Raw genomic sequence first — 56462 nt, forward strand, 5'->3', positions numbered from 1 at the left:
CCTGGACATGCATGCGCTCAAGAGCGTTCTGGGGGTAAAGCGCTAGCCCCGCAGGCCAAGCGCGAAGCGGTTGGGCTCATGGTGAGCGATCACCATTTGTCCGAGCGTCGCGCATGTCGGCTTGTGGGGCTCTCCCGCGACAGCTACCGCAACCCACCGCAGGCCGATCAGGCCACGTTGGAACTACACGAGAAGATCGTGGAGATCGCCCATGTGCGTCGCCGCTTTGGATACCGGCGCATTCACGACCTGTTGCGCCCAGAGTTTCCGGGTGTCAATCACAAGCGGGTATACCGTCTTTACCGACAGGCCAACCTGGCTGTGCGCAAGCGCAAGAAAGGCAAACGGCCTATCAACGAGCGGGTGCCTCTGCAGTTGGCCCGCACGGTCAACGAGGTGTGGAGCATGGATTTTGTCAGTGACAGCCTTGCATGTGGACGGCGCTTGAAGTACCTCACTGTGGCCGATGACTTCACCCACGAGAGCGTAGACATCGCTGTGGACTTCGGCATTTCAGGGCAGTACGTGACGCGGGTGTTGGAGCGCGCTGCGCTGTTTCGCGGGTATCCGAAGGCAGTGCGCACGGACAACGGCCCGGAGTTCACCAGCAGAGCATTCATGGCCTGGGCCCAGACCCACGGCGTTCGCCACATTCTGATTCAGCCAGGCCGCCCAATGCAGAACGGCTACATCGAAAGCTTCAATGGCAAGTTCCGCGACGAGCACCTCAACGAGAGCTGGTTTGAGACCTTGCACCAGGCCAGAACATCAGTGGCCATCTGGCGCACGGACTACAACGAAGTCAGACCGCACAGCAGCCTGGGCCGCATACCACCGGCTCGTTTTGCCGAGCTGCATCGCCAGCGCGCTGGCGATGCAGCTCAACAAACTTCAACTCAAAAACAAATCGATTAACCTCAAAGATCCCGAAGTTCGTGATGCGGGAGAGGATGAAGGAAGAACTTCGTCTCAATGACGCAGCCTCTGCGTGAGCCGCGACTGAGATCCCTCTCAATCAGAGCGCTTCGGAAGAGCGAGAGGCCTCTTGTTCTTGCCGGACACCAAGAACAGATACGCGGCGCGCATCCGTCGTGTTTTTTTGGTTGGCGGCATTCGCATAGAAATAGTCAATTTAGCCAATGTTCTGCAGGACCTGAAGTTTCTAAAGTACTTGCAATCGGGTGCCAGGCCGTTGCTGGGCATCCACGCAATCTGATCATTTCAGCTTCTGACAGGCCCCCTATGAATCCTCGCGAAATCTTTGTTGTCGCCACCGCTCGTACAGCCATCGGCACCTTTGGCGGTGCGTTGAAGGATGTGCCAAACACCAAGCTGGCAACCACCGCGGTCAAGGCCGCATTGGAACGCAGCGGCGTTGCGCCAGACGCCATTGGACATGTCGTAATCGGGAATGTGATCCCCACCGATCCGAAGGATGCGTACCTAAGTCGCGTCGCCGCCATCGATGCGGGGATACCGATTGAGACCCCAGCATACAACGTCAATCGTCTGTGCGGCTCTGGGCTTCAGGCCATTGTTTCGGCTGCGCAGGCCATTGCCCAGGGCGACTGTGAGATCGCTATCGGAGGGGGCGCGGAGTCGATGAGCCGCGGGCCATACATTGATACTTCGGCGCGCTACGGTGCCCGCATGGGCGATGCAACGCTGGTTGACTACATGCTCGGAATCCTGCATGACCCCTGGGAAAAGATCCACATGGGCATCACCGCGGAGAATGTAGCGGAGCGCTTCAAGATCTCGCGCAGGCAGCAGGATGAACTGGCTGTTCTCAGCCAGAAGCGCGCGGCCGCTGCCATCGCTGCGGGTCGATTCAAGGAACAGATCGTTCCGGTGGAAATAAAGACCCGAAAGGGAGTTGTGCTGTTCGACACCGACGAGCACGTGCGCGGCGACACCACGGTTGAGTCCCTCGCCGCAATGAAGCCCGCCTTCAAGAAGGACGGGTTGGTCACAGCCGGAAACTCCTCCGGGATCAACGATGGCGCGGCTGCCGTAGTGTTGGCGGAGGGGAATCGCTTGAATGCGCTGGGCCTCAAGCCGTTGGCTCGCTTGGTGGGCTATGCGCATGCGGGTGTGGAGCCTGCCTATATGGGTATCGGCCCAATTCCGGCTACGCGCAGGGTGCTGGCGCGCACGGGCCTGAAAGTCCAGGACCTCGATGTGATCGAGTCGAACGAGGCATTTGCGGCACAGGCTTGTGCGGTTATTCAGGAGCTTGGCTTCGATCCGGACAAGGTGAATCCGAATGGATCCGGTATCTCGCTGGGGCACCCAGTCGGCGCGACGGGCGCAATCATTACGACGAAGGCAATCGCTGAATTGCACCGCATTGGTGGACGTTATGCGCTGGTGACGCTGTGCATAGGTGGAGGCCAGGGCATTGCCGCCATCTTCGAACGTGTCTGATTGAGTATAGCTCTCGCCTGCCACGTCCTATTACGGTGAGAGCTCTGTGAATTTCAGGTGTCGAGTTCGATGCCGCATCATGTAAAGGAAGCCCCGTGTCTAGTCCAATCCCCACCGCCAAGCTGCTGATCGGCGGCCAGTTTTTCGAGTCCAAGACCACCGAGTGGCGCGACGTGGTCAACCCTTCCACACAAGAGGTATTGGCCCGCGTGCCATTTGCTACGGCTGACGAAATCAACGCCGCTGTGGCCTCTGCGAAAGAGGCGTTCAAGACATGGAAGAAGACGCCTATCGGCACGCGCGCGCGCATCTTCCTCAAGTACCAGCAGCTTATTCGCGCAAACATGGCCGAGCTGGCCGCCATCCTCACGGCCGAACAAGGCAAGACTCTGCCGGACGCCGAAGGCGACGTGTTCCGCGGCCTCGAAGTGGTCGAGCATGCCGCCAGCATCGGCAACCTGCAGCTCGGTGAGCTGGCCAACAACGTGGCCGGTGGCGTGGACACCTATACCTTGCTTCAGCCACTGGGCGTGTGCGCAGGCATCACCCCCTTCAACTTCCCCGCCATGATCCCGCTGTGGATGTTCCCCATGGCCATCGCAACGGGCAACACCTTCGTGCTCAAGCCCTCCGAGCAAGACCCCATGGTGACCATGCGCCTGGTGGAGCTGGCGCTCGAAGCAGGCATTCCACCCGGGGTGCTCAACGTGATCCACGGCGGTGAAATGGCCGTGAACGCGATCTGCGACCATAAGGACATCAAGGCCGTTTCGTTTGTGGGCTCCACCAAGGTAGGCACCCATGTGTACAACCGCGCCACCCTGGCAGGCAAGCGCGCGCAATGCATGATGGGCGCCAAGAACCACGCCATCATCCTGCCTGACGCGAACAAGGAGCAGTCGCTCAACGCGATTGCCGGCGCAGCATTCGGCGCCGCCGGCCAACGCTGCATGGCGCTGCCCGTGGTGGTGCTGGTGGGCGAGGCGCAACAATGGATTCCCGATCTCGTGGCCAAGGCCAAGACGCTCAAGATCAACGGTGGCACCGAAAAGGGCACCGATGTGGGCCCGCTGGTGTCCTGCGCAGCCCTAGACCGCGTGGAAAGCCTGATCGCTCGCGGCATTGCCGACGGCGCCACACTGGAACTGGATGGTCGCAAGCCCGCGGTGCCCGGCTACGAAAAGGGCAACTTCGTGGGCCCGACCATCTTCTCCAACGTCCAGCCCGGCATGGCCATCTACGACCAGGAAATCTTCGGACCCGTGCTGGCCCTGGTGCCTGCGGCCGACATCGACGAAGCCATCGAGTTCATCAACAGCAACCCCAACGGCAACGGCACGGCCATCTTCACGCAGTCGGGGGCCGCAGCGCGCAAGTTCCAGGAAGAGATCGACGTGGGCCAGGTCGGCATCAACGTGCCAATCCCCGTGCCGGTGCCCATGTTTTCGTTCACGGGTTCGCGCGCCTCCAAGCTCGGCGACCTGGGCCCCTACGGCAAGCAGGTCGTGATGTTCTACACCCAGACCAAGACCGTGACGGCCCGCTGGTTCGACGACAGCAGCACGAACCATGGCGTTAACACCACCATCAGCCTGAAGTAAAGCTACCTGGCCACCAGCACCCAGTTACAAAGGGCTGGCAGTAATCAAGCGGCAAACCCGAGGGGACAGTCGTACATGGACTTTGAACTGACCGAGGAGCAATGCGCCTTCGCCGACACGGCTCGCGCATTTGCCCAAGCCGAGCTGGCACCTCATGCGGCAGAGTGGGATAGCAAGCACGTTTTCCCCCGCGAGGCGATCGCCAAGGCCGGCGGACTGGGTTTCTGCGGCCTGTATGCGCCCGAGAGAATTGGTGGCCTGCAGTTGCCTCGGCTCGACGCCACGCTGGTCTTTGAGGAAATGGCTGCGGTTGACCCTAGCACGACGGCCTTCATCACCATCCACAACATGGCGACCTGGATGCTCGGCACCTGGGGCGCCGACAGGGTGTGCGCCGACTGGGGAGAGGCCTTGACCAGCGGGCAAATGCTCGCCAGCTACTGCCTGACCGAGCCCGGCGCGGGCTCGGACGCCGCCTCGCTCAAGACCCGGGCCGAGCTTTCCGATAGCGAATACGTGATCAACGGCGCCAAGGCCTTCATCAGCGGAGCGGGCAGCACCGACGTGCTGGTGCTCATGGCCCGCACGGGCGATGCCAACTCGGGTGCAAGCGGCATCAGCGCTTTTGCAGTGCCTGCCAACGCCGAGGGTGTGAGCTACGGCAAGAAGGAAGAGAAGATGGGCTGGAACAGCCAGCCCACGCGCACCATCAGCTTCGATAACGTGCGCATCCCAGCCGACCACCTGCTGGGGCGCGAAGGCGAAGGCTTCAAGATCGCTATGAAGGGCCTGGACGGCGGGCGCATCAACATCGCCACCTGCTCCGTAGGCGCAGCCCAGGGCGCACTCAACGCCGCGCAGCAATACATGCAGGACCGCAAGCAGTTCGGCAGGCCGATCGCGAGCTTCCAGGCGCTGCAGTTCAAGCTGGCCGACATGGCGACCGAACTCGTGGCCGCGCGCCAGATGGTGCGCTTGGCGGCGAGCAAGCTCGACGCGGGCGACCCCAACGCAAGCACCTACTGCGCCATGGTCAAGCGCTTCGCCACCGACGCGGGCTTCACCGTGGTGAACGATGCGCTGCAACTGCACGGCGGCTACGGCTACATCCGCGAGTACCCGATGGAGCGCCTGCTGCGCGACGCGCGCGTGCACCAGATCCTCGAAGGCACGAACGAGATCATGCGAGTGATCGTCGGCAGGCGCATGCTCGAAAGCGATGCGCCGGACGTGATTCGCTAGGTTCTTGAATCCCCCGTATTGACCCCATTTCAGCGTTCCCAGGAGATACACATGAAAGTCGCCTTCATCGGCCTCGGCAACATGGGCGGCCCCATGGCCGCGAACCTGCACAGAGCGGGCTACACCGTCACAGCGTTCGATCTGAACAAGGACGCATGCGCCAAGGTGCATGCCGATGGCGTGGCTCTATCTGCCAGCGCGCAGGCTGCCGTGCAGGACGCCGAAGCCATCGTGACCATGCTGCCCGCCAGCCACCATGTGGAAGGCCTGTTTCTAGGCAACGGCAGCGGCCCGGGCCTGCTGGCTGCCATCGCCAAGGGTGCGCTGGTGATCGACAGCTCCACCATCGCCACAGCCACAAGCCAGAAGGTGGCCAAGGCCGCCGAGGCTGCGGGCATAGCCTTCATCGATGCGCCCGTCTCGGGCGGCACCGGCGGTGCCATCGCGGGCACCCTCACCTTCATGGTGGGCGGCGGCGATGCCCACCTAGAACGCGCCCGCCCCCTGCTCGAAAAAATGGGCGCCAACATCTTCCACGCCGGCAGCGTGGGCGCGGGTCAGACCGCCAAGATCTGCAACAACATGCTGCTGGGCATCCTGATGGTAGGCACCAGCGAGGCCATCGCCCTGGGCGTGGCCAACGGGCTGGACCCCAAGGTGCTGAGCGAGATCATGCGCCGCAGCTCGGGCGGCAACTGGGCTCTCGAAAAGTACAACCCCTTCCCCGGCGTGCACGAGAACGCCCCGGCAAGCAAGGGCTACGCAGGCGGCTTCGGCACCGACCTGATGCTCAAGGACCTGGGTCTGGCCCAGGAAAACGCCATGACCACCAAGGCCAGCACCCCGCTGGGCGGCCTGGCGCGTGCGATCTATGCGGCGCACAGCATCGCCGGGCATGGCGGGGAAGACTTCTCCAGCGTGATCAAGATGCTGCAAAAGCAAGGCTGACGCGCAGTGCAGGTATAGAGATCGCAAGAAAAAGGACATGAAAATGGCTGACTACCCCGGACTCAAGCTCGAGAAGCGCGACCACATTGCACTGGTCACGCTCGATAACCCTCCCGCCCATACCTGGACGCTGGAAAGCCTCGCGGCGTTGACCAGGCTCGTGGCTGAGCTGAATGCCGACCGCGAGATCTACAGCCTTGTGCTCACCGGCGCGGGGGAGAAGTTCTTTTCTGCAGGTGCAGAACTCAAGCTTTTCGCCGACGGGGACAAAGCGATGGCGCGTGCGATGGCACGCCGCTTCGGCGAGGCGTTTGAGGCGCTCGCGGGTTTTCGGGGGCTGAGCGTGGCGGCCATCAATGGTTTCGCCATCGGCGGTGGGCTGGAATGTGCAATGGCCTGTGATGTGCGCATCGTAGAGGAGCACGCGCAGATGGCACTGCCGGAGGCCGCAGTAGGTCTGCTACCCGCCGCAGGTGGCACACAGTGGCTTTCCTGGCACGTTGGCGAGGCTTGGGCCAAGCGCATGATCCTGTGCGGTGAGCGCATCGATGCCGACACTGCCGTGCGCATTGGACTTGCACAGGAGGTGGTTCCGCGCGGCCAGGCGCTGGATCGCGCGCTGGCGCTGGCTAAGTCCGTAGAGCGGCAGAGCCCGACCAGCATCGCTGCTTGCAAGAAGCTGATCCACGGCGCACGCACCCAGTCGCCCAGCGCGACGCTGGTAGCTGAGCGTGAGGCTTTCGTCGACCTGTTCGACAGCCCAGATCAACGCGAAGGCGTCAACGCCTTCCTCGGCAAGCGCGCGCCGCTGTGGCGCAACACATGAGCGTCCGCTTTGAGGAAATCCCCACCGCGTGCGGGCGGTGCTTCGGCCGCGCCACGCTGAATTCGCCGGGCACCCTGAACGCTCTGTCGCTCGACATGGTCGATCGGTTGGCGCCGCAGCTGATGCAGTGGGCGGGCGATCCACGCGTCGCCCTTGTGGTGCTCGATGCCGAGGGCGACCGCGCCTTCTGTGCCGGCGGCGATCTGCAGCGGCTCTACGCGTCGATGCGCAGCACGCCGCCGGGGGAAGTGCCGCGCGAAGCCGCTTCCTTCTTCGAGCGTGAGTACAGGCTCGACTACCAGATTCACACCTATCCCAAGCCGATCCTGTGCTGGGGGAACGGCATCGTGATGGGCGGGGGCATCGGGCTGCTGGCTGGCGCCTCGCACCGCGTGGCTACCCCGAGCACACGGCTGGCCATGCCAGAGATTTCCATCGGGTTGTATCCGGACGTGGGTGGCAGCTGGTTCCTGCGGCGCGCGCCGGGAAAGATTGGCCTGTTCCTGGCGCTCACGGGCGCGTCGTTCAATGGTACCGATGCGAGATTCGTGGGCCTAGCGGATTTCGTTCTGCCACACGAGCGGCACGGCGAGGTGTTGGCGGCCATTTCCGCCAGTCACTGGCTTGACGAGTGCGAACCAAACGCCGCCCAGCTCAGCCACTTGCTGTACCCGCACGCATTGCCGCAGGGAGAAACGCAGTCGAAGCTGCGCCAGCACTACGACCTGATTGATCTAACCATTGGCCACGACAGCCTGGCCGACATCGCCGGGCGGCTGCAGAGACTGGCCGGGCACGAGGACCCCTGGCTGGCCAAGGGCGCAAAAACCTTCATGAGCGGCTCGCCGACCTCGGCGGCGCTGTCGTTCGCGCTGTGGAGGCGTGTACTGCACCTGTCGATTGCCGACGTCATGCGCCTGGAGTACCACGTGTCGGTGGCCTGTACGCGCCACGGTGACTTCGCCGAGGGAATTCGCGCCCTGATGATCGACAAGGATCGCAACCCGCGATGGAAGCCCGCCACACTGGCCGAGATCACGCCGAGTCACATTCAGTCCTTCATCCAGCTGCCGCACCCGCTGGCTGACCTGGCGTGAGATTCCCGCGTCCACGATGCACCCTCCCAAGAGGCAAGCACCGCCTTCAATGCCTGTTCGACAACTGGACGTGTATCTGGACGGCGCCCACCGCTGAGGCCTCGTTCCCCAATCGACTGGTCTAGGATCTGCACTTCAAAGATCCAGCCTGGACCGCTCCCCCTACGGCCAGCTGCAGCTGCATTGGTACCCGGCGACCGGTCAGACGGCGTAGCAGTTCGATCACCTGAGCGAGGCGTTGCCTCCGCACCATAAGCAGGTGTGGGACTTCTAGAGCGATAAGTGCTCGATGCACTGTCGCCGTCCAATTGCTTTCTGACCAACCCCCAGGAGCTGGCGGAGGCGGTGACCACCCAGGGTCAGAGCGTGTTGACCGGTGTTACCCGTGTGCTGTCCGACATGCAGCGCAACGCGCTGCCGGCTTCCAGCGAAAAGCAGGCGTTCGCCGTGGGTGGCAATCTGGCAACTACCGTCGGTGCGGAGGTGTTCCAGAACGAGATATTCCAGCTCATTCAGTACCAGCCGTTGGCGAGCAAGGTGCGCGTGATGCCGCCCCTGATCGTGCCGCATTGCGTCAACAAGTTCTACGCCTTCGACCTGATCCAGCAGAAGTCCTTCGTCAAGTACCTGCTTGAGCAGGAGCACAACGTTTTCATCATGTCGTGGCGCAGCCCGCGCTCGGGCGCGTCGGGCCAGAGCTGGGACGACTATGTTCTACGGCGGCGTGCATAAGACGGTGTAAGTGGCCAGCGAACTCGCTGGCGCACCGAACCTGAACCTGCTGGCCTGGTGACCCTGCCGCAGACGTTGCCGCGCGCCAATGTTGAATGACCGCTCAACGCCTTCCGCTTGGACTCTCTTCGCGTCTTCGCTCCTACGCGATCATGCGATGTATCGTGGACCTCGGGCTGCGCACCCACGAAGTCAGCCGCCTGACGCTGGATGACATCGACTGGGCTGCCGGCACCTTGCGCACCGCCAAGTGCAAATCACAGCGCGTGGACCTGATGCCCTTGCCACAAGTAATGAGCGATCAACGCCCTCGATGTGTCGCGGGTCTGTCAACGGTGCCGACTCAAGTGCTAGATGTTGGTATTGCTTGGCTCCGTCAAATAGCTGGATACCACATCAATGAAGCGCCTCAGCAGCGACGAGCGATTGTCTGCGCGCCAGACGAGTTCCCAGTGCTGAGTGACGTTCAAGTCAGGAATTTCCATAAACGCCACAGTGTCAGGGGCAATGCGCCTTACGGATTCTGGCAGCACTGTGCATCCCATGCCCGCAGCGACCAGCGTGAGCATTGATGCGGCGTCGACGCCATGGACGGAAGCTTTTGGAATGAAGCCAGCGTAAAAAAAGCAGTGAATCAGCTTGTCGTGCCAGACCGGCGCCACATTGCGAGGTAGCCAGACGAACTCCACCTCGTTGAGGTCTCGCAATGACTCTGGCTTTCCGGCTTCCCACAGCCAGTCCGCCGGATATGCGAGAACCAACTTTTCTGAGAAGACAGGGAGCCCCTCGAACGCGGGGTTGTCCAACGGTCTGTAAAGCAAAAAGCCGGCATCCAGCCGTCCGCTCGCCAGCAAGTTCAACTGGTTATCGGACAGCAGTTGGCGCAGTGTGATCGAGATGCCCGGCACTTGTCGTCGATAGTTTCTGAGTACATCTGCGGTCATTGGTGCGAGGGTCTGTACTACCGGTAGGGCAATGGAGAGGTGCCCGATTTCTCCTCGGCTCGCTCGTTGGGCACGCTCCTTTGCTGCGGCGGTGTCGTCAAGCAGCCTCCTTGCATCCGTTAGTAGTTGCTTGCCTGCGTCGGTCAAGCTAACTCCGCGTGTCGTTCGTTCGAACAAGGCCGCCCCAAGCTCCTCCTCCAGCGCTTGAATTTGTCGCGTCAAAGCTGGCTGCGCAATGTGCACAGCCTTCGCTGCGACACTGATGTTTCCGAGCTCGGCAACTGAGACGAAGTAGCGCAGCTGACGCAGATCCATTGGTATACCTTTTTAGCATGGGGAAGATAGCCAATAGGTATTTTACGGCATGGTGGGCAATGCTTAACATTTTCTTGGATTTTCAACGTCCATCCGTAAAGCTCACCCAAGACCATGTCACAGAATATTTCAGATCAAATTCGCTCTCAAATTTCAGAGTTTCAGGCATTACGACGAAATCTACACGCCCATCCGGAACTCGGATTTAATGAGCACCGAACGAAGAGCATAATTTGCAGCGCTCTTGACGGGCTTTTGATTAAATATCACACTGGGATTGCCAAAACTGGAATCGTCGGTGTAATTCAGGGGCGTGAAACGACAAGCGGACGATCAATCGGTCTGAGAGCGGATATGGATGCATTACCTGTTAATGAAGGCACCCGGCTCCCATATGCATCGATAAACGAAGGTCGAATGCACGCTTGCGGTCACGATGGGCATGTCACCATGCTTTTGGCTGCAGCAGACTATTTGCAAAAAACACGTGACTTCAACGGCACCGTCTATCTCATTTTTCAACCAGGTGAGGAGGGATACAACGGTGGTCTTGAGATGGTGAGGGATGGCTTGTTTGAGAAATTCCCCATCGAGCAGGTATATGCGCTGCATAACTGGCCATCCCTTCCCCTTGGCACGGTGTCCGTGCCAGTTGGCCCCGCAATGGCGGCGGCAGACATTGTCACTATACGAATCCATGGACGGGGCGGACATGGCGGCATCTCACCTCAGCGAACCGTGGATCCTATCCTGATCGCTGGTGCCGTAATCGTCGCGGTTCATTCCATTGTCAGCAGGAATTTGGACCCTCTCGACACTGGGGTCATTAGCTTGTGCGGAATTTCCGGTGGGAGCCCCGGGGCTTTTAACGTGATTCCCGATGAGGTTGTCATTACCGGTACGGCCAGATCGTTGCGTTCTGATGTTCAAAGCGTTATTGAGGCACGCCTTCGAGAAACCGTGGAGAGTATCGCTCGTGGTTTTGGAGGTTATGCTTCCTTGGAGTATCGCAAGGTAGTACCCGCAACCATCAATTCAGAAACAGAGGCCCTTCTTGCGCGAAGGGCCGCAGTAGACGTGGTCGGAATAGATAATGTAATCCAACAACCCGTGCCAAGTCTCGGTGGCGAAGACTTTTCTTTCATGCTGCGTGAGCGCCCAGGGGCATATATCCACTTGGGTACCGGTGATAGTGAGCATTGCCACGGCCTTCACAGCGCACATTTTGACTTCAACGACGAGGCAATACCGATTGGAGGCGCATTGCTTGCTCGCATTGCCGAGTTGAGCCTGCCTTTGGGTAGTTAATAATCAAATAGAAACTATAGAAGGAGAAAACCCTATGAAAATCACGCCAAAGATAACTGCTCCACGGTGGCTGCAACTGACGGCAGCCATTATTGGAAATGCACTTGAGTGGTATGACTTTGCTATTTTTTCATATGTGGCGGTAATCATATCGAAGGTCTTTTTTCCTGCCGCAGGGGAGTACACAGGGCTACTTCTTACGTTGGCAACCTTCGGCGTGGGCTTCCTCACGCGGCCGCTTGGAGGGATTGTCATTGGCGTCTACGCTGATAGGCGAGGCCGCAAATCAGCCCTGCAACTGATCATTGGCATGATGACGGTTTCGCTGCTGTTGGTGGTGTTCACACCGTCCTACAGCTCTATCGGTATAGCCGCACCGCTGTTGATCGTTCTTGCTCGACTGTTACAGGGGCTCGCAGCAGGCGGTGAATTCGCATCCGCCACAGCCTATTTGGTGGAAGCGGCACCGGCTGCGCGTAAGGGCCTCTACGGCGCTTGGCAAATGTTTGGTCAAGGCCTTTCCTTGCTCGCTGGAGCTGTTTCCGGGGTCCTGCTTACGTCGACTTACAGCGAACAGGAACTTCTTGATGGGATGTGGCGCATCCCCTTCGTGATTGGATTGTTGATTGCGCCAGTGGGCTGGTGGATCCGTCGACACTTGGAGGAACCGGAGGAGTCCGTGACAGCACGGGCTAAGGGCGAAAAGATGAGTTTGCGAGCGATCCTCATCAAATATCCGAGAGCGGTTGGCGCGAATCTGGCCCTCACGACCTGCGCCACCTCATCGGTGTACATCTTCATCGTCTACATGCCGACATTCGTTACCCGCCAGTTCCATATTCCGTTGAGTGACGCCTTCATGGCTCAGGCCATCGGGCTCGCGGTCTTTATCGCTACCGTGCTTATTGCAGGTGCATTGTCTGACCGGTATGGCCGCAAGGTCGTAATGCTTGCTTTCTTAGTGCCATATGCCGTGCTCATCTACCCGCTATTTTCATGGGTGCAATCGAGTCCGGTGCTTGCGACTCTGATCGTTGTCTATGCGGCGCTCAGTATCTTTCTCGGCGGCTTTCTCGGGCCCTTTTCGACCGCGCTGGGCGAACAATTTCCGACGATGGCACGCTCTTCTGGATTGGCCATTTGCTACAACCTAGCGGTGATGGTTTTTGGTGGATTTGCTCAATTCATCGTCACTTGGCTCATCCAAACGACTGGGGTGGCGTTGGCGCCAGTGCTGTATTCGTTGGCTGGCAGCGTGGCAGGAGTGATCGGCTGTCTGTTGCTCCTCCCGGCGGAAAAACTCAGACAGAGAGGGGGTGCGAGCAGGGTAACCAAGGCGGCCATACGGTACTGAGTGACTACACCCGCAGTTGGCCGCTGGGACACATATGTCTCGGTCGGCCGCGTAGACCAAATAGGCATTCACGCCTTCTTCCTGGTTGACCACAGAAGGCCGTCAACATCCGGGCCTGAGAAAAATTCCCTAACACCTTACGGGAGTGGGCGTGACACCACGCATGTTAGTGCCTACGTCCATCTGGCCGGTCGATCCAAGCAGCACGCGCACCCGGCCCTCGCGTACAGCCTTGAACGGCGTGGCTTTCTGGACGTCCGTCTCGGCGTCGCGAACGAACGCGATCTTCCGCTCGGGTATGCCCGCGTTCATGACGCGGTGCCGCATCCTGATAGATGCTGAAGGCCTTGCCGCACTTGGGGCTCGACAGGTCGCAGAACGTCAACTGCGCGCAGCGGAAGTCCATCATGCGTTGCCAAATCGTCAGCACCTCGCGGATACATGCTGCCATCTTGCCGTCCTAGTTGAACTGGGCGCTCGGCGCGACCAGCCGGAAGTCCAGCGCGGCCTTCGTTTGTGACTGCGAGCATGTTGCCATCGGTCGGACCGACATGTCCGTTGCGGATGGCTTCGGCGCGTTCCACCAGCGTCGGCACATAGGCTTTGTGCGTCGGGCTGACCGGGCAGGTCACCGTGCGCGGCTTGGGCATTGGCAGGTTCAGCATCGCGGCAATTTGAATGTCTGCGATCTGCCGAAGATGGCCATCAGCTCGGGCACGTTGATGAATGGGTGAACCAGAGATTCCGTTGTGCATGCGATTACCGCTGCTGTCCGACGCGCGTTCCCAACTGGCACTCTATTGATAGTCGAATATGGCACAGAATATGTCAGATTTGCCAATCGATGACGAATCAAAAAGAAGGGAGACTGGTCACATCTCTCGTTCTCGCCGATGTGTTTCGACGAATACACGGGGGCTTGCCGTTATAGCGTGCTCGATGAATCAATGAAGGATCGCGGGCGCATTTTCTTTGTACCACTCTTGGGTGGGCGCGAATGCCTTTCCACTATCCATCATGAACACTCAGCACATTGGCGTGATCGGCGCCGGAACCATGGGCAACGGCATTGCACAAGTGTGCGCACTTGCCGGACTCGACGTCGCGATGCTCGACGTCTCCGAAGAGGCGCTCGGGCGCGGTATCTCGACCATCACGGCCAGCCTGGACCGGATGGTGAAGAAAGAAAAGTTACACGCGGAGGACAAGGATCTGGCGCTTGCCAGGATCCGTCCGACGCTCTCCTACCAGGATCTGCGTGGTGCCGGCCTGGTGGTAGAGGCGGCGACCGAGAGGCTCGACATCAAGCTGCACATCCTCCGCGACATCGAGGCAGTGGTCAGCGAAGATGCGGTGATCGCGACCAACACCTCCTCAATCTCCATCACACAACTGGCTGCCGTCCTGAATCGCCCGGATCGATGCATCGGCATGCACTTCTTCAATCCGGTTCCCGTAATGGAACTACTGGAGTTGATTCGCGGATTGCAAACATCGGACCTGGCACACGAACGGGCATTGGCCTTTGCACGGGCAATCAGCAAGAGCGCGATCACGGTCAAGAACAGTCCCGGGTTCGTAGTGAACCGCATTCTCTGCCCGATGATCAACGAGGCCATCTACGTCCTGCAGGAAGGGCTCGCTAGTGCCGAGGAGATCGACGTCGGGATGAAGCTCGGCTGCAATCAGCCGATTGGGCCTTTGGCATTGAGCGATCTGATCGGTCTGGACACGATGCTAGCAGTGATGCAAGTATTCCATGAGGGATTTGGCGATCCGAAGTACCGGCCTGCACCCCTGCTCAAGGAGATGGTGGATGCAGGCCGCCTGGGGCGCAAGACTGGCCAGGGCTTCTACACCTACAGCGGTCGTTGACCAATTGGAGGGCTGAGGGCGAAGCACAGCGCCTCGGTCCTTCTCCAGTGCATTTTTATTGAGGCAAAACCATGAGAATTTCTAAGCGCGCTGAGCGCATCGAGCCGTTCTATGTAATGGAGGTAGCCAAAGCCGCTTCGCAGTTGGCTCGTGAGGTAGACCATGGCAACAAGCCAATGGTCTACCTGACCATTGGCGAGCCGGACTTTACTGCCCCTCCTCCAGTGCAGGAGGCCGCCGTGCGCGCCGTGCGGAATGGCACGACGCAGTACACACCGGCCATCGGGCTGGAGCCCTTGCGCGAGCGCATCAGCGACTGGTATAGGCGGCGTTTCGGCGTGAACGTCCCAGTACGCAGGATCGCGGTGACCGCAGGCGCCTCAGCCGCGCTGCAACTCGTCTGCCAGGCCTTGATCGAGGCCGGCGATGAAGTCCTGATGCCCGACCCGAGCTATCCGTGCAACCGGCATTTCGTGATTGCCGCCGAAGGCCAGCCCGTCATGGTGCCCACCACGGCAGCCGATCGGTATCAGCTGAGTGCGGAAAAGGTCAAGGCCCATTGGAGCGAAAAAACGCGTGGCGTGCTGCTCGCCTCGCCGTCCAACCCCACAGGAACATCCATCCATCCGGAAGAACTACGCCGCATCCATGCCTGCGTCCAGGACAAGGGGGGCGTCACTCTGCTCGACGAGATCTACCTCGGGCTGAGTCACGACGACACTTTCGGCCAAACCGGCCTGGCCATAGACGAGAACGTGATCAGCATCAACAGCTTTTCGAAGTACTTCTGCATGACCGGATGGCGCTTGGGCTGGGTGGTGGCGCCAGAACCTCTGATCCCGGTGATCGAGCGTCTAGCGCAGAACTTCTTCCTTTGCCCCAGTACCGTCGCCCAGCACGCCGCGCTGGCTTGCTTCGAACCCGACAGCATCGCTGAGTACGAGCGCCGCCGCGCGCAGTTCAAGGCGCGCCGCGACTGGTTCATCCCGGAGCTGGAGAAGATCGGGTTCAAGGTTCCGGTGGTGCCTGATGGCGCGTTCTATGCCTGGGCGGATTGCTCGTCGTGGTTCGATGCCTGGGACGTTTCGAACAGCTGGGATTTTGCGTTTGAGGCCATGAAGCGAGCCCGCGTCGCGATCTCGCCCGGCCGCGATTTCGGCACGGCCGAGTCGGCGAGGTTCGTCCGTTTCTCGACGGCCAATTCGATGGAGCAGTTGAAGGAGGCTGCGGCAAGGTTCGCCGCGCTGCGTCCGTGAAGGGGGCGGCAAAGGGAGCAAGGAATGAGTCTCGCAACGGAAATTTGACCGAGTCGCTTCACTTTTATCGTACGAGCAGGACCTCAACGACTGGTGAAGTCGTGCCCCCATACATGTACTTATCGCGACCAGTATCCGGACGAGCCGGTCTAGCCACGGGGCAGCAGTGGGCGCGAGCTACACGTCGAGCGGTTGACACAGGGACGGTCAGGCCCAGTTGCCGACCTGTTCAATGCGGTGCAGAAACCGAGCGGAGCCCGGCAGGTGCGATCAGGCAGCGCCAGTTTGCAGGGAGAAGACCATGACTCTACTTCGCAGATGCCTTCTTGAGCTACGAGCTCGACAAGGCGACCATGACTCAAATCACGAACCGGGATGCGTCTCCGGTTCAGAATCGCTTTGCGAAGCGGCACTGATCCACGAGTCCGACGCTGATTCCGTACCCGGTCCAGGTCCGGAATTTTCTACACGCCGTTGGCCAGCATACCGGGCTGCCGCCAGCGCTGAACCCGGCCTAGTAAGGAACTGATTCTCATGCGCCCGCTCCTTGCCACTTTGCTGAATTCCGTTGGCGAGCGTACGCCGTGCCCAGAGTTGGCGCAGTGGCTGCCTATCTGGCGAACGATGCAGGCGGCATCTGCCAATCGTGGCCCGTTCGTTGCGAGCCTTGTCGCTGCGCTTAAGGCAGATCGGCTTGCCTGGGCGTTCTTCAGTGGATACCAGGGGGCGCTGCAATCGGCCTTTCCCGATTCGATTGACGACGGGCGCGTCGGCGCGCTCTGTGTCCACGAGGCTGGCCGGAAGATGACCGAGGTCACGACGAGCCTAGAGTTTTGCGATCGTATCCTGCGCTTGCATGGGAAGAAGTCATGGGCCTTGACGAGCATCGAAGAGCTGACCCTGCTAGTGCTTGCCAGGCGCAGCAATGGCCCTCAGAAGGGGGCGGGCAGTCTCGTGATGGTGCGCCTTCCATCAAGTGCCGTCGGTGTCGGCCGGGGGCATTCGCGCCCGCAGGCCATGGTGCCCGAGCTTGCTCACTCAGAAGTCCGTTTCGATGCGGTTTGCTTGACGCCTGAGCAGTTGATAGGTGGCGACGGGTATGCCGAGCATGCCAAGCCATTCCGAGTACTTGAGGATATCTTCGTTACGGGATGCACCTTGGCGTATCTGTTTGCAGAGGCGCAGTCCGGAGGTTGGCCGACGACATGGTGTCAGCGCTGCATTGCAGCTATTGCGATGCTTCACGTATGTGCTGAGCTGGACCCTCGCGACACGCATGCGCATATCTTGGTGGCGGGATCCCTGTCCTTCGCGGGTGACGTGATTCGGGAGAGCGAAAACCATTGGCAGGCTGCGCAGTCGATCGCCCACAACCGGTGGCTGCGCGACAGGCAGATTCTTTCTCTGGGCAAGGAGGCGAGGCGTCTGCGAGCCATCGGGTCTTGGGCGCGCACTCGGCGGGAGACTGTCGGCACAACCCGGGAGCAAGGAGCATGAACATGGGAACTGCGGGTCACCCAGCGGAGACATCGCTGCATTCCTTCGTGGAGCGATGGCCGTGGTATCACGCACTGACTCCCGAACTACGTTCGCTGGTTACGCAGACGGCGTTCGAACGCGTGGCCGGTGCGGGGGAGTACGTCGCCCGAGCGGGAACTCCTTGCACGGAGTGGTATGGACTCATGCAAGGCTTCCTGCAGATGTACGTGATCGGCACCCGCGGGTCTGAGACCACGCTGTACTGCTTGAGAGAAGGCGAGTGGGGGGGTGAAGGCTCCCTACTAAAAGGAGAGCCCCGCCGGTATGACCTGCGTGCCCTTACCCCTGTCAGACTGTGCACGATTCCCTTCAAGACCTTCGAGCAATTGCGTAACACGTCAATCGAGTTCAATCAATTTCTTTGCGAGATCATGAATGCCCGGATGGGCATTTTTGTCGGCATGCTGGAGGCCTCCAGACTTCTCGGGCCGGAGATGCGTGTGGCGAGATCACTCATGATGCTCGCCGATGGTCAAGCTAGCGATGCGCAAGAGATTTCGATTTCGCAGCATCAGTTGGCCTTGATGTGCGGGCTGTCGCGCCAGCGAGTCAACATGGCGCTCAACACGCTGAAGCAGTCAGGATTGGTCCGCTGCGAGCGTCGATGGGGTTTCGTCAGTGTCCACGTACCACGTTTACGCAATTATGTAACCCTGCCGAATTGAACGGGTGTCGCTCCGTAGGAGAGCGTCGCCACATCCGCTGGCGTATTGCTCACCGGCTACCAGAAGGGTGTTGGGCGGCTCTCTGCAATCGACCCGCTGTCCGTGGCAGTGAAATCCTGTTCAAAGTGGGAGTTGAGACGTCAGCTTGATCTTTTGCATGGGGATCTCGGTCTTGACACTTTGAACTCCTTTTATGCGCGTCAGATACTCACCCTGGAAGCGTCTGTAGGCGTCGAGGTCAGCGGCAACAACGCGAAGCAAGAAGTCACAGTCACCCGCCATGAGATGGCATTCAACGATCTCAGGGAACCGCTGAACCTCAGCCGTAAATCCATCGATGGTTCGCGCATCCTGGCTTGTTAGCCAGATGCGGACAAAGACAGTCAATCCGATGCCAAGTTTTGACGGGTTCAACAGAGCGACATACCGCTCGATGGCGCCGCACTCCTCCAGGAGCTTGACTCGACGTAAGCACGGAGACGGCGACAGCCCTACCTTCTCCGCTAGATCCACGTTTTGAATGCGCCCATCTTCTTGAAGAGCCTGGAGTATTCGGCGGTCAATCGCATCTAGATCTTTGACGATATTGTTCTGCATGGCATTGGATTCTGTGTTTTATAAATAAGTAGATACCTGATGCCAATATTGAGTTCGCATTGGGCATAAACGCAATCAAATTTTATGAAGATTGGCCTAATATTGCAACCATGTTTTTCATGATAGTGCACCCCGAATCAAGGAGTTGAAGAGTGACATCGAATTCATCGCTGCGCTTTCCTGTGGAGAGTCATCTATGCCCGATGGGTGAGGATCAGAGGCAGGCACTGCTTCAAGCTCCGGGTTTTGGCCAGGTTTTCACCGATCACATGGCCACCATCAAATACTCCAAGAGTCAAGGCTGGCATGACGCAAAAATCGGCCCTCGCCAGGCATTGAGCCTCGACCCGGCAGCGCTAGTGTTTCATTACGCGCAAGAGATCTACGAAGGCATGAAAGCCTATCGCCTGGATGGAGGTGGAACGGGGCTGTTCCGTCCCGAAGCGAATGCGCGCCGTTTTCGCCGTTCGGCCGCCCGTCTCGCCATGCCGCCGTTGCCCGAGGAGATGTTCATTGAATCAGTGCGTGCACTGGTGCGCGTGGACAACGCTTGGATTCCTGCTACCCAAGGCTTCGCGCTGTACCTGCGGCCATTCATGATCGCAACCGAATCCGTTCTCGGGGTCAGGGCGTCGGCCGACTATCTCTACTGCGTCGTCGCATCGCCAGTTGGACCTTATTTCAGGCGTGAAGCTACCGCAGTCACACTTTGGGTGTCGGACAACTTCACGCGCGCCGCGCCCGGTGGAACAGGTGACGCCAAATGCGGCGGCAACTATGCGGCCAGTCTAGCGGCGCAGACCGAAGCAATCCGCGAGCAATGTGACCAGGTGATTTTCCTTGACGCTGTGGAGCGCCGCTGGATCGAAGAACTCGGCGGGATGAATGTGTTCTTCGTGTTCGCTGATGGATCGATCCAGACCCCTCCTTTGAGCGACACGATCCTGGCGGGCATCACCCGCGAATCGCTGATCACATTGGCCCGCGACATGGGACTGCTTGTTCGTGAAGAGCCTTACTCCATTGACCAATGGCAAGACGATGCCAAGAGTGGCCGACTGCTGGAGTCTTTCGCTTGCGGAACGGCAGCAGTGGTAGCGCCAATTGGAGAAGTCAAGGGACGCAAACATCGCTTCTCCATCGGTGATGGGGGCTCAGGTCCCACCACCGAGCGCCTGAAATCTGCACTGACGGACATTCAATTGGGGCGTGTCCCTGACACGCGTGGCTGGCTAGAGCGGTTGGCATAAACAAGAACGGAGCACTATGCGGATATCCCAGATAAAACTGAGCGCTTTGCTCGCAACCGTTTTGCTGGCCGGCTGCAGCACCACAGTAACCTCGCTGAACTACAGCGTGCCCACGCAGCCAGAGGGCTCGTCCGGTTACACCGAAAAACCCGGCTGGCAAACAGAAAAGTTTGCCGTCGCGGCGGCTAACCCACTGGCCACCGACGCTGGTTTCCAGGTCCTCAAGGCCGGTGGCAGCGCCGTGGACGCGGCCATCGCCGTGCAAATGGTTCTCACGCTGGTGGAACCACAGTCCAGCGGCATTGGCGGCGGCGCGTTTCTCATGCATTTCGATGGCAAGTCGGTCGAGGCCTACGACGGCCGTGAGACCGCCCCTGCTGCTGCCGATGAGAACCTATTCCTCAAACCTGACGGAAAGCCCATGGCTTTCATTGACGGCGTCGTGGGGGGGCGCTCGGTGGGTGTGCCTGGCACCGTGCGCATGCTGGAAATGGCCCACCAGCAGCACGGCAAGCTGCCCTGGGCTAGCCTTTTCCAGCCGGCCATCACTTTGGCCGACCAAGGCTTCAAGGTCAGCGCCCGGCTGAACACGCTGCTGGCGGCTGACCAGCACCTCAAGAAAGACCCAGTTGCAGCCGCCTACTTCTACGACGCCAGCGGCCAGCCCTGGCCCGTGGGGCATGTGCTGAAGAACCCAGAGCTGGCCCAGGTGCTTCGGAGCATCGCGGTAGGGGGGGCCAAGGCGCTGCTCGAAGGCCCTGTGGCCCAGGCTATCGTGGACAAGGTACGTTCCCATCCGTCCAACCCCGGCCGGATGACCCTGGCCGATCTATCCGGCTACCAGTCGCGCAAGCGCGAACCGCTGTGCCACGACCACGCCGTGCTGCCGCAGAAGGTGTACCGGCTTTGCGGATTCCCACCGCCCAGTTCAGGCGCCATCGCCATCGGCCAGATGTTGGGCGTCCTGCAGAACACGGCGGGTGCCGTGCTTCCCCTGGGGCAAGACGGCCTGCCCACCGCCGATTGGCTTCACTTCTATACCGAAGCCGCCAGGCTGGCGTTCGCCGACCGCGCACTGTACGTGGCCGATCCCGATTTCGTGGCTCCGCCTGCTGGCTCGTGGATGAGCCTGCTGTCGCCAGACTACCTGGCCCATCGCGCACGGCTCATTGGCAACCAGTCTATGAGCGTTGCCCGGTCCGGCCACCCTGGAGGCACGCAGACTAGCTTCGCCCCCATGCCCGATCAGCCAGAGTACGGCACGAGCCACATCAGCATCGTCGATGCCCAGGGACGTGCTGTGGCCATGACCACCACCATCGAGGACGTCTTCGGCGCGCGGCAGATGGTCAAGGGCTTCCTGCTCAACAACGAATTGACCGACTTCAGCTTCGCCCCGCGTGACGCCCTGGGCAACGCTATCGCTAACCGCGTGCAACCGGGCAAGCGCCCGCGCTCGTCCATGTCACCCACACTGGTATTCGACAAAGCCACCGGCCAATTGGTCATGAGCGGCGGCAGCCCCGGCGGCGCGTTGATCATTCACTACACGGCAAAGACCTTGTGGGGCACTCTGCACTGGGGCCTGAGCGCGCAGCAAGCTATCAACCTGCCCAACTTCGGCTCAGCCAACGGTCCAACGCTGCTCGAAGAAAAGCGCTTCCCGGTAGCCACCATCGAGGCACTCAAGGCTCGGGGTCACGAGGTCCGCGAGATGAACATGACAAGCGGTCTGCAGGCGATCCAACGGGTGCCAGGCGGTTATTTCGGCGGAGCCGATCCGCGCCGCGAGGGCGTGGTCATGGGGGACTGACGGCATGCCCCCACGCAACCAATTCAGCCCGTCCCCGTACTCTGCGAAAACGCCGGGATATTCGCTCATTCTTTAAAACAGGAGTTCTATATGACCCATTTCACCGCCGCTCAAGGCTTCATGGGGCCTTTTTCCCATGACGGACGAGCCAGTATTGCCCCCAATCCACCGTGGCATTACGCGGCCGACTTCATAACGATCGAGTGCTGGGCGGATCCCTCCGCCGTTGAGGCGCTGCTGCCGCCTGGTCTGAGTCTCCACCCTGACGAACGCGGGCTGATGACGGTGTCTTTTGTCGATTGGCAAGCTTGTACTGACACTGGGGGCGAACTGCTGGACCCTATTCGGGCCCAGTACCGTGAGTGCATCGTGCTCGTAAGCGTCCAGCATGAGGGCAAGCTCATGCAGTATTGCCCTTACATCGTGGTTGACCAGGATACGTCGCTCGCGCGCGGCTGGGCTCTAGGCTATCCCAAGAAGATCGGCTCGGTGTGGATCACGCGTTCAATGGGCGTATCTTCTATTGCTTCTCCGAAGCTCGAGCCTGGTGCGACCTTTGCAGGTACGGTTGCAGTCAAGGATAGGCGTCTGGCGGAAGGTCATGTGAAGCTCTCTGGCCCTGCGGACAACTCGGCGGTCACGTTTGGGAGCCGGCCAATCGTTGCCCTTCGACACTTTCCATCGATGTTCGAGGGGCAGCACGATCAGCCGGCTGTCTACGAACTTGTGCGGCTCCAGGCTGAAAACGTACAGGCCAGCCCTGTGTGGAAAGGTGATGCAGCATTGACGATCTTTGATTCGCCAACGGAGCCATTGGCTGCCCTACGTCCAACCCGGATCGGCCGCGGTTGGCGGTACTCGCTTGCGATGACGAACCGAAACAACTATCTGCTTCGGGACCTTCGCAGCCTCGCTCAACCTGGTTCGTCTGAGGAGAAATGACATGGACTCTTTGCAGCTTCAACGTACTTATCTTGATCTCACGACGCCGCACGTCGCGGATGCATGCATGCGTATGGGCATCGCGGTTCGGTGTGCTCCCGCTGGAATGCGTTCCTTGTGGAGCGAATCTCACATCGTCGGTCGAGCATGTCCTGCTCGGCACTATGGCAGTGTCGACGTTTTTCTCGAAGCGATCGACCGTGCGGCTCCAGGAGATGTTCTGGTGGTCGACAACGGCGGGCGGCTGGATGAGGCCTGTGTTGGCGATCTCGTAACTCTGGAGACGGCCCTGGCTGGCCTCCGCGGCATCGTCATCTGGGGATTGCATCGCGATTCATCTGAGTTGCGGACCATCAGGCTACCGATCTTCAGCCTTGGCACGTTGCCGGCAGGGCCGCAGCGTTTGGAGACGCAGGAGGCTGCAGCGCTCACTTCCGCCAGGTGTGGAGAGCATGAGGTCACCTCTGACGACTTCGTCTTGGCCGATGACGATGGGGTGATCTTCATGCCCTTGAGCCAAGCCCAAGGGGTGGCGGAGCTTGCAGCCGCGATTCGCGACACCGAGCGCAGTCAGGCGGCACGGATGCAACTTGGTACGAATTTCAGGAAGCAGGCTCGCTTCGATGAGTTTCTGGCGGCCAGGAACGCTGACGAGAGCATGACGTTCCGACAACATCTGCGCTCGATTGGTGGCGCAATCGAGGAGTGAAGCTCTGGTAGAGATCATGGGGACAGACTGACTTCAGTTCTCTTTCATTTCTTGTTTCGAGCCATCTTCAGTGACTAACAATTCGTCGAGAGACAACCATGCCGCACAAGCCTGCGTCGCCATCGATGCGACGGCGCCATATGGAGGAAGCGAACGCAGCAAAGATCGGAGACTCAAGAAGGTCACCACTTCGCGGATTGCCGAAATGCGAGCCAGCGGGGAGAAGATTGCGGTGCTTACGGCCTATGACGCCACATTCGCGGCAGTCGCAGATGCCGCGGGCGTCGACTGCCTTCTGGTCGGCGACTCATTGGGAATGGTTTGCCAAGGCCGGACTACCACGGTGGGCGTGTCGCTCGAAGATATGCGGTATCACACCCAATGCGTATCCCGGGGGCTGGAGCGCTCGCAAGGCAGCTGCCTAATCGTTGCTGATCTTCCTTTCGGAAGCTATCAGCAGTCGCGTGAGCAGGCCATGGCGTCGGCGGCACTTTTGATGCAAGCGGGCGCCCATATGGTCAAGCTCGAAGGGGGCGGGTGGACCGTTGACGTGGTGGCCTTTCTGGTCGAGCGCGGAGTTCCTGTTTGTGCACACCTGGGATTGACGCCGCAAACGGTGTCGGCGTTGGGCGGATATCGCGTGCAGGGGCGTCAAGAAGAGGCCGGCGACAAGATCCGGCGCGACGCGTCAGCACTTGAGGCTGCTGGTGCCTCCATGAGGGTGCTTGAGATGGTCCCCTGCCAGCTTGCGGCCCATATCACCAGTGACATGAAGTCTTGCGCCACGATCGGCATTGGGGCTGGTAGTGGCACGGCTGGACAGGTCCTGGTGATGCATGACATGCTAGGACTCAATTTGGGGCATATGGCAAAGTTCGTGCGAAACTTCATGCGCGAAGCGTCGACCGTGGATGCCGCCTTTGCAGCCTATGTCGCGGCGGTCAAGGATGGCTCGTTTCCAAACGACGAACAGCACGCTTGGTAGTGCCCGCATACATGCCTGCTCGATAACGGCCAGGGAATATCTATTCCTAGAAGTAGACCTATGTTCCCCTCTGCTCGCCCGACTTCAGCCAGCGTAGCACTGCGAATGTCGAAAACGGCCATGAATATGGCGTTTCAGCCAATGTACGGAAGGCCTGCGACGAGCAACACTGGGAACGCAGCGTGCCACACATGGAGCGAAGCACTCGCTCCATGTGCGGCTGTTCACCGGCCGTTCACGGTTTTCGTTCGCAACTTTCATCATGAGCCTCCAGTCTGTCAAACAGTTTCTCGCCGAAAAGGCCCCGGATCTTTCTATCATTGAGGTGTGCGAGAGTGGCGCGACGGTTGCAATGGCGGCCGCGGCGTTCGGTGTCAACCCAGGACAGATTGCCAAGACGCTGTCTCTGAGCGTAGGCGAGCAAGTCATCTTGCTCGTCGCCCGAGGCGATGCTCGACTTGACAACAGAAAGTACAAAGACCAGTTCGGGGCCAAGGCCCGCTTCCTCGTGGCGAGTGAAGTTGAGAAGACAACTGGTCATCCAGTTGGCGGCGTTGGGCCCTTTGGGCTTGCCAGTCAGCTCGATATTTATTGCGATGTCTCCCTGCGAAGCTTCAGCGAAGTACTTCCCGCTGCTGGCGCAAACAATGCAGGTGTCAGGGTCTTGCCTGAGCGGATGGCGCAACTTGTCAACGCACGTTGGGTGGATGTCATGCAGCACGAGATTGCCGCCGATTCGCTGGCTGTTTGATGAGTCATTGTTCTGCGTTTTCAGCAAGATATTTGGAGGCCAAGTTTTCATCCGCATCCCCAGCGGATTTATATTGGCTCCTCGTGCACATCCGCTAAGTAAGCCGCCTTGACGTTCGGGCTGTTCAGCAGCTCATTGCCCGTGCCTGTCAGCACAATCTCTCCATGCTGCAGCACGTAGGCGTGGTGGGCCAGGCGCAGGGCGTGGTGGGCGTTCTGCTCGACGAGAAGCACGCTGACGCCATCGGACTTGTTGATCTCATGGACAATCTGGAAGATCTTGCGGATGTAGATCGGGGCCAGGCCCAACGATGGTTCGTCCAGTAACAGAAGCCGTGGCCGGCTGACCAGGGCACGCCCGATGGCGAGCATCTGCTGCTCTCCGCCTGACAGCGTTCCGGCCCGCTGCTCCACTCGCTGTTTCAGAATGGGAAAGAGTGCAAAGACGCGTTCGATATCCGGGCTCCAGTGGCTCGGATCGACGAAGGTGGCGCCAAGCCGGAGGTTCTCCATCACGGTCATCCGCGGGAAAATTCGCCTGCCTTCCGGTGACAGTGCGATGCCGAGTTGGGACACCTTGTGCGACGCTACCTGGGCGATGTCCTGGCCGCGCAGGAGGATCTGACCCGACGAGATGCGTGGAGCACCGAATATGCTCGTCATCAGCGTCGATTTGCCCGCGCCGTTGGCGCCAATGAGCGTGACGATCTCACCCTCGCGCACTCTGAGGTTAATGCCACGCAGCGCATGCACCGGGCCATAGTGGGCGTGTACCTCTTTGAATTCGAGAATCATGCGGTGGTCTCCTTCATCGGCGTGGTCCAACTGTCGGCTTTCTCGTCCTCATCCGGGACACCCAGGTAGGCCGCGATGACATGGGGATCGTTCTGCACCTCCTGCGGCGCACCCTCGGCGATCTTGCGTCCGTAGTTCAGCACCACCACGCGCTGCGACACCTTCATCACCACGCTCATATCGTGTTCGACGAGGAGAACCGCGATGCCTTCCTCGTCAATCAGGCTGCGCAGCAGATCGTTCAATGCGGCTGACTCGCGGGGGTTGAGCCCTGCGGCCGGCTCGTCAAGGCAGAGGATGCGGGGCCGTGCGGCCATGGCACGCGCAATCTCCACCCGACGCTGAACTCCGTATGCCAGCGCGCCTGCCGGTTGATCGGCCTGGGCGCTGAGATCAAAGCGCTTGAGCAACGCAAGTGCTATGGACAGCGCGTGTTCCTCCGCTTCTCTGTACGGTGCGAGTCCCAGCAGCCCGGCCAGGGAGAAGCAGCTGGCATGCTGCAAGCTGTTGTGCTGTGCGACCATCAGGTTCTCCAGCACGGTCATCTTCGGGAACAGGCGAATGTTCTGGAAGGTGCGCAGAATCTGCGCAGAACGCGCCAGCGCGTGGCTGGGCAGCTCTTCCAGCCGCATGGCGCCATGCTCTGGGTGCTGCATCGTGATGGTTCCGGCACTCGGTTGATAGAAGCCGGTCAGGCAGTTGAACAGCGTGGTCTTGCCTGCACCGTTGGGCCCGATGATGGAAGTGATTTCCTGGTCGTTGACCGACATTGACAGGTCGTCGATGGCGGTCACGCCACCGAAGCGCATGGTGAGGTGGCTGACCTCCAGAAGCGCGGGAGTTGCGGGTTTCATGCTGTCTCTCCCAAAAGGGGCCGCCCCAGCGTCTTGCTGGTCGCCGCCGAGTGCAAGGTCGGGCGCCGCTGTGCAAGGAGCCCGCCTGGACGCCACACCATGATGGCCACCATGGCGGCCCCGAACAACAGCATCCGGTATTCGCTGAAATTCCTTCCGAGCTCGGGCAGCAGAACCAGCACGCAGGCAGCGAGCACAACGCCAAACTGGCTCCCGCTGCCACCCAGAACGACGATGGCCAGGATGACGGCGCTTTCGCTGAACGTGAAGCTCTCCGGCGATACAAAGCCTTGTCGAGCCGCAAAGAAGACGCCTGCGAAGCCGCCCAGCATGGCGCCCAGGGAGAACGCGGACAGCTTGACGTTGGTGACGTTGATACCCAAGGCCCTGCAGGCGATCTCGTCTTCCCGCATGGCTTCCCAGGCGCGTCCGATAGGCAGGCGGCGCAGGCGCAAGACCAGGAGGTTGGTCAGCAAGGCCAGCCCGAGGATCACCAGGTACAGAAACACGGTCCTGTGCCAGGGGGCATACGCAAGGCCCAGTACGCTGGCTACAGTCGGTGAATCGCTCGATGCCGAGAAAGGCAGGCCGAAGAGCGAAGGCCTGGGAATGGAGCCGATGCCATCGGGGCCATGGGTCAGTGCGGTCCAGTTCACCAGCACTAGGCGGATGATCTCGCCAAAACCCAGGGTCACGATGGCCAGGTAGTCACCGCGCAACCGGAGCGTGGGATACCCGAGCAGGATTCCGAAGATAGCTGCGAATACGCCGGCGATCGGCAGGCAGATCCAGAACGAGAAGCCGAAGTGGGTTGCAAGCAGGGCGTAGGTGTACGCGCCGACCGCATAGAAGGCGACATAGCCCAGGTCCAGCAGTCCGGCCAGCCCCACCACCGCGTTGAGACCCCATCCCAGCATTACGTAGATCAGCACCGTGGTTGCCGTGTCCACCACATACCGGTTGTCGTGGAAGACAAATGGCAGCACCACCGCAAAGCCAATGGCTGCAGCGCCCGCGAGCTTTGCGGTGCCGTTGGTCGCCAGGGCACCCAGCGGATTGCGCACGACAGCACCTCGCCCTCTGACGCGTTGGCGCTCCAGAAGCCACCGCACGGCCAGGCGTCCCAGAAAGACAATCGCCGCTGCGCCCACGAGCCAGCTCCATCGCGTCTGCACTGCCAGCTTTCCCCCGATGTCCACGGTGGTCAGCCCGATGAATGGAACGCCCAGCAGAAATATCGCAAGCGAGGCCAGGCCCGCGTCCATGAACCGTTTGTCCAAAGCATCACCTCTATGGTTGGATCCGGAAATGGTCATCACACCTTCTCCACTTCAGGACGGCCCAGCAAGCCCGAGGGTCGAAAGACCAGGACCAGGATGAGGATGCCGAACACGGCCACATCCTTGTATTCCGCAGAAAAGTAGCTCGCGTAGAACGCTTCGATCAGCCCGATCAGAAGGCCTCCCAGCATGGCGCCAGGCAGTGAGCCTATGCCCCCGAGAACGGCCGCCGTGAATGCCTTGACCCCTGCCAGGAAACCGATATAGAAATCGATCACGCCGTAGTAAAGCGTGACCATCAGCCCGGCAACGCCGGCCAGGGCCGCACCGATCATGAAAGTCATCGAGATGGTGCGGTCCACGTTGATGCCCAGCATGCGTGTCATCCCCTGGTCCTGCTCGCAGGCGCGCTGGCGCCGGCCAAACGAGGTTCGGGTGATCATCCAGGTGAAGCCCAGCATGAGAACGGCCGTCACACCAATGATCAGCATCTGCACGTAGGAGACGCGTACGGAGCTCATGCCGGAACCGAAGAGTTGAATCCCACCTTCCAGCATGGGGGGCATGCTTTTGATGCGGGAGCCTTGCAGCAACTGCACGCTGTTCTGCAGGAAGATCGAGGCACCAATGGCCGAAATCAGCGGGGCCAGTTTGGTGGAGCCACGCAGAGGGCGGTAGGCAACACGTTCAACGGCCCAGCCATAGCCGGCCGAGAAAACGACCGACACCAGCAGCACCAAAAGCAGGGCCAGCGGCAAGGAAGTAATGCCGGCGGAGGCTAGTAGGGTGAATGCCGTCAGAGAGATGAACGCTCCGAGCATGTAGATTTCTCCATGCGCGAAATTGATCATCCCGAGGATGCCGTACACCATCGTGTATCCGATGGCGATAAGCCCGTACAGCGACCCGAGCGTCAGCCCGTTTATCGCTTGTTGAGTGAATTGCGACATAGTAGACCCGGTACGCTAAAAGTGGAGGAGCGGCAAAGTCCGGGACATCGCGGCGGCTGTCCCGGTGCAAGGCTCAATAGGCCAGGTCGTACTGGTTCCCCTTCCACTGGTACACCACGAAGCCTGGATTCTTGGGATCCCCCTTGGCGTCGAACTCCACCTTGCCCAGCACCGTGGTGAAGCTGCCGCCGGCCAAGGCCTTTTGCACATCTGCGTACTTGGTGCTTCCCGCCTTCTGCAAGGCCTGTGCATAGACCTGGACCGCGGCGTAGCAGAACAGAACATAGCCGTCTGGTTCGATCTTGTTGTCACGAAAGCGTTTAACGATTTCTGCGGAGGACGGGTTCTTGCGTGGATCGGGGTAGAACGTGAACAACAGCCCTTCGATGGCGGAGCCAGCCGCCGTGGCCAGCTCGGCGCTGGTAGAGGTGTTGCCGCTCATGACGACGAGCTTCAAGCCGCCTTGGGAGGACTGGCGAAGGATCAGGCCCAGTTCGGTGTAGTAGCCACCGTAGAACACCACATCAATGCCCGCAGTCTTGAGCTTTGTCACCAACGCCGTGTAGTCCTTTTCGCCGGCGGTGATGGATTCGCGCAGCAAGGGCGCAGCCTTGCGGTCGGTCAGGTACTTCGCGACGATGTCGGCCTGGCCCTTGCCAAACGCGCTCTTGTCGTCGATGACCGCAACTTTCTTGCCCGGGAACTTCTTGACCAGGTACTCCGCTGCGACGACGCCCTCTTGGTCATCCCGGCCGGTGAGACGGAAGATGTTCTTGAGGCCCCGGTCCGTCACCTTTCCATTGGTCGAGATGGTGATCATGGGGGTCTCGGCCTCGTTGTAGACCTCTGAGGCTGGGATGGTGGAGCTGGAGCAGTAGTGGCCCACGATGGCTGAAACCTTCTTGTTCACCATGGCGTTGGCCACGGCCACCGCTTGCTTGGGGTCGCAGACATCATCGCCGACCTCGACCTTGAGCTTCTGGCCCAGGACGCCTCCGGAGGCATTGATCGCGGCGACTGCCGCCTCCACGCCGTTGCGCATCTGCTCGCCGCCCGAGGCGTACTGGCCAGACATGGGACCCGCGACTCCTATGGAAATGTCGGCGCTGGCGCCGAACGACACAAACATGGTGACCAAGGCCAGAAGACAGGCTGGAACGCGCTGGGGATGGTGCATGAACGACTCCGGTGGTTGTACCGTTTCGACGGCGGATTGGACTCAGTGGAACGGTGCCGGACAACCCGGTCAGGGGCCGTTTTCACTAGGTCAAATTCTGGGTTTCATTGGCGGATATGTCTTGCCACTTTTCAGGCAATGCAATGCGGATATTCGCACAATCATATGGATGTTTTCCCTAGTCGATGCCTGCATTGAATAACGAATGCACCCAACTGAAGCGTCCACCATCGGGAGGCGCACCATTACCGTGCGAATCGAGACAATTCTCGCCATTGTGGGGATATGGCGCCCTGTGAGGTTCCTTCCGGCTTTTGAGGCCATGTGCTGATCACGGCAATTTTCACAAAGCAGTTGCTAACGTGGATCAACGGTGTGGGCCTTTGTCGTATGAATTATTGGTGCGGACATTTGCACATATTCAGAATTTGAAAGGTATGCAGAAATCCGCATGTTTTCACCTCCAAAGATGCGCGACGAAAGGCGCTGCGTTGAGGACACTTCGTACATCCCGGATGCGATCACGCAGGACCATCCGGAACCTGTACGAACCCTCAAGTCTGGAGTCAATCAATGCATGTTCTTCCCTATGCCAGCGAGCCTTACGACACCTTCACCACCCCTGGCGCGCTCGAAGAAATGGGCAATGCGCTGCGCAGTGTCCGGGCGCAGTTTGGGCAGACCTATCCGATGGTCATCAACGGCAAGAAGGTGATGACCGATGCAGTGCTCACGTCCACGAATCCATCGGCACCTACTGAAGTCGTTGGCAAATCCGCGCGGGGTACCAGGGAGCATGCGGACGCCGCACTGGATGCAGCTTGGAAGGCCTTTGACTCCTGGAAGCTCTGGGCGCAGGAGGATCGCTCTCGCGTCATGCTGAAGGCGGCCGCGATCATGCGCCGCCGCAAGCGCGAGCTCGAAGCCTGGCTCGTCTATGAGATCGGCAAGAACTTCGTGGAGGCCAGCGCCGAAGTTGCGGAAATGATCGACTTCACCGAGTACTACGCGCGCCAGGCCTTGCGCCATGTTGACGGCCTGGGCTTCCTGAACGCCTACCCAGGAGAAGAAAACAAGAGCTTCTATATTCCGCTGGGCGCGGGGCTCACAATTGCTCCGTGGAACTTCCCTATGGCGCTGATGACCGGTATGACAGTCGGTGCCATCGTGGTCGGCAATACTGTGGTCTGCAAGCCTGCGGAAGACACAGTGGTGTCGCTGTCCAAGGTTTTCGACATCTTCGAGGAGGCCGGTCTGCCGCCTGGAGTCGTGAACTACTTGCCTGGTGTGGGCGCTGAGGTCGGCTCCTACCTTGTCGAGCACCCACGCACCCGCTTCATCAACTTCACCGGCAGCCTGGCTACGGGCAAACGCATCAATGAAGCTGCCGCGAAGGTGGTAGAGGGCCAGCGCTGGTTCAAGCGCGTCTTCCTAGAGCTTGGTGGCAAGGATGCCATCCTCGTGGACGAGACGGCGGATCTTGACGCAGCTGCGCTCGGGGTCATCCAAAGCGCCTATGGCTACCAGGGACAGAAATGTTCTGCCTGTTCTCGTTTGATCGTCGTGGACAGTGTCTACGATGCCCTGCTGGAGCGTGTGGTGGAACGTGTTAAGAAGCTGCGCGTGGCCCCTGCCGAGCAGAATCCGGATCTCGGTCCCGTCTGCAATGCGGCGCAGGACGCCAAGGTGCGTGAGTACCTGGAGATCGGCCGCGGCGAAGGCAAGCTGCTGGTCGGTGGACAGCGCATCGATGGTGACGGCTTCTTCATTCAGCCCACGGTCTTTGGCGACGTCGCCCCTGATGCCCGACTGGCGCAGGAAGAGGTCTTCGGTCCGGTGGTCGCCGCCATCCGCGTCAAGGACTTTGCCGAGGGAATGGCGGTGGTCAACAACACGGTCTACGGCCTGACCGGTGCTTTGTACTCCCTGGACCGTGCCCGCATCGAGATCGCGCGGCGTGACTTCCACGTGGGCAATCTGTACTTCAACCGCAAGTGCACAGGCGCCATGGCAGGTGTGCAGCCCTTCGGCGGTTTCAACCTGACCGGAACGGACACGAAGACCGGCGGCCCGGATTACCTGCTGCAGTTCCTGCAGATGAAGTCCGTGGCCGAGCGCCTCTGACGTTGATGAGCATCCATCGCAACAACGAAACGCCCATCATGAGCTTCATTGCCAGCCGACTCGGTGACATTGCTCCCGCAGAAACTATGGAGATGGCGGCAAGGGCCGCCGCCCTTCGCCTCAAGGGACTCGATGTGATCTCGCTGTCCCAGGGCGAGCCCGACTTCGACACGCCCGAGCACATCCAGCAAGCGGCGCTGCGCGCCATGCGCGACGGGAAAACCCGTTACACGGAGGCAGCGGGGGTGGCGCCCCTTCGGCATGCCGTGGCCGCAAAGATGCATGCCGACCATGGATTGCAGTATCGCCCGGAGGATGTAAGCATCACCGCCGGTGCCAAGCAGGCGATATTCAATGCGTTCTTCGCCACGCTCAATCCCGGCGACGAGGTCGTGGTGCCAGCCCCTTGCTGGGTGTCGTACCCCGAGATCGTGAAGTTGGCAGGAGGTACGCCCATTGTGGTGGAGTGCCCGCGCGAAGCAGGTTTCAAGATCACCCCAACGCAACTTGAGGCCTGCATCACGCCGCGCACGAAGTGGCTGATGCTCAACTCGCCTTCTAACCCCACCGGAGCCGTGTATTCGGGCGCCGAACTGGCTGCTCTCGGGGACGTGCTCAGAAGGCACCCGCAGGTTTGGGTCCTGACAGATGACATCTATGAGAAGCTGGTGTACGGCAGCGATCCATTCCACAACATCCTTCAGGTATTGCCCGAGCTCCAGCCGCGCACGCTGGTGATCAATGGTGTCTCCAAGATCTACTGCATGACGGGCTGGCGGATCGGCTATGCGGTAGGGCCGGGCGAGTTGATCAAGGCTATGAACCTGGTGCAGGGCCAGAGCACGAATAACGCCAATGCGATTGCGCAGTTTGCCGCGGTGGAAGCCCTGATAGGCGACCAGGCGTGTGTCAAGGTTTTCCGGGCGGCGTTTGAGGAGCGTCGCAATTTCATCGTTGAGGCACTGCGTGCGGTTCCTGGCCTTGAAGTGGATTTGCCTGACGGGGCCTTCTATGCCTATGTGTCCTGCCATTCACTGATAGGCAAGCGCACGCCAGGGGGCGGCTTGATCTCGACGGATCGGGACTTAGTCCGCTACCTCCTGGATGAGGCTCAGGTTGCGACGGTGTCCGGTACCGGATTCCTGCATTCGTCCTATTTCCGCGTCTCCTATGCCGTAGGCATCCCCAAGCTCGATGAGGCGGCACAGCGCATTGCGCGCGCTGTCCAGGCCCTTCGCTGATCGGTACAACCATGAGCCAGCACACGATCATCATTGGCGGCGGTGGCATCGGTTCGGCCACTGCATGCTTTCTTTCCAACATGGCTGCCGCTGGTGACAGCATCACCGTCATCGAGCGCGACCCCAGCTACCAGATGGCCTCTTCCAGCCTGTCGGCTAGTTCCATCCGTCAGCAGTTTTCCACCCCAGTCAGCGTGCAGCTGTCCCAGTTCGGCTGGGAGTTCATGCACTCCTGTGCCGACGAGGCAGGGGTGGCAGGAGGCGCCGTGGGGCTGAACAGCCGCGGCTACCTGTTTCTCGGCCGCGAAGACCAGGCCCCGTCGCTGCGCGAGCGCGCAGACCTCAACCGGGCACTCAATGTCCCGTTGGCGGAGTTCAGCCCTCCGGAGCTGGCAGCTCGCTATCCGTGGATGCATTGCGACGATATTGCCTATGCGGCCATGGGGACTGCGGGGGAGGGCTGGTTCGACGGCTACATGCTGCAGCAGCTCTACCGCAGCCGCGCGCGCTCCCGGGGCGTGCAGTACGTGAAGGGTCACGCTGTGGGATTGGAGACCCGCGGCTCGAAGATCGTCGCAGCGGTGCTGGAAGACGGCAGCCGCATCGAAGGCGACCAGTTCGTGAATGCCGGCGGGCCGTGGTCTGCCGCCGTGGCCCGCACCGTGGGCGTGGAGATCCCCGTGCGTGCGCGGCGACGCACGATCTTCGTGGTGTCCTGCCCTGTGGCGATTGCCGACTTTCCGATCCTGATCGACACCTCCGGCATCTTTGTGCGGCCCGAGCAGCACCACTTTCTTTGCTCTGTGGTGCCTGACGCCGCGGATGACCATGACGACCTGCCTCTCGATCCCGACTTTTCGCTGTTCGAGGAGCGGATCTGGCCGACCCTGGCAGAGCGAATCCCCGCGTTTGAAGCGCTGCGGGTAGAGCGCACCTGGGCAGGCTACTACGAGTTCAACACCGTAGACCACAACGGATTGGTCGGACAGATCGGGCCGGACAACTTCATCCTGGCCACTGGGTTCAGCGGGCATGGGCTGATGCACAGCGCCGGTGTCGGACGTGGGGTGGCGGAGCTGCTGACCCAGGGATCGTTCCAGACCCTGGACCTGTCGCCCCTTTCGCCAAAGCGGCTGGAGACCGGCCGGTTGATTGTCGAAGACGCGGTCTATTGATCTATCGGGCAAGGGCTTTGAGACCCCCGCCCGCAACGGCTCAAGGCCACATGAACTTTCTCGCTCACTAACGAGACCACCTGGAGACACCGATGCTCAATTCAGCCCACAGCCTCCCCCCGCCGGCACAGTACCAGAGGCCCCGATTTCCCTTGCCGCGCGGGGCTTGTGATACGCACACCCATGTGATTCCAGAGTCTGGCTGGACCCTCATCCCGGATGCCACCTACACGCCCGCACCCGCGCCCGCAGCCGTTCACCTGCGCATGCTCGATGCCCTGGGCCTGGACCGTGGCGTTGTGGTGCAGCCCAGCATTTTCGGCACAGACAACAGCGCCGTCGTTGGTGCCATTGCGCAGGCGCCCGAGCGGCTTCGTGGCGTCGCTGTGGTCGATCCCTCCATCTCTGACGCAGGCTTTCTGGCGCTGCACGACCAGGGAGTTCGGGGCGTCCGCTTCAACGTCATGCTGGGCGGCGGCGGAGGCCTCAAGGCCATGACGGAACTGGCTTCGCGGCTGGCGGCGCTGGGCTGGCACGCCGAGATCCTGGTGAATGGGAACCTGCTGCCGGAACTGCGCATGGCGCTTGCCGGCCTGCCATGTCGGCTGGTCATCGACCACATGGCCAGCCTCGGCGCCGATGTCCCCCCCGATGCGCCGCAGATGCAGGCACTTCGCGCCCTGGTGGCAGAGCGCGAAACCTGGGTCAAGCTCTCGGGCGTCTATCGACTGGCTGATCGCGCAGCCGATCCGCGATTGGCAGAGCGCGGACGGATGCTGGTGCAAGAGGCGCCAGGCCACATGGTGTGGGGCAGCGACTGGCCGCATGTGGCCTTTTCAACCATGCCCGACGCTGGAGATCTGCTGAACGTTCTCGGCGAATGGTTCGACCTGGATGCACAGACGCTGCAACAGATCTTGGTGGACAACCCCGCGCGGTTGTTCGATTTCCCCGCACTGCCACCCGGCTGAATCTAGGAGACCAGCGATGAACATCCAACTTCAACTCAACGACCCCCAGTGGGCTGAAAAAGCCATCGAGACCGTGAAGGGACTGGTTGTCGAGTGCCGTGAGGAGCTCGACGAATGTGAGCGCATCGGTCGCTTTCCGGCCGAAACCTACCGCCGCATGGGGGCCCGTGGCCTGCTCGGCGTGATTACCCCTAAGGAGTGGGGCGGCTATGGTGGCGATGCGCCGGAGTACTGTTTCACCACAGAAGCGATGTGCCGCTACGGCCTGGTGTCCAGCCAGGTGCAGATCCAGGGCATGCGATGGATGAACGATTGGGGCACCGCCGAGCAAAAGAAGAAGTACCTGCCCGGGATGGTGGCCGGAACGCTGGTGTTCTCCGAGTCCATTTCTGAGCCAGGGGCAGGCTCTTCGCTCAAGAAACTCAGTACCAAGGCTGTACGCCACGGCGGCGATTGGGTCATCACTGGCAAGAAGATTCATATCAACCTGGGTGCGGAGAGCCATGTGACTCTGGTCTATGCCATGACGGAACAGGGGCTCACCTCCTTTCTGGTGGATACGGATCTTCCGGGCGTTACGCGTCGCCACAGTGATCCGTTGGGCTACCGCTTCCTGCCAACGGCCGACATGGTCTTTGAGGAGGTGCGGGTGCCCGATGCCGCATTGCTCGGGGCGCCCGGAGAGGGCATGAAGACGTTTCTCTCGACCTTCAACGTGAGTCGCCTGGGGAACGCCTCCGAGCTGATCGGCTTTGCGACCCGAGCGCTTGCTGAAGCCGCGGATTACGCCAGGCACCGCGACGTGGGTGAGAACAAGGTCACGGACTTCCAGGGGATCCAGTGGACGCTTGCCGACTGCTACAGCGCGCTGTATGGCGCTTCGTTGGCGCGCGATCATGCGGCCAACCTAGTCAAGCAGGGCAAGGACTTTTCCCTGGCCACGAGCCTGGCCAAGAAGCTCGCCGTAGAGGCTGCCGAGAAGACCACCAATGACAGCTTCGCATTGACCGGTGGCTATGGCCTGTACCGCGACAAGCCGTGGGGGCAACTGCTCTACGAAGTGAAGACGCTGCGCATCGCGGGTGGCTCCATCGAGATCCTGCGCAATTACATCGCGCAGCAGATCCTGAAAGACGACCAACTAAAGGGACTGAAATGATTCACAACATTGCTCAACTGATCGCCTCGGCCGCTGCGGCCGTTCCAAACACTGCCTTTGGCACTTTCCTGCAGCAAGACCGTCTCGCCAGGGTCGCCGAGCGCGCTCGTACGGTAGCGGAGCGTTTGTCGGATGCTGGCTTGGTGCGCGGAGACGTGGTGGCTGTGGTTGGCCACAACAGCGGGGCCTACTTAGTCACTTGGATGGCGACACAGTTCGCAGGCCTGCAGGCCGCGCTGATCAACCCCGCCTACCCCGATGAACTGCTGGACGCCATGCTGGACGACCTCGCGCCCCGCGGCATCCTGTGGGTGGGCCGCGATCCGGGCGCGCTTGCTGCCCGTGACGAAACCCAGGTTGACATGCAGATGGCGTGGGACAGCGAGATCAAGGTGCTGCGCACCGATGGCCGAAGCGGTGCCGCATCCGGCACCGGGTTTGACTGCGGCGCCGATGAGATATCTGCCTATATCCACACCTCGGGCACGACGGGCAGACCCAAGTTCTGTGCCTTGAGCCATGGCTACTTCCTGCGACTGGGCCGCTACTTCGCCGACACGCTGGCGCTGTCGCCTCAGGACACCGTCTGTGCGCCGCTGCCGCTGTTCCATATCAATCCCATGGGCTACGGAGTGATCGGTGCGCTGACGGCCCACGCGGCCCTGCTGTCCACCGAAAAGTTTTCGGCAGCCGATTTTTGGCGCGATACCAAGGCGCATGGCGTCACGGCGTTGGTGCTGCACGCCCCCCCGGCGAATCTGCTCAAGGCCAAGACCACCACCGAGGATGCCGCAGGCCACCAGGTACGGATCGGCTTCCTCTGCGACCCCGCATTCCTGCGGCAGTTCAAGGTTCCGATCGGGGTGGGAGGCTACGGCTCCACCGAAGCCGGGGGACTCTGCCACGCCTGTCTGCTCAGGCCCGACGATGAGGACATTCCGGTCGAAGGCGCGACCCACCTGGCTGGCCGTGCACGCCATGACTTCGAGCACAGGATTGCCCCAGATGGGGAGATCTGGGTGCGCGGAAAGCACCCGCAGTCGCTCTTCGCTGGATACGCAAAGGAAGGTCGGATCGAGTCGCAAACCGACGCTGAAGGGTGGTTCCATACAGGTGACCGAGGCCGGTTGGATGAGTACGGGCGGCTGATCTTTGTCGAGCGCATCAGCGAGTCGATCCGCGTCAATGGAGAGTATGTGCCGATTGATTTTGTGGAGAGCCGCCTTAAAAACGCGAAGACCCTGGGCGAATTTGCGCTGTGGCGCGTGGAGTCACCGTCGCGCGGGCACGACGTGGTGCTGTACACCACCAGTGTGGAGGCTGATCCACTAGAGGTGCGGACGGCACTTGTCGATCTGCCCAAGTACATGCACCCGGGCCAACTCATCCGCATTGCGCAGCTGCCGCGGGATCCCGGTGTCGGAAAGATCCAGCGGCGCCTGCTGAACGATCAGCCTCGGCTGGACTCAGCGAAGCTTTGAAGGGAGGCCAGACATGTCCTTCTTGAGCATTGAGCGCACGGGTGGGGTGGTGCTTGCCACCATGTCGGAACCTGCCACACGCAACGCGATTACCGAAAACACCGCCGTTGACGAATTCGATGCCCTGTGCGCCGAGGTCAACGCCAACCCCGCCGACAAGGTCGTGGTCATCACGGGCGCTGGCTCGGTCTTCTCCTCCGGCGGGAACATCAGCACCATGCACCGGTGCATGCAACCTGGCATGCCCTGCGAGGAGATCATCGCGGACTACGCAGAGGGCATTCAGCGCCTGCCGCAGATCATCGCCAGATTCCAGGTGCCGACCATCGCTGCGGTCAACGGCCCGGCGCTTGGAGCCGGCTGCGACCTGGCATGCATGTGCGACATCCGCATCGCGGCGGACACGGCAAGCTTTGCCGAAAGCTTCATCCACTTCGGCATCGTGCCGGGTGATGGGGGGGCGTGGCTGCTGCCTCGCATCGTCGGTGCCTCCATGGCAGCAGAGATGAGCTTCACCGGCGACGCACTGACTGCCGCACAGGCGCTTAAGGCAGGATTAGTGAGCCGTGTTGTCAAGGCCGATGCCCTGCTCGCCGAGGCGCAGGGGCTGGCGCAACGCATGGCGGCCCGCTCTGGCCCGGCCTTGCGTTTCACCAAGAAGCTGCTTCAGGAGTCGCCCCGGCAAAGCCTGGAGGCCTTGCTGGCCATGTCAGGGGCTTACCAGAGCATCTTGCACAAGACGCCAGAGCACCGCAGCGCAGTCGAGGCCTTCGAGGCTCGCCGCAAGGTCAAAAGCGCTAGCGCCCACTGAGGGACCAGGCATGCAAAGAAGAAAGACCTTCCTGCCTCTGGCCGCCATGTCAGCTTGCGCTGCCCTGGGCTTTCTGGCCTGTCCAGTGGCGGTGCACGCCGCACCTGCGTATCCCGAGAAGCCCATCCGCTTGCTGGTGCCGTTTCCTCCGGGAGGAGGTGCAGACCGTGTGGCCCGCGCCCTGACCAAGAAGCTCGAGCAGACGATGCAGGCTAGCTTTGTCATCGAAAACCGGGGTGGAGCCAACGGCACCATCGCGCTCGACGCGGTGGCCAAGTCTCCTGCCGACGGATACACGCTGGCGCTCACGCTCACGGACCACATTGCGCTCAGTCCGGCAATGTCGGACAAGCTTCCGTACGACACTTTCAAGGATTTTGCTCCGGTTGCCCTGGTTGCCTCTTACCCCTTCGTGATTGCCGCGAGCACCACGGGTGGCTCTGCGTCGATGGTCAAGGCGCTCGAATCGGCCAAGGCTGCGCCGGAGAGCCTGGCGATTGGTTTCCCGAGTGCCAACGCGCGGCTGGCCATCGAGCGGCTGCAGCGCCGGGCCGGTGTCAAGCTCAACGTCATACCGTACCGCGGCATCGCCCAGGGGCTGCCCGACCTCATTGGGGGGCGTTTGGCGTTCTGGATCGGTACCAGCGCAACGCTTCGCACGCACATCGAGGGTGGCAAGGTGCAGGGGCTTGCCATCACCTCCGCAAAGCGGTCGCCCGCCCTGCCAGATGTACCTACGGTCGCGGAACTGGGCTTTCCGGGGTTTGAGACTGTAAGTTGGTATGGGGTGCTGGCCCCGGCCAAAACGCCCACGACCATCATCGCGACGCTGAACGCGCATATCAACGCCGCGTTGAACTCCCCCGAAGTGAGGGCCGCATTCGAGGCGGATGGGGCGACGATTCTGGGCGGCTCCAGCGACCGCCTTCTGGAGACCCTGCGCGCAGATACCAGGACGCTCGGTGCCCTGGTCAGGGAACTGGGACTCAAGGCGGATTGAGTTGCCCCATATTTTGGAAAGAACGACGATGAAAATTGCAATGATTGGACTAGGCGAAGTGGGGCGCTGCTACGCCAGGGCCCTGCACGCCGCAGGGTATGAACTCAGCCTGTGCGATGCCCGGCCTGCGCCCGCGGCGGTGGGGCTGGCGCTGGATTGGGGATTGCCGGTGCATACCTCGATCGACGCTTGGCTGGCCGGCTGCGACTGGGTCTTGTCGTGCGTGACGGGTGCTCATGCGCTGGGCGTGGTGGAGCAGTGCCTGCTGCATGGCCGTCCGGGGGGCACGATTTGCGATATGACCACGGCCAGCCCGGATACGAAGCGGTCTGCGGCGAGCCGTGCACAGAACGGTTCCTTGCGCTATGTGGACGTGGCCATCATGGGGGCTATCTCCTTGAGCCTCGAGAGAACACCATTGCTGGCTGCGGGTGAGGGCTCAACGGAATTTGCGCAGCTGATGGCCAAGGCCGATGGGCGGGTCAAGGCCATTGAAGGCGGCGTCGCGGGAGATGCGATTGCGTTGAAGATCCTGCGCAGCGTGTTCACCAAGGGCATGGAGGCGCTCAGTGTGGAACTGCTGATGGCCGCCGAGAAGCAGGGGGTGCGGGAAAAGCTCTACGCGCAGCTGCGGGACATCGACGAAACGCCGCTGCGCACCTTCATCGAGATGCTGGTGCGCACCCACGTTATCCACGCACGCCGACGCTCGCACGAGGTCCACGATGCAGCCAGCGAACTGGGCAAGCATGGTATTGCTTCGGTCGTGCTGCCGGGTGTGGAGCGCCGCTTCGCGCAGACCATAGAGGCACTGGAGCGCCAGGCTCCATCCCAGGTCGAGCCCACGATTGACGAGGCCCTGGTGTGGCTGTTGGAGCAATCTGGCCAGCAGCTCTGATGTAGAACCCAGTACCCGTCCCGGGACAGGAAGCCTGGCCTGGGATGGGATGCCTACGGATGAAACTGCTGCCATCGCCACAATTTGCGTCAGAATCATTGAGGCTGGTGCAAGGCTTGCCTGGCGATGAAGGATTGCGGCGAATGCGACTCGAGAATCAAACCCTGGAATGGATAGCCCGGACCCCCGGACTGGTGGAAGAGCTGTTCGACGGGCTGCCCGATGTCCTTTTCTACATGAAGGATTCCGAGGGGCGGTACCTGTGGGCCAACAAGACCCTGATTGAGCGCAGTGGCCTGGACGGGCTGTCCGACGTGGTGGGCAAGACGGCGGACCAGCTGTTCCCGGTGTCCGGGTCCAGCACGATTGCCCAGGATCTAGAGGTGATCCGGACCGGGCACCCGATCCGCGAATTGCTGAGGCTCTACCGCACCTACAAGGGCGAGCGATACTGGTGCCTCAGCTCCAAGTTTCCCCTTCTCGACGGCACCTTGCGGGTCGTCGGGTTGGCGGGCCTGTCGCGCGATCTGCCCCGCCCCAATGAGCGCCATCGCAGCTACTACCGGCTGAACAAGTTCCTGGAGTTCATCGACGAAAGGCTTGACGAGCCGGTGCGTATAGCCGATGCCGCGGAGCATGCCTCGGTATCGATCGATACACTGGCCCGACTGGTCACAGAAGTGTTTCACATCACGCCCAAGCAGCTCTTGATGAAAAAGCGGATCGACAAGGCATGCCAGCTTCTGGAAGAGACCAATGACGCCATCACGGACATCTCCAGCGCGTGCGGCTACTCGGACCACAGTGCTTTCTCGCGGCAGTTTCGGGCAGCTACGCACATCACGCCAGCCCAGTACCGCCTTTCGCACAAGATGGTGAAGGGCACGTCCGGCTGAGCGGAAAGTGGGTCTGTCGCTCGATCGAGCGCACCGCAGGTTTGAAAGCTTGCCGGAACTGGCAATGGTTATGTGCGAAAGACAGCCCCTCGGGCCTGCAGGTTTAGCTGCGGGGTGGCTCGGCCCAAGCCCCAGGGAAGTCTGCAGTGGTGGACAGGCTCAGAAGTCCCAAGGTGTGGGCAGGTTGGGTGGCACGGGAAGGTCGCTTGACTATGCGCAAATCCGCAAAATCACACCATGAAGCCAGCTATCGTATCCAGGCCTCGCTATGGAGAATCGAGCATATGAAAATCCTCATCGTGTTTGCACATCCCGAACCCGCATCTTTCAGCGCTGCACTGAAAGATACAGCGGTCAATACCCTCACGCAACTGGGCCATGAAGTGGTCGTGAGCGACCTGTACCGCATGGGCTGGAACCCGGCCCTGGGGGCGTCCGACTTTGTGGGCGAGCGGGCCAACCTGGATTACCTGGATCTGTCCGGCGAGCAGGAGCATGCCTTTGCTACGGATGGACACTGTGCTGAAGTCAAGGCTGAGCAGGCGAAAGTTGCGGCCGCTGATATTGTCCTCTTCCACTTCCCCGTGTGGTGGTTCTCCATGCCGGCAATCCTCAAGGGCTGGGTTGATAGGGTCTTCAGTCGTGGCTTCGCTTATTCGAGCGGTCGAAAGTACGAGACGGGCCACTTCAAGGGCAAGAGAGCGATGCTGTGCATCACAACCGGCACGGCCTCGACGCTTTACGAGCCCAACGGTATTGATGGGGACCTCCACCATGTACTCTGGCCTATTCACAACGGGACTCTAGCCTACACTGGCTTTTCGGTTCTTCCCCCATTTGCAGCCTGGATGCCTGCGCGAGTGTCCGACCAGGAGCGCCAGGGCTATCTGACGGGCTATGCGGAGCGGCTGAAGGTGATTGATAGCGTAGAGCCGCTCTTTTTCCACCCGTGGAGCGACTATGACCACAGCCAGAGACTCAAGCCAGGTGTTGTGGCGAGGTCCGGCGTGCAGTGGAATCCGAGCGCCGGCCAGACGTTCGTGCAGTCGGCGCAAGAACATGCGCAGCAGTTACGCCCATCAGAACACCCGTTTCACACCTGAGGTCTCTCCAAGATGTCTGAACCCGAACGTGGCCTCTTCCGGGCCTTGCACCATGTTTGCATAGTGGTGCGAGACATCGACAGTGCCGTGGCGTACTACGAGTCTTTGGGCGTCGGTCCCTGGCAGGACTTTCCTTCTCTTGACATTTTCCGCGACGAGCTTTCCATGCCGGACGTGGATGCGTTCATGCAACTGCGCTACCGGTATTGCAACCTGGACAACATCCAGATCCAACTATGCGAGCCGGGTGAGGGGGGCACTCCTCAGCGCATCTTTCTGGACAAGCATGGAGAAGGGGTTTTCCATCTGGGCTTCACTGTGCCGAATCTGGATGCTGCCGAAGCCGACAGTTTGGCGTTGGGATTGGCTCCTTGGATGCGGGGCCGGCTCCCAGACCGCAGTGGCTTTACATATTTCGATACCCGCGACCAAGGGGCAGGTGTCACTCTGGAGATACGGGCAAACAAGCGCGTCTGAGCCGTTTTTCCACCTGTTCGCTCCTTACTGCGCTCTGTTCGGGGGAAAATGGGGAAAAACATCGCACATACGTCATGTTTCTTCTGACTCTAGCCCGCTGTGGATCAAGTGATACTCATCTCGATTGGCGTGGTCTGGAACGCAATCTGCTGCCACGTTCTGCCGTCCGCCTGCGTCCATACCTGCAGCACGCGCGAGTCGATGCGCACGGTGCCGGTACCGTCCTTGCGCACGGCCACCAGCAGCTGGCGGCCGGTCATTACGGCGCTGGTGCCGAGCACCTGCACCTTCAAGTCGGACCGGTCGATTTGCTGATAGTCGACGTGCGTGCCGCCGGAGCGGAAGTAGCTGTCGTAGTCGTCGGTCTGCCCCTTGGCATGCACATGGGTCAGGCCAGGGTGCAGGATCTCGCGTAGCCGCGCAAAGTCGGCGCGCTTCATGGCGTCGCAGCGCTGGGCCTCCAGGTCCAGCAGTAGGGCTTCGGCGTCGGAGGGGGAGTCGGTGGGGGATGTCATGGGAGCCTGTTGTGTTAAAAGCCCGGAGGGCGGTGGCGGTACTGTTCAGCGGGACACTGCGGAATGCTGCGGAGTTGTCACGAGACGGTTGCTGCCTGCACCGTGAGGTGCTCGCAGGCGCGCTGCAGCAGCTCGGTGGTCTGTGCCGCACCTTGTGCGACGCCGTAGACGATGTGATCGGGCCGCACCAAGGCCGCGCTGCAGCCGTGCTGGCCGAACCAGTGCGCAAGGATGCCGTCGGCCTCATGCAATGCCTGCACACCGGCCACCGCGCGCGTGGTGGTGTCGATGCATGCCACCTGCGCCTGCAGCCGCTGCAGCGCGTCGGTCCATTGCGCCAACTGTTCTGCCGAGGGCGTATCGCGCAGGACCAGTACGAAACCGTGGCCCAGCAGGTTGTCCATCATTTGCTCATGACCCGCCGTGCCGATCTGGCAGACCGGCTGTGGGAACTGCGTTCCCATCGGTGCTTCATCGCGGTCGATGAGGCCGTGGTGCACGCCAGGCAGCAGGCTCTGGCGCAGTTGCATGCGCACCTGGTGATCTTGTTGGGCGCGCAGGTGCTCGTCGCGCTCGCGGGCCCGGGTGGGGTCGCGCTCGCAGATGATCTGCCCCAGGCGCTTGACGGTGGCCGTGACGGCCTCCACCTGCGGGCCGCGTTCTGTGCCGTAGCTGTCCAGCAGCTCGTCACCCGCATGGCCCTTGAGCACCCAGTCGAGCTTCCACGCAAGGTTGGCGGCATCGCGCAGGCCCTGGCACATGCCCTGGGCCAGAAAGGGCGGCATCTGGTGGGCACTGTCCCCCGCCAGCAGCACCGAACCCCGTCGCCACTGCTCCAGCACCACGGCGTGGAAGCGATATGTGGCGGCGCGCCAGATGGTCGCATCCCCCGATGCGAGCCAGGGCGCCAGCAGTTGCCAGATGGCTTCGGGCGGCATCTCGCGCTGCTCGGCCTCGTGCGGCAGCAGCAGAAACTCCCAGCGCCGGTGCGTACCCGGCCCGACGACGTAGGTGCAAGGCCGTGCCGGGTTGCAGTACTGGATGTTGGTGTCGGGCAGCCGGGCCAGCACGGATTCGTTTACATGCATGTCAATCACGATCCAGGGCTCGTCAAAATCCAGGCTCTTGAGGCGCAGGCCCAGGCGCTTGCGCGTGGGGCTGGTGCCCCCATCGCAGGCCACCACATAGCGCGCATGCACTTCGCGCGGGCTGCCGCCGGCTGCCTGCACCTTGAGCGCCACGCCTCCATGTGTCTCCTGGACATCGGTGACCTCGTGGCCCAGATGCACCTTCACGTTGGGTAGTGCGCCTACTGCCGCACGCAGCGCGGTCTCCAGCGCTGGCTGGTTGAAGGTGTACGACGGTGCCCAGGCCAGCGGGTAGGGCGCAGGTCCCATGTCGAAATGCTGGATGGGCTGGCCGTCTGCGCCCTGGTAGATGGTGGGGCGGTAGGACGTGATGTGCGCTGCCAGCGCGCCGCTAATGCCGATCTGCTGGAAGGTGCGCATGGCCTCATGGTCTAGCGCAAAAGCACGGGGCAGGGGGTAGATCTGCTCAGACTTATCAAAGACCGCGACGCGGCACCCGCGCTGCCCGAGCAGGGCGGCCATGGATGCGCCCACGGGCCCGAAGCCGATGATGGCGACGTCTACAGAAGAGGGGATGTGGCTGGTCATGGTGTATTTAATGCAATAAATGCGAATTGTGCATAAAAAAATAAAATGTGCATTAGGGGTTGATCCTGATGTCGGTGTCCGTGCTTCGATTGAAAAATGCACAAAGATGAATTTGTGCATCTAACAAGGAGACGATATGTCGATGATGAAAGCGGCCCGCCTGCACCAGGTCGGCGCCCCCATGGAGATCGAGCAATTGCCCATCCCTCAGCCTGCGGCCAACGACGTGCAGGTGCGCGTCCGGGCCTGCGGCATCGTGCCCAACCTGGGCAACATCCTGGCCAACTGGACCACATGGTTCCCGGAGCTGCCCTTGCCCCCGCTGCCGGCCGTCTTCGGGCTCGACCCCGCGGGAGAAGTGACGGCGGTAGGCTCCCATGTGCATGCCTGGAAGCCGGGCGACCGCGTCTACGTGAACCCCAGTCTGTACTGCGGCGGCTGCCGCGCCTGCCGCAACGGCGACCTGATCAACTGCACGCACTATGCGTTCAGCGGCTACTTCGGTTTCTCGCAGAACTCGCTCAAGCTCTATGAGAACTATCCCAACGGCGGTCTGGCCGAGTACATGATCGCCCCGCAGTACGCGCTGGTAAAGCTGCCCGATAACGTGGGCTTCAACGAGGCGGCGCGCTTCGGCTACCTGGGCACCATGTACTCTGCCATGCGCAAGGCAGGCGTGGGGCCGGGCAAGAGCGTGCTCATCAACGGCATCAGCGGCACGCTGGGCATTGGCGGCGCACTGTTCGGGCTGGCCATGGGCGCCACCCGCATCCTGGGCACGGGTCGCAACCAGGAGCTGCTGGACCGGGTCAAGGCGCTGGCGCCCGACCGCATCGAGGTGTTCTCGAATGCCGACGGCGGTGCTATCGACACCTGGGTAAAGTCGCGCACCGAGGGCCTGGGGGTCGATACCTTCTTCGACGCGCTGGGCCCCGGCGCCTCGCACGAGACGCTGCAGCAGGGCGTGCGCGCCCTCAGGCGCGGCGGGCGGGCCTACAACATCGGCGCCATTGCCGGCATGGTGGGCATGGACCTGCACACCATGATGGACGAGCAGCAATCCATCGAAGGCTCGGCCTGGTTCACCGCGGGCGAGGGCCAGGACATTGCGGACATGGCCGAGGCGGGCACGCTCGACCTGTCGGTCTTCGAGCATGTCTGCTATCCGCTGGACCGTATCAACGAGGCGATCTCGGGCATTGCGGGGCGCAATGGCGGGTTCAGCAATTTCGTCATCAATCCCTGAGAGGTGCCCACCATGCAAATCAGGCGAATCGTCGCGGGGGTCGGTGCCAACGGCCGCTCGCAGGTGTTCACGGACGGCGTGGCGCCGCGTGCCGTGGAGTTCGAGAGCGCACAGGGCTTTGCCGCTGCCTTGCTGTGGGCCACCTCGGCCGGCGAGGTGCTGGGCCAGGGGGCGGTGGCCGACCGCACTGGGCAGACCGGTTTCGTGCCGGCAGCGGGCGAGACGCTGCTGATGTTCGTCACCTTCCCGCCGGACGCGGTGATGATGCGCGCGGATTTCGACGGTGCGGCCTTTGGTGCGGAGTTTGCGCAGAAGGTGCCGGGCCTGGCCGAGCGATTCGAGCAGGATCACCCGGGCATGCACACCACCGAGAGCATCGACTACGACGTGGTGCTGGAGGGCGAGATCACGCTGGAGCTGGACGACGGCGCCCAGGTGCTGCTGCGCCGGCACGACGTGGCGGTGCAGCACGGCAACCGGCACGCCTGGCGCAACCACACCGACCAGCCTGCCACGATGCTCTTCGTGCTGATGGGGGCGCGGCGGCCAGGTTGAAGGCCATGACGGGGCTTGCAGGGGCGGCAGGCCCCTGCGTGCATCACGCCTGCTGGCGCGCGGCCTGGAGCCAGCGGATCTCGCCGAGCAGGTCCACAAGGCCGGCCTGGATGAAGCCCAGGGTCGGCTCGTCCACCAGGCGGCCGTCTTGGATGCGGCTGGCCACGCCTGCGATGGCGATATGCTGGCGCACCAGCGGCCGGGCCAGCGTGGCGGCCAGGGCATCGCGGATCTGCGCTTGCGCGCGCACGCCGCCGGCCGTGCCGGGCGATGCGGTCATGACCAGCACCGGCTTGCCCTTGAGCGGCGAGGCGAAGCCCGGGCGCGATGCCCAGTCGATGGCGTTCTTGAGCACGCCGGGGATGCCGTAGTTGTATTCGGGCGAGCAGATCACCAGGCCGTCCGCAGCCGCGATGGCAGCCTTGAGTTGCGCGACTGCGGCCGGTGGGCTGTCGCCATCGAGGTCGGCGTTGTACATGGGCACGTCGTCCAGCGGGAACAACTCCAGCGTGGCTGTGGGTGGTAGCAGCGGTGTGAGGCTGCGCAGCACGGCCGTGCAGTGCGATGCGCGGCGGATGCTGCCCGATATGGCAACGAGGCGGGTGGGGGCGGCGTTCGGGTTGGCGGTCACTGGGGTTTGCTCCTTCTTTCAATTGTTTGAGTTTATGCATAAAATTCAAAACATGTACAAAAAAGAAACGCCCACGCGCACACCGCCCCTGGTTGACCAGGCGTTTGCACAACTGCGCCACGATGTGCTCAGCGGTACCTACGGTGCCGGTGCCAAGCTCAAGCTCGACGAGCTGCAGACGGCGTATGGCTTTTCCAGCAGCCCGCTGCGCGAGGCCCTGAGCCGCCTGGCCCAGGAGGGCCTGATCCGGGCCGACGAGCGGCGCGGCTTTCGGGTGGCCGCCATTTCGGAAGAAGACCTGGCCGACATCACCCGCATGCGCGTGATGCTGGACGTGCAGGCGCTGCGCGAATCCATCGCCCATGGCGACGATGCGTGGGAGGCCTCTGTGGTGGGTGCCTACCACCGGCTTGAAAAAGTGGAAGGCCGCCTGGGCGATGGGCCGGTCATCCTGGACAACGATTGGACCGAATTGCACACCGCCTTCCATACCGCGCTGATCTCAGCCAGCCCGTCCGAGCGCCTGCGCACCTGGAGCGCCAGCCTGTTCGACCAGGCCGAGCGTTATCGCCGCTACTCGGCCCGCTTTCGCAAGACCTCGCGGCGCAAGTCGAACGAGCACCGCAAGCTCATGGACGCCACGCTACGCCGCGATGCGGACACCGCCTGCGCGCTGCTTGAAGAGCACATCCTGAGCACCCAGCGCAATGTGATGGCGGTGCTGGCCCAGGTCGAGCAGCAGGAGGGCTGAGCCTGCGGCCAGGGCTGAAGGGCTCCTGGCTGTCCCAGCATCCAACTGACCGGTAGCGGGCTGCACGCCCCGCCTACATGCCCTGGCGGCCATCGCGGCCCCGCGCATCCCTTTCAGCCTTTCTCTTCGCGCACCCCCAGCGCATCCGCGCCAACGCAGCCCAGGCGCCACGCCGCTGCCTGCCTGGCGAACGCGGGGTCGGATGCCGGCCACCCGCAACTTTCCCCCCTGTTGATTACCTGAGGCGCCGCCGCTGGCAGGCACTTTCGCGCCTCACAAATTTTGTGCTTGGTGTAAACCACTATGCATTTGCATTGTTTTATGCATAAAAATAACATCATGCACAAACTCTGCGGCTGGAAATATTCACTCCGGGTCGCCGTTCTTTTCACCTCTCCCATCCCTTTGAAGGAAACCCATGAAACTGATGTCCTACTCGATCACCGGCCGTGAAACCTGGGGCGTTGTCGTCGACGATGGTGTGGCCGAACTGGCGGCGCGCACGGGCCATGCCACGCTGGCCGACTTCATCGCCAGCCCCGACTTCGCGCGCCGCGATGCGCTGGTGGCCGGGCTGGGTGCCGATGCGAATCTGGCCGACGTGGTGTACCTGCCCGTGATCCCCCGCCCCGAGAAGATCGTCTGCGCGGTGCGCAACTACATGGACCACCACCAGGAGGTGCTGGCCGCTGGCATGCAGCGCGAGCTGTCGGAGCAGCCGCCGATCTTCTTGCGCGTATGGCGCTCGCAGACACCGCACCAGGGCCCCATCGTGCGTCCGCACGTGTCGGAGTCGCTGGACTGGGAGGGCGAGCTGGCAGTGGTCATCGGCAAGGAAGGCCGCGACATAAGCGAGGCCGATGCCTGGGCGCACATTGCAGGCTACAGCTGCTACAACGATGCCGGCGTGCGCGAATGGCAGTTCCACGCCAAGCAGATCGCATCGGGCAAGAACTTCGAGTCCACCGGCGCCTTCGGCCCCTGGATGGTGACGGCCGACGAGATCGCCCCCGGCCGCGAGCTCAAGCTGGAGACGCGGCTGAACGGTGCCGTGGTGCAGTCCAGCCACACGGGCCACATGATTTTCTCCATCCCCCGCCTGATTGCCTACGCCTCCACCATCTTCACGCTGGTGCCCGGCGACGTGATCATCACCGGCACGCCGGCCGGTGTGGGCTGGAGCAAGAAGCCACCGCAGTTCATGAAGCCCGGTGACGTGGTGGAGGTGGAGATCGAGGCCATCGGCCTGCTGCGCAACCCGGTGGTCGCGCAGGCCTGAGCGTTGCCACTCCCCAGATCCCATCCATCCATCACCAACGGGTAGAGCACCAGGCCCCAAGACGGCCGCCGCCCATGGAGACAAGCACCATGAACAGAAGACACCTGCTGGCTGCCTGCAGCGCGGCTGCCGTTGCCTGGCCGGCATTGCCGGCCCTGGCCCAGGCCTACCCGGAGCGGGCCGTCAAGCTCTACCAGGGCTTTGCGCCCGGCGGCAATGCCGATGCCATCGCCCGCGCGGTGGGCATGGAGATGGCCCGTGCGCTGGGCCAGCCCGTGGTGGTGGAGGCGCAGTCCGGCGCGGGCGGCACCATTGCCGCCACCACCGTGGCGCGCGCCAAGCCCGACGGCTACACACTGCTGCTGGCCACCGGTGGGCATGCGGTGGCGGGTGCGCTGTACAACACGCTGCCCTACAAGTCGGTGGCCGATTTCGAGATGGTCTCCACCGTCACCTACTTTCCCTTTCTGGTGGTGGTCAACACCAACTCCAGGGTGCAGGGGCTGCGCGAGGTGATCGCCGGCGCGCAGGCCGCGCCCGGCACGGTGGCCTATGGCACGGCGGGGGTGGGCTCCACCCACCACCTGGCCGGCGAGCTGCTGGCCAAGCTGGCGCGGGTAAACCTGCTGCACGTGCCCTACCGGGGCGATGCCGCCTCGCTCACCGCCTTGCTCGCGGGGGACGTGCCCTTCATCATCGCACCGCCCACGGCGGTGATGGCCAACATCCAGGCCGGCAAGTTGCGCGCCATTGCCACCACCGGCGCGCAGCGCTGGCCGGGCCTGCCCAACGTGCCCACCGTGGCCGAGCAGGGCGTGGCCGGCTATGACGTGCGCTCGTGGGCCGGCCTGATGGCACCGGCCGGCACGCCCCGGGCCGTGGTGGATCGCCTGAACGCCGAAGCCCTGCGCGCGCTGCAGGCGCCCGCCGTGCGCCAGCGGCTGGAGGACATGGGCGGCGAGGCGCGCGGCAGCACGCCCGAGGAGATGAAGGCCATGGTCAGCCACGAGCTCGAAAAGTGGCAGCAGGTGGTGGCCGATGCCAAGATACCGAAACAATGAACGACCGAAGAATTCACTGAAAGACTTTTCGCATGACTCTGATCGCCATCCGCAAACGCAGCCTCAGCATTGAAACCATCTACCACGAAGGCGGCCCGCCAGCCCAGCAGCCGCTGCGCGTGGCTGCGGCCTGCGCGGTGATTCACAACCCCTATGCCGGCCGCTACGAGCCGGACCTGCTGCCCTTCATGGCCGAGTTGCGCAGCCTTGGGACCCTGCTGGCGCAGGAGCTGGTGGACACCCTGGGCAAGGACAACGTGCAGGCCTACAGCAAGGCGGCCATCGTCGGCGTCAACGGCGAGCTGGAGCATGGCGCGGTCTGGCACGAGGCGGGCGGCTGGGCCATGCGCCAGGTGCTGGGCGAGCCCAAGGCCATCGTGCCTGCGGCCAAGGCCGTGGCGGCCACGGGCTACCGGCTGATGGTGCCGCTGCACTACATCCATGCGGCCTATGTGCGCAGCCACTTCAACAGCACCGAGGTGGGCATACAGGACGCACCGCGCCCCAACGAGATTTTGTTCGCACTGGTGATGGCCAATGGCGGGCGCGTCCACTCGCGCCTGGGCGGGCTCACGCGCGAGCAGGTCAGCGTGCACGACGGGCAGCGCTGAGCATGGCAGCACACACCACCATGACGATGAAGGCTGTGCAGCTGCATGTCACCGGCGGCCCCGAGGTGCTGTCGCTCGTGGACCTGCCCGAGCCCAAGCCGGGCCCTGGCGAAGTGCGCGTGCGCGCCCACGCCATCGGCGCGGGCGGGCCGGACGTGCTGATCCGCAACGGCACCTACAAATGGATGCCCCCGCTGCCCGCCGTGTCCGGCAATGAGCTGGCCGGTGTGGTGGATGCCGTGGGCCCGGGCGTGGACCGCCTGGCCGTGGGCGAGCGCGTGCTGGTCAGCGCGCGCGAGCTGTCCCAGCGCGGAGGCTGCTACGTGCAGGCCATCTGCGTGGCCGAGGCCGTGCCTTTCGTGTTGCCAGAGAGCATTGCGTTCGACGACGCAGTGAGCCTGGGCAACTTCCAGCTCGCGCTGGCGCTTCTGGCGAGTAACGGCAACCTGCCGGCGCAGGCCATCCTGGTGCCTGGCGCGGCCGGCGGCGTGGCCACGGCGCTGGCGCAGGTGGCGCGCTCGCGCGGGCTGCGCGTGATCGGCACGGCATCCAGCCCGGAAAAGCGCGCCTTCGCGCTGGAGAACGGAGTCACCGACCTCGTCGATGGCGATGACGTGCAGACCCTGCCGCAGCGCGTGATGGAGCTCACCGGCGGGCGGGGCGTGGACCTGGCCTTCGACCATGTGGGTGCGGCGCTCTTTATCGCCTGCCTGCGCTCGCTGGCGCCCTCGGGCATGGCGGTGTCGTACAACATCCTTGCCGGCCCGCCGTCGAGCGACGTGTTCGACGAGCTGCGCAAGCTCCTGGCCAAAAGCCTTGCCATCCGCACTTTCTCCATCCATGCGGTGGATGCCGACATCGCGCAGCGCCGCGGCCTGATGGAGCAGGCCATTGCGCTGATGGCCAGCAGCCAGGTGCGCGCACCGCGCGCCATGCGCCTGCCGCTGGCGCAGGCCCGCCAGGCGCACGAGCTGCTGGACAGCGGTGGCACGCTGGGCAAGCTCGTCCTCATCCCCTGACCCCATGGAGGCCGCCACCATGAATCCACCCTACAGCGCCAACCTCTCGCACTGTGGCATCTTCTGCCGCGACCTGGAGGTGATGAAGCGTTTTTACACCGGCGTGTTCGATATGCAGGAGACCGACCGGGGCGAGGGTGTCACCTTCCGCTTCGAGATCGTGTTCCTGAGCGGGCGCGACGACCAGCACCATCAACTGGTGCTGGCCGGCGGGCGCGGGGCCGATGCGCCCAGCACGGTGATGCAGTTGTCCTTCAAGGTCCAGACCCTGGACCACCTGCGCGAGGCGCGCCGCCGGGCCCTGGCCCTGGGCGCGACGAAGATGCGCGGCCTGAACCACGGCAACGCGATCTCCATCTACTGCATGGACCCTGAAGACAACACCGTGGAGGTGTACCTGGACACCCCCTGGTACGTGAGCCAGCCCCACGGCGACCCGCTGGACCTGGACCAGGACGACGAGGCCATCTGGGCCCAGACCGAGGGGGTGGTGCGCACCGACCCGAGCTTCATGCCGGTGGAGGAATGGGCGGCGCGATTTGCAGCACGCAGCAAGGTCGTTAAGACTGCATCGACCTAACGTCCATAGTTCACGCGTTGCTTTTGTGTGCCGATTGATGCTGAGGAGTGCAGGCCAGCTAAAAGTCAGCGGGCGTGGCATTGTTTTGTTCGCCGGAGTTGTCAACACCTATTTTTGGAGCTTCTCCATTCTTGGGCGTCTCTCTATTGGCCAGCCCCGCACCTTGCAAGACCGTCTGGGCGCAATGACCCACTCGGCATTCGGGACGCCACTTCAGACTGGGTGAATCGCCCCGGGGCGATTCACAGAGCTTAGGCAAAGAGGTGTCCATCATGCTGCCAGCGCCACGTCCCCGGCACATTGGATGTTGACTGACTACGGTTTGGTCATGAACTTGGCGGAAGGTGTGTTGCTGAGTCCAATCGAGTCGGCACTGTCTTCTCTTCTGGATATCTGGCCGGAAAATGGAAGTAGGAAGGTTCTCTCTGTCAGCTGGTATCCATCAAGGCTTTGGCATCCTAGGCGAGTGGTCGTGTTCAAGCCCGGATCTTGGACACACATGCTTTGCATACAGGAGTAGTAGAAAGGCTTCGTTTAGACCGCCGCGAGCCGTACTTGAGTTGTTACTGCAGCGCACCAAGAGGAGTTTACGACTTTAGATTGACGGACAGTTGGCTGGGCAGTGCGCTGGGCCGCATGGATGCTGGGCCGGGGTTTACGACTTCAATTACCCAGAATAGTGTGACTCCAACAAATAAAGTGCGTCGGGCACAAATAAAGTTCATCGGGGAAATTTCACATTAAAAAATGCAAAAGCGCCTCAACTGAGGCGCTTTTTTTTGTCAGCTCACAAGGCTATGGGGGAGTTGGAGGGGCTGCTTCAGGCTGATTGCTGTCGGTTGAATTGCACCCCTCGAGTGACTGCTGTGATCACAAGCGGACGATGACAAACATCGCTGCAAGCCCCTCCCTGGTGGCGAATCTGACACTACCAGTGTGGGTGAGAGTGGACAAATGAATCGAGAAGGTGCACGTTGGGTGTACCTCAGCTCAATGGGAGATCATCATGGAATCTCTTCCTGGCGTTGTTCATCGTGAGCCATGGAACAAGGGCAAGATCGTTGGGCAGAAAGCACCATTCAAGCCCAAAGACATCTGGGCGCTGCGTGTGCGTCTTCAGATGGAAGACCGGGTGCGCGAGCTCGCGCTATTTAACCTGGGAATTGACTGCAAGCTGCGTGGATGTGACCTGGTAGCTCTCAAGGTTCGAGATGTCTGCCATGGTGATCAAGTCGCTTCACGAGCCCTCGTCATGCAACAAAAAACCCAGCGTCCCATCCAATTCGAAATCACGGCAACCACACGTGAAGCGCTCCAAAAGTGGATCAAAGTCGCGGGTCTGAAGTCAGAGGACTTTTTGTTTCCCAGCCGACTTCACAATTCACCGCATCTCGGGACACGGCAGTACGCGCGTATTCTCGTGAGTTGGGTAAAGCAACTCGGCTTGGACCCAACAGAATACGGCACACACTCGATGCGGCGCACCAAAGCCACCCTCATCTACCGCAGAACCAAGAATCTACGGGCGGTTCAGCTATTGCTTGGACATTCGAAGCTTGAGTCGACAGTCCGATACCTCGGAATCGAAGTTGATGATGCGCTTGAGCTTGCTGAACAGACCGAGATCTGAAAAGGCGGTACAAGGCTGGCCTACCAACTTGAGGGAGTGCCGTGATCTTGCTCTCAATAGGACCCGACCCCAACCTGCCCTCCGAACCTGTTTTAACCAAGCCACAGTTTTGGACTCAAGCAGAAGCCTCCAACTGGTAGGTGCCTGATACGATGTTGAGAACGGCCAAGGGGGGCTACGGGAGCGGCTGCAAAATGAAAACTGGGATGCATATCGGTTTTTCCGTGGCATCGGGCTTGCCGGTGCTTTGCGCAGTCTTAACTGGGTTGTTCTACTACCTTTTCTTCTTCACAGATTGGGGCAACTTCTCACATGGCGGCGGCCCAGTCGACCATGCGCTCCTGAGTGCCGTCACTGTTGTTGTTGCGTACCTGTGTCTCAAAGTTGCCCGGTCACGTCAGGCCATGTGGGAACGAGTGGTTGCAGTGGTCTTCGGAATTCCCCCTGCTTTAGCGACGATCACGCTTCTGTTTAGTGCCTGTCGAACAATCTTTGGGCGATGAACTACGGGGCTTCATTCGGCCAGAAGCTGCCTGTCACAACCAGCGGCTTTTGAGCGAAGTTGATTTGTGTACGATGGCCTGAATTCCTGCAGATGACATGATTTCGACCGACCTCAGCAAGATGCTTTTCGACGCCTTTGCGGATGACATCGCCCTCAATCCAGAGGTAACTTTGCGTGGCGGCAACCACCTTGACGACCATTGCGACCCGCCGCCATACGATCCTGTCGCCGACAAAGTTTCCGACGATTACATGGAGTCCTTCCACTGGGGAGTCGCACATCTTGATTCAGCTTCTTGGAGGCACTACCTGCCACAATTGGCCGACTATGTGGTTCGTCATTTCAACCAGGGAACACTCGTCGGTGAAGTAACCATCGCCAGTCTTTGTGCCCCGGACCGAGATCCACCAAGGCTCGCGACATTGACTCCTAGACAGGAGTCAGGCGGTGACTGAGTTTCTTGAATTTCTGGCTTTCACTGATGGGTCGGCGCACCAAGACGACGCGTGCCGCGCAATTGACGAATGGTGGTCCCCAAACGCGATGTATCGAATCAGGCCAGACTCTGCGATCTCGCAGAAAATTCCGTGATCGGCCACAACCGGACATTACTAGGGGAGCCTCAAGCATCATGTTCAAACGCCTTCCATTTCCGTGGTCCTATGTGTTGGAGACCTTGCTCACCGTCCCTCTACTCTTAAGTTTCTATCTGGTCATAGCTTTTCTTGCCTCAGAGCCAGCGGCAGCGCTGCGGGCAACCGGCAAAGCGATTCCTGCGAGCTGGGAAGCGGTAGTTCCCAACCACGGTGGCTATCTCCCTGGATTTCTGCCCAGCG

General features: G+C 61.5%; 53 protein-coding genes and 1 pseudogene (1 of these 54 running past the window's edge). 43 read left to right on the forward strand and 11 right to left on the reverse strand.

The genetic code is table 11. From position 1 onward, the window contains the following. The 8 genes and pseudogenes from AC07PT_RS27665 to AC07PT_RS27700 all read left to right on the forward strand — a co-directional run. Positions 1 to 915: pseudogene (locus AC07PT_RS27665) on the forward strand (IS3 family transposase); the annotation flags it as partial. 327 nt (positions 916 to 1242) lie between these two features. Next, positions 1243 to 2427 (forward strand): acetyl-CoA C-acyltransferase family protein, encoded by a 1185-nt coding sequence (locus tag AC07PT_RS27670; RefSeq protein WP_492349357.1) that lies wholly within the window; start codon positions 1243 to 1245, stop codon positions 2425 to 2427. A 95-nt stretch (positions 2428 to 2522) separates the two neighbouring features. Further along, positions 2523 to 4028: a CoA-acylating methylmalonate-semialdehyde dehydrogenase gene (locus AC07PT_RS27675; RefSeq protein ID WP_494658840.1), complete on the forward strand. Its 1506-nt coding sequence runs from the start codon at positions 2523 to 2525 to the stop codon at positions 4026 to 4028. A gap of 75 nt (positions 4029 to 4103) precedes the next feature. Continuing rightward, positions 4104 to 5270, forward strand: a complete 1167-nt coding sequence (locus tag AC07PT_RS27680; RefSeq protein ID WP_494658841.1) for an acyl-CoA dehydrogenase family protein — start codon at positions 4104 to 4106, stop codon at positions 5268 to 5270. A gap of 51 nt (positions 5271 to 5321) precedes the next feature. Beyond that, a complete protein-coding gene (gene mmsB, locus AC07PT_RS27685) occupies positions 5322 to 6218 on the forward strand; it encodes a 3-hydroxyisobutyrate dehydrogenase (RefSeq protein WP_492349360.1) in 897 nt (298 codons plus the stop codon). A gap of 43 nt (positions 6219 to 6261) precedes the next feature. Beyond that, complete coding sequence (locus tag AC07PT_RS27690; protein ID WP_492349451.1) at positions 6262 to 7044, forward strand: enoyl-CoA hydratase; 783 nt, start codon at positions 6262 to 6264, stop codon at positions 7042 to 7044. Continuing rightward, on the forward strand, positions 7041 to 8141 hold the full coding sequence (locus tag AC07PT_RS27695) for an enoyl-CoA hydratase/isomerase family protein (protein WP_494658842.1): 1101 nt from the start codon (positions 7041 to 7043) through the stop codon (positions 8139 to 8141). Before AC07PT_RS27690 ends, AC07PT_RS27695 begins: the two co-directional genes overlap by 4 nt. A 282-nt stretch (positions 8142 to 8423) precedes the next feature. Further along, positions 8424 to 8873, forward strand: coding sequence for a hypothetical protein (locus AC07PT_RS27700; RefSeq protein WP_492349362.1), 450 nt, complete (start codon positions 8424 to 8426; stop codon positions 8871 to 8873). 350 nt (positions 8874 to 9223) lie between these two features. Here the strand turns inward: AC07PT_RS27700 and AC07PT_RS27705 are convergent, their stop codons facing one another. After that, a complete protein-coding gene (locus tag AC07PT_RS27705) occupies positions 9224 to 10132 on the reverse strand; it encodes a LysR family transcriptional regulator (RefSeq protein WP_492349363.1) in 909 nt (302 codons plus the stop codon). A 114-nt stretch (positions 10133 to 10246) separates the two neighbouring features. Here AC07PT_RS27705 and AC07PT_RS27710 point away from each other — a divergent pair, with 114 nt between their 5' ends. Beyond that, entirely contained in the window at positions 10247 to 11440 is a 1194-nt protein-coding gene (locus AC07PT_RS27710) for an amidohydrolase (RefSeq protein WP_492349364.1), read from the forward strand. A 34-nt stretch (positions 11441 to 11474) separates the two neighbouring features. Next, the gene (locus AC07PT_RS27715; RefSeq protein ID WP_492349365.1) at positions 11475 to 12794 is read left to right on the forward strand and encodes an MFS transporter; all 1320 of its coding nucleotides are present in this window, start codon (positions 11475 to 11477) and stop codon (positions 12792 to 12794) included. 308 nt (positions 12795 to 13102) lie between these two features. Here AC07PT_RS27715 and AC07PT_RS27720 read toward each other — a convergent pair whose 3' ends face one another. Beyond that, positions 13103 to 13549 (reverse strand): hypothetical protein, encoded by a 447-nt coding sequence (locus AC07PT_RS27720; RefSeq protein WP_492349366.1) that lies wholly within the window; start codon positions 13547 to 13549, stop codon positions 13103 to 13105. A gap of 262 nt (positions 13550 to 13811) precedes the next feature. Here AC07PT_RS27720 and AC07PT_RS27725 point away from each other — a divergent pair, with 262 nt between their 5' ends. The 4 genes from AC07PT_RS27725 to AC07PT_RS27740 all read left to right on the forward strand — a co-directional run bounded on the left by AC07PT_RS27725 (position 13812) and on the right by AC07PT_RS27740 (position 18129). Beyond that, a complete protein-coding gene (locus AC07PT_RS27725) occupies positions 13812 to 14669 on the forward strand; it encodes a 3-hydroxybutyryl-CoA dehydrogenase (protein ID WP_492349367.1) in 858 nt (285 codons plus the stop codon). A gap of 71 nt (positions 14670 to 14740) precedes the next feature. Then, positions 14741 to 15925 (forward strand): pyridoxal phosphate-dependent aminotransferase, encoded by a 1185-nt coding sequence (locus AC07PT_RS27730; protein ID WP_492349368.1) that lies wholly within the window; start codon positions 14741 to 14743, stop codon positions 15923 to 15925. Positions 15926 to 16459: 534 nt separating this feature from the next. Beyond that, complete coding sequence (locus AC07PT_RS27735; protein WP_492349369.1) at positions 16460 to 17422, forward strand: hypothetical protein; 963 nt, start codon at positions 16460 to 16462, stop codon at positions 17420 to 17422. Next, positions 17419 to 18129: a Crp/Fnr family transcriptional regulator gene (locus tag AC07PT_RS27740; protein ID WP_492349370.1), complete on the forward strand. Its 711-nt coding sequence runs from the start codon at positions 17419 to 17421 to the stop codon at positions 18127 to 18129. The genes AC07PT_RS27735 and AC07PT_RS27740 overlap by 4 nt, the downstream gene beginning before the upstream one ends. A gap of 120 nt (positions 18130 to 18249) precedes the next feature. Here AC07PT_RS27740 and AC07PT_RS27745 read toward each other — a convergent pair whose 3' ends face one another. After that, complete coding sequence (locus AC07PT_RS27745) at positions 18250 to 18726, reverse strand: Lrp/AsnC family transcriptional regulator (RefSeq protein ID WP_492349371.1); 477 nt, start codon at positions 18724 to 18726, stop codon at positions 18250 to 18252. Between the two features lie 203 nt (positions 18727 to 18929). On the opposite strand from AC07PT_RS27745, the gene AC07PT_RS27750 reads away from it, so the two are divergent. The 6 genes from AC07PT_RS27750 to AC07PT_RS27775 all read left to right on the forward strand — a co-directional run bounded on the left by AC07PT_RS27750 (position 18930) and on the right by AC07PT_RS27775 (position 25176). Beyond that, positions 18930 to 19976 (forward strand): branched-chain amino acid aminotransferase, encoded by a 1047-nt coding sequence (locus tag AC07PT_RS27750; protein ID WP_492349452.1) that lies wholly within the window; start codon positions 18930 to 18932, stop codon positions 19974 to 19976. A 16-nt stretch (positions 19977 to 19992) separates the two neighbouring features. Next, on the forward strand, positions 19993 to 21789 hold the full coding sequence (locus AC07PT_RS27755; protein ID WP_494658843.1) for a gamma-glutamyltransferase family protein: 1797 nt from the start codon (positions 19993 to 19995) through the stop codon (positions 21787 to 21789). Positions 21790 to 21879: 90 nt separating this feature from the next. Then, complete coding sequence (locus AC07PT_RS27760; RefSeq protein WP_492349373.1) at positions 21880 to 22731, forward strand: acetoacetate decarboxylase family protein; 852 nt, start codon at positions 21880 to 21882, stop codon at positions 22729 to 22731. Position 22732: 1 nt separating this feature from the next. Beyond that, the gene (locus tag AC07PT_RS27765) at positions 22733 to 23440 is read left to right on the forward strand and encodes an RraA family protein (RefSeq protein ID WP_492349374.1); all 708 of its coding nucleotides are present in this window, start codon (positions 22733 to 22735) and stop codon (positions 23438 to 23440) included. A gap of 121 nt (positions 23441 to 23561) precedes the next feature. Next, entirely contained in the window at positions 23562 to 24425 is an 864-nt protein-coding gene (gene panB, locus AC07PT_RS27770) for a 3-methyl-2-oxobutanoate hydroxymethyltransferase (RefSeq protein ID WP_492349453.1), read from the forward strand. Positions 24426 to 24687: 262 nt separating this feature from the next. After that, entirely contained in the window at positions 24688 to 25176 is a 489-nt protein-coding gene (locus AC07PT_RS27775) for a YbaK/EbsC family protein (RefSeq protein ID WP_492349375.1), read from the forward strand. A gap of 68 nt (positions 25177 to 25244) precedes the next feature. On the opposite strand, the gene AC07PT_RS27780 is transcribed toward AC07PT_RS27775, so the two are convergent. From AC07PT_RS27780 to AC07PT_RS27800, 5 genes are all read right to left on the reverse strand, one after another. Further along, the gene (locus AC07PT_RS27780; RefSeq protein ID WP_492349454.1) at positions 25245 to 25967 is read right to left on the reverse strand and encodes an ABC transporter ATP-binding protein; all 723 of its coding nucleotides are present in this window, start codon (positions 25965 to 25967) and stop codon (positions 25245 to 25247) included. Next, positions 25967 to 26824, reverse strand: coding sequence for an ABC transporter ATP-binding protein (locus AC07PT_RS27785; protein ID WP_492349376.1), 858 nt, complete (start codon positions 26822 to 26824; stop codon positions 25967 to 25969). Before AC07PT_RS27785 ends, AC07PT_RS27780 begins: the two co-directional genes overlap by 1 nt. Further along, the gene (gene livM, locus AC07PT_RS27790; RefSeq protein ID WP_492349377.1) at positions 26821 to 28140 is read right to left on the reverse strand and encodes a high-affinity branched-chain amino acid ABC transporter permease LivM; all 1320 of its coding nucleotides are present in this window, start codon (positions 28138 to 28140) and stop codon (positions 26821 to 26823) included. Before livM ends, AC07PT_RS27785 begins: the two co-directional genes overlap by 4 nt. Further along, positions 28140 to 29054, reverse strand: a complete 915-nt coding sequence (locus AC07PT_RS27795; RefSeq protein ID WP_492349378.1) for a branched-chain amino acid ABC transporter permease — start codon at positions 29052 to 29054, stop codon at positions 28140 to 28142. Before AC07PT_RS27795 ends, livM begins: the two co-directional genes overlap by 1 nt. Positions 29055 to 29127: 73 nt before the next feature. After that, positions 29128 to 30231: a branched-chain amino acid ABC transporter substrate-binding protein gene (locus AC07PT_RS27800; RefSeq protein ID WP_492349379.1), complete on the reverse strand. Its 1104-nt coding sequence runs from the start codon at positions 30229 to 30231 to the stop codon at positions 29128 to 29130. 573 nt (positions 30232 to 30804) lie between these two features. Between AC07PT_RS27800 and pruA the strand changes: the two genes are divergently transcribed. The 12 genes from pruA to AC07PT_RS27860 all read left to right on the forward strand — a co-directional run bounded on the left by pruA (position 30805) and on the right by AC07PT_RS27860 (position 43567). Continuing rightward, on the forward strand, positions 30805 to 32355 hold the full coding sequence (gene pruA / locus AC07PT_RS27805; RefSeq protein ID WP_494658844.1) for an L-glutamate gamma-semialdehyde dehydrogenase: 1551 nt from the start codon (positions 30805 to 30807) through the stop codon (positions 32353 to 32355). A 38-nt stretch (positions 32356 to 32393) separates the two neighbouring features. Next, the gene (locus AC07PT_RS27810; protein WP_492349381.1) at positions 32394 to 33596 is read left to right on the forward strand and encodes a pyridoxal phosphate-dependent aminotransferase; all 1203 of its coding nucleotides are present in this window, start codon (positions 32394 to 32396) and stop codon (positions 33594 to 33596) included. An 11-nt stretch (positions 33597 to 33607) separates the two neighbouring features. Then, entirely contained in the window at positions 33608 to 34771 is a 1164-nt protein-coding gene (locus tag AC07PT_RS27815; RefSeq protein WP_492349382.1) for an NAD(P)/FAD-dependent oxidoreductase, read from the forward strand. Between the two features lie 92 nt (positions 34772 to 34863). Then, entirely contained in the window at positions 34864 to 35742 is an 879-nt protein-coding gene (locus AC07PT_RS27820) for an amidohydrolase family protein (RefSeq protein ID WP_494658845.1), read from the forward strand. Between the two features lie 16 nt (positions 35743 to 35758). After that, on the forward strand, positions 35759 to 36901 hold the full coding sequence (locus AC07PT_RS27825) for an acyl-CoA dehydrogenase family protein (protein ID WP_494658846.1): 1143 nt from the start codon (positions 35759 to 35761) through the stop codon (positions 36899 to 36901). Further along, positions 36898 to 38382 carry a class I adenylate-forming enzyme family protein gene (locus AC07PT_RS27830; protein WP_492349385.1) on the forward strand — a complete coding sequence of 495 codons (1485 nt, stop codon included), beginning with the start codon at positions 36898 to 36900 and terminating at the stop codon, positions 38380 to 38382. Before AC07PT_RS27825 ends, AC07PT_RS27830 begins: the two co-directional genes overlap by 4 nt. 13 nt (positions 38383 to 38395) lie before the next feature. Beyond that, positions 38396 to 39193, forward strand: coding sequence for an enoyl-CoA hydratase-related protein (locus tag AC07PT_RS27835; protein WP_492349386.1), 798 nt, complete (start codon positions 38396 to 38398; stop codon positions 39191 to 39193). Positions 39194 to 39203: 10 nt separating this feature from the next. Next, positions 39204 to 40193 carry a Bug family tripartite tricarboxylate transporter substrate binding protein gene (locus tag AC07PT_RS27840; protein WP_492349387.1) on the forward strand — a complete coding sequence of 330 codons (990 nt, stop codon included), beginning with the start codon at positions 39204 to 39206 and terminating at the stop codon, positions 40191 to 40193. A gap of 28 nt (positions 40194 to 40221) precedes the next feature. Beyond that, positions 40222 to 41091: an NAD(P)-dependent oxidoreductase gene (locus tag AC07PT_RS27845; RefSeq protein ID WP_492349388.1), complete on the forward strand. Its 870-nt coding sequence runs from the start codon at positions 40222 to 40224 to the stop codon at positions 41089 to 41091. A 143-nt stretch (positions 41092 to 41234) separates the two neighbouring features. Next, positions 41235 to 41987, forward strand: coding sequence for a helix-turn-helix domain-containing protein (locus tag AC07PT_RS27850; protein ID WP_492349389.1), 753 nt, complete (start codon positions 41235 to 41237; stop codon positions 41985 to 41987). Between the two features lie 284 nt (positions 41988 to 42271). Beyond that, a complete protein-coding gene (locus AC07PT_RS27855; protein ID WP_492349390.1) occupies positions 42272 to 43090 on the forward strand; it encodes an NAD(P)H-dependent oxidoreductase in 819 nt (272 codons plus the stop codon). Positions 43091 to 43102: 12 nt separating this feature from the next. After that, positions 43103 to 43567, forward strand: coding sequence for a VOC family protein (locus tag AC07PT_RS27860; protein WP_492349391.1), 465 nt, complete (start codon positions 43103 to 43105; stop codon positions 43565 to 43567). A 104-nt stretch (positions 43568 to 43671) separates the two neighbouring features. On the opposite strand, the gene AC07PT_RS27865 is transcribed toward AC07PT_RS27860, so the two are convergent. Together AC07PT_RS27865 and mhpA are read right to left on the reverse strand one after the other, a co-directional pair. Beyond that, the gene (locus AC07PT_RS27865) at positions 43672 to 44082 is read right to left on the reverse strand and encodes a nuclear transport factor 2 family protein (protein WP_492349392.1); all 411 of its coding nucleotides are present in this window, start codon (positions 44080 to 44082) and stop codon (positions 43672 to 43674) included. Between the two features lie 77 nt (positions 44083 to 44159). Continuing rightward, a complete protein-coding gene (gene mhpA / locus AC07PT_RS27870) occupies positions 44160 to 45758 on the reverse strand; it encodes a bifunctional 3-(3-hydroxy-phenyl)propionate/3-hydroxycinnamic acid hydroxylase MhpA (protein WP_494658847.1) in 1599 nt (532 codons plus the stop codon). A 136-nt stretch (positions 45759 to 45894) separates the two neighbouring features. Between mhpA and AC07PT_RS27875 the strand changes: the two genes are divergently transcribed. After that, a complete protein-coding gene (locus AC07PT_RS27875) occupies positions 45895 to 47004 on the forward strand; it encodes an alcohol dehydrogenase catalytic domain-containing protein (protein ID WP_492349394.1) in 1110 nt (369 codons plus the stop codon). A 12-nt stretch (positions 47005 to 47016) separates the two neighbouring features. Next, complete coding sequence (locus AC07PT_RS27880; protein ID WP_029413709.1) at positions 47017 to 47559, forward strand: cupin domain-containing protein; 543 nt, start codon at positions 47017 to 47019, stop codon at positions 47557 to 47559. Positions 47560 to 47602: 43 nt separating this feature from the next. On the opposite strand, the gene AC07PT_RS27885 is transcribed toward AC07PT_RS27880, so the two are convergent. Further along, positions 47603 to 48190 (reverse strand): NADPH-dependent FMN reductase, encoded by a 588-nt coding sequence (locus AC07PT_RS27885; protein WP_057223600.1) that lies wholly within the window; start codon positions 48188 to 48190, stop codon positions 47603 to 47605. Positions 48191 to 48224: 34 nt separating this feature from the next. Between AC07PT_RS27885 and AC07PT_RS27890 the strand changes: the two genes are divergently transcribed. The 9 genes from AC07PT_RS27890 to AC07PT_RS27930 form a co-directional block, all read left to right on the forward strand. Then, complete coding sequence (locus AC07PT_RS27890) at positions 48225 to 48941, forward strand: GntR family transcriptional regulator (protein ID WP_492349396.1); 717 nt, start codon at positions 48225 to 48227, stop codon at positions 48939 to 48941. 418 nt (positions 48942 to 49359) lie between these two features. Next, a complete protein-coding gene (locus AC07PT_RS27895) occupies positions 49360 to 50220 on the forward strand; it encodes a fumarylacetoacetate hydrolase family protein (protein WP_494658848.1) in 861 nt (286 codons plus the stop codon). A gap of 89 nt (positions 50221 to 50309) precedes the next feature. Beyond that, positions 50310 to 51281, forward strand: a complete 972-nt coding sequence (locus AC07PT_RS27900) for a tripartite tricarboxylate transporter substrate binding protein (RefSeq protein WP_494658849.1) — start codon at positions 50310 to 50312, stop codon at positions 51279 to 51281. A gap of 32 nt (positions 51282 to 51313) precedes the next feature. Beyond that, positions 51314 to 51892, forward strand: a complete 579-nt coding sequence (locus AC07PT_RS27905) for an amino acid synthesis family protein (protein WP_492349399.1) — start codon at positions 51314 to 51316, stop codon at positions 51890 to 51892. 20 nt (positions 51893 to 51912) lie between these two features. Beyond that, positions 51913 to 52911: a zinc-dependent alcohol dehydrogenase family protein gene (locus AC07PT_RS27910; RefSeq protein WP_494658850.1), complete on the forward strand. Its 999-nt coding sequence runs from the start codon at positions 51913 to 51915 to the stop codon at positions 52909 to 52911. A 19-nt stretch (positions 52912 to 52930) separates the two neighbouring features. Beyond that, the gene (locus AC07PT_RS27915) at positions 52931 to 53491 is read left to right on the forward strand and encodes a VOC family protein (protein WP_492349401.1); all 561 of its coding nucleotides are present in this window, start codon (positions 52931 to 52933) and stop codon (positions 53489 to 53491) included. A gap of 1006 nt (positions 53492 to 54497) precedes the next feature. Continuing rightward, a complete protein-coding gene (locus AC07PT_RS27920) occupies positions 54498 to 55121 on the forward strand; it encodes a tyrosine-type recombinase/integrase (protein ID WP_494658851.1) in 624 nt (207 codons plus the stop codon). Between the two features lie 600 nt (positions 55122 to 55721). Further along, the gene (locus AC07PT_RS27925; RefSeq protein WP_494658852.1) at positions 55722 to 56081 is read left to right on the forward strand and encodes a DUF6714 family protein; all 360 of its coding nucleotides are present in this window, start codon (positions 55722 to 55724) and stop codon (positions 56079 to 56081) included. 176 nt (positions 56082 to 56257) lie between these two features. After that, a protein-coding gene (locus AC07PT_RS27930) for a hypothetical protein (RefSeq protein ID WP_494658853.1) crosses the window boundary here: on the forward strand, positions 56258 to 56462 show its 5' end (the start). 215 nt of this gene lie beyond the right edge of the window; the window shows 205 of its 420 coding nt (coding positions 1-205); the start codon lies at positions 56258 to 56260; its stop codon lies off the right edge, out of view.

Source organism: Curvibacter sp. GW821-FHT09D12, assembly GCF_059416245.1.

What these genes read in the sequence shown, in the direction of transcription:
- AC07PT_RS27690 (WP_492349451.1), top strand. Translation starts at nt 6,262, where the DNA reads ATGGCTGACTACCCCGGACTCAAGCTCGAGAAGCGCGACCACATTGCA.
- AC07PT_RS27725 (WP_492349367.1), top strand. Translation starts at nt 13,812, where the DNA reads ATGAACACTCAGCACATTGGCGTGATCGGCGCCGGAACCATGGGCAAC.
- AC07PT_RS27900 (WP_494658849.1), top strand. Translation starts at nt 50,310, where the DNA reads ATGAACAGAAGACACCTGCTGGCTGCCTGCAGCGCGGCTGCCGTTGCC.
- AC07PT_RS27910 (WP_494658850.1), top strand. Translation starts at nt 51,913, where the DNA reads ATGACGATGAAGGCTGTGCAGCTGCATGTCACCGGCGGCCCCGAGGTG.
- AC07PT_RS27880 (WP_029413709.1), top strand. Translation starts at nt 47,017, where the DNA reads ATGCAAATCAGGCGAATCGTCGCGGGGGTCGGTGCCAACGGCCGCTCG.
- AC07PT_RS27915 (WP_492349401.1), top strand. Translation starts at nt 52,931, where the DNA reads ATGAATCCACCCTACAGCGCCAACCTCTCGCACTGTGGCATCTTCTGC.
- AC07PT_RS27830 (WP_492349385.1), top strand. Translation starts at nt 36,898, where the DNA reads ATGATTCACAACATTGCTCAACTGATCGCCTCGGCCGCTGCGGCCGTT.
- AC07PT_RS27850 (WP_492349389.1), top strand. Translation starts at nt 41,235, where the DNA reads ATGCGACTCGAGAATCAAACCCTGGAATGGATAGCCCGGACCCCCGGA.
- AC07PT_RS27680 (WP_494658841.1), top strand. Translation starts at nt 4,104, where the DNA reads ATGGACTTTGAACTGACCGAGGAGCAATGCGCCTTCGCCGACACGGCT.
- AC07PT_RS27735 (WP_492349369.1), top strand. Translation starts at nt 16,460, where the DNA reads ATGCGCCCGCTCCTTGCCACTTTGCTGAATTCCGTTGGCGAGCGTACG.
- AC07PT_RS27710 (WP_492349364.1), top strand. Translation starts at nt 10,247, where the DNA reads ATGTCACAGAATATTTCAGATCAAATTCGCTCTCAAATTTCAGAGTTT.
- AC07PT_RS27835 (WP_492349386.1), top strand. Translation starts at nt 38,396, where the DNA reads ATGTCCTTCTTGAGCATTGAGCGCACGGGTGGGGTGGTGCTTGCCACC.
- AC07PT_RS27740 (WP_492349370.1), top strand. Translation starts at nt 17,419, where the DNA reads ATGAACATGGGAACTGCGGGTCACCCAGCGGAGACATCGCTGCATTCC.
- AC07PT_RS27840 (WP_492349387.1), top strand. Translation starts at nt 39,204, where the DNA reads ATGCAAAGAAGAAAGACCTTCCTGCCTCTGGCCGCCATGTCAGCTTGC.
- AC07PT_RS27855 (WP_492349390.1), top strand. Translation starts at nt 42,272, where the DNA reads ATGAAAATCCTCATCGTGTTTGCACATCCCGAACCCGCATCTTTCAGC.
- AC07PT_RS27800 (WP_492349379.1), bottom strand. Translation starts at nt 30,231, where the DNA reads ATGCACCATCCCCAGCGCGTTCCAGCCTGTCTTCTGGCCTTGGTCACC.
- AC07PT_RS27695 (WP_494658842.1), top strand. Translation starts at nt 7,041, where the DNA reads ATGAGCGTCCGCTTTGAGGAAATCCCCACCGCGTGCGGGCGGTGCTTC.
- AC07PT_RS27720 (WP_492349366.1), bottom strand. Translation starts at nt 13,549, where the DNA reads ATGCACAACGGAATCTCTGGTTCACCCATTCATCAACGTGCCCGAGCT.
- AC07PT_RS27875 (WP_492349394.1), top strand. Translation starts at nt 45,895, where the DNA reads ATGTCGATGATGAAAGCGGCCCGCCTGCACCAGGTCGGCGCCCCCATG.
- AC07PT_RS27750 (WP_492349452.1), top strand. Translation starts at nt 18,930, where the DNA reads ATGGGTGAGGATCAGAGGCAGGCACTGCTTCAAGCTCCGGGTTTTGGC.
- AC07PT_RS27760 (WP_492349373.1), top strand. Translation starts at nt 21,880, where the DNA reads ATGACCCATTTCACCGCCGCTCAAGGCTTCATGGGGCCTTTTTCCCAT.
- AC07PT_RS27890 (WP_492349396.1), top strand. Translation starts at nt 48,225, where the DNA reads ATGCATAAAATTCAAAACATGTACAAAAAAGAAACGCCCACGCGCACA.
- AC07PT_RS27895 (WP_494658848.1), top strand. Translation starts at nt 49,360, where the DNA reads ATGAAACTGATGTCCTACTCGATCACCGGCCGTGAAACCTGGGGCGTT.
- AC07PT_RS27745 (WP_492349371.1), bottom strand. Translation starts at nt 18,726, where the DNA reads ATGCAGAACAATATCGTCAAAGATCTAGATGCGATTGACCGCCGAATA.
- AC07PT_RS27715 (WP_492349365.1), top strand. Translation starts at nt 11,475, where the DNA reads ATGAAAATCACGCCAAAGATAACTGCTCCACGGTGGCTGCAACTGACG.
- AC07PT_RS27785 (WP_492349376.1), bottom strand. Translation starts at nt 26,824, where the DNA reads ATGAAACCCGCAACTCCCGCGCTTCTGGAGGTCAGCCACCTCACCATG.
- mmsB (WP_492349360.1), top strand. Translation starts at nt 5,322, where the DNA reads ATGAAAGTCGCCTTCATCGGCCTCGGCAACATGGGCGGCCCCATGGCC.
- AC07PT_RS27815 (WP_492349382.1), top strand. Translation starts at nt 33,608, where the DNA reads ATGAGCCAGCACACGATCATCATTGGCGGCGGTGGCATCGGTTCGGCC.
- AC07PT_RS27820 (WP_494658845.1), top strand. Translation starts at nt 34,864, where the DNA reads ATGCTCAATTCAGCCCACAGCCTCCCCCCGCCGGCACAGTACCAGAGG.
- pruA (WP_494658844.1), top strand. Translation starts at nt 30,805, where the DNA reads ATGCATGTTCTTCCCTATGCCAGCGAGCCTTACGACACCTTCACCACC.
- AC07PT_RS27920 (WP_494658851.1), top strand. Translation starts at nt 54,498, where the DNA reads ATGGAATCTCTTCCTGGCGTTGTTCATCGTGAGCCATGGAACAAGGGC.
- AC07PT_RS27755 (WP_494658843.1), top strand. Translation starts at nt 19,993, where the DNA reads ATGCGGATATCCCAGATAAAACTGAGCGCTTTGCTCGCAACCGTTTTG.
- AC07PT_RS27865 (WP_492349392.1), bottom strand. Translation starts at nt 44,082, where the DNA reads ATGACATCCCCCACCGACTCCCCCTCCGACGCCGAAGCCCTACTGCTG.
- AC07PT_RS27730 (WP_492349368.1), top strand. Translation starts at nt 14,741, where the DNA reads ATGAGAATTTCTAAGCGCGCTGAGCGCATCGAGCCGTTCTATGTAATG.
- AC07PT_RS27810 (WP_492349381.1), top strand. Translation starts at nt 32,394, where the DNA reads ATGAGCTTCATTGCCAGCCGACTCGGTGACATTGCTCCCGCAGAAACT.
- AC07PT_RS27860 (WP_492349391.1), top strand. Translation starts at nt 43,103, where the DNA reads ATGTCTGAACCCGAACGTGGCCTCTTCCGGGCCTTGCACCATGTTTGC.
- AC07PT_RS27905 (WP_492349399.1), top strand. Translation starts at nt 51,314, where the DNA reads ATGACTCTGATCGCCATCCGCAAACGCAGCCTCAGCATTGAAACCATC.
- AC07PT_RS27825 (WP_494658846.1), top strand. Translation starts at nt 35,759, where the DNA reads ATGAACATCCAACTTCAACTCAACGACCCCCAGTGGGCTGAAAAAGCC.
- livM (WP_492349377.1), bottom strand. Translation starts at nt 28,140, where the DNA reads ATGACCATTTCCGGATCCAACCATAGAGGTGATGCTTTGGACAAACGG.
- AC07PT_RS27705 (WP_492349363.1), bottom strand. Translation starts at nt 10,132, where the DNA reads ATGGATCTGCGTCAGCTGCGCTACTTCGTCTCAGTTGCCGAGCTCGGA.
- mhpA (WP_494658847.1), bottom strand. Translation starts at nt 45,758, where the DNA reads ATGACCAGCCACATCCCCTCTTCTGTAGACGTCGCCATCATCGGCTTC.
- AC07PT_RS27925 (WP_494658852.1), top strand. Translation starts at nt 55,722, where the DNA reads ATGATTTCGACCGACCTCAGCAAGATGCTTTTCGACGCCTTTGCGGAT.
- AC07PT_RS27765 (WP_492349374.1), top strand. Translation starts at nt 22,733, where the DNA reads ATGGACTCTTTGCAGCTTCAACGTACTTATCTTGATCTCACGACGCCG.
- AC07PT_RS27670 (WP_492349357.1), top strand. Translation starts at nt 1,243, where the DNA reads ATGAATCCTCGCGAAATCTTTGTTGTCGCCACCGCTCGTACAGCCATC.
- AC07PT_RS27845 (WP_492349388.1), top strand. Translation starts at nt 40,222, where the DNA reads ATGAAAATTGCAATGATTGGACTAGGCGAAGTGGGGCGCTGCTACGCC.
- AC07PT_RS27795 (WP_492349378.1), bottom strand. Translation starts at nt 29,054, where the DNA reads ATGTCGCAATTCACTCAACAAGCGATAAACGGGCTGACGCTCGGGTCG.
- AC07PT_RS27775 (WP_492349375.1), top strand. Translation starts at nt 24,688, where the DNA reads ATGAGCCTCCAGTCTGTCAAACAGTTTCTCGCCGAAAAGGCCCCGGAT.